This is a genomic window from Pseudomonadota bacterium (genome assembly GCA_026388315.1).
In the GTDB taxonomy this organism is placed as follows: domain Bacteria; phylum Desulfobacterota; class Syntrophorhabdia; order Syntrophorhabdales; family Syntrophorhabdaceae; genus MWEV01.
In genome coordinates this window covers 1-46245 of sequence record JAPLKA010000085.1, presented here as the reverse complement: position 1 = coordinate 46245, position 46245 = coordinate 1, and the positions used below count along the sequence as shown (strand labels likewise).

The following is a 46245-nucleotide window of genomic DNA, read 5'->3' as shown; positions in this document are numbered from 1 at the left end:
TATTGCCATTCAAACACGTACTGCCAAACGGTACTTATTTCATCGAAGATGAGCAGGGGATATTTTGACAGAAATTTACGGTTTGGAAGTCAAATTGTATGTCAAAACCGTAAATTTCTGCGCGTTCGCCCCCGCTGGTCCTTTTGGGTTATATGCATACGGTTTATAAGCGATGGCAATACCATGAATGTGCGGATTCGCATCAACTATGTCCTTGATTTTTTTTAAAACCTCTTCCCTGCTGAGCCTGTTGGCTGTCAAATCATCAGCGATATTTTGGGCTGCAGACATGCGTTTTTGAAGAATATCGTCTATCTCTCTTGCGCCCTCCATGGCATGGCGAACCACACGGTCTTTAGCCTTCTTTGCAATGGTGTTTTTATAGGAAATATGATTGTAGATAAGAATAATGGAAAGAAAAAAGCTGAACAGGGCAGTCAGAAGTAAACACCAGAAAATCAGTTTTTGTATTTTGCCCCTGGGGAAAAGCTTCTCCATATTGTCCGTTTGAAATAATATTATAGATTTACCAAAAAAACAAGGGGAAGGGAAAAAGTAATCAAGGGGCAAGGAACATTTTCTTACCCCTTGAATTTACTATGAAAATATCAGGCGCTTTTCCCTTTTTCCTGCAATGCCCTTAGAACCTTTTCCGGCGTAATGGGCAGGTCTTTGATGCGTACCCCGACGGCGTCATAAATGGCGTTTGCAATGGCCGGTGCAGTCGGTACAAGCCCCGGTTCCCCGATGCCTTTTGCACCGAAAGGTCCGGCCTGTTCGTCTGTTTCAACAATGACAGCCTGGACAGGCGGTACATCTTTTGCTGTAGGCATCTTATAATCAAGAAAATTACCGTTCTTAAGAACCCCTTTTTCGAAGATCATTCGTTCTCCAAGGGCATAACCGATACCCTGAAGCCCGCCTCCATAAATCTGCCCTTCCAATAGCATGGGGTTGATGGCCTTTCCTACGTCGTGGGCAGCGATATAATTCAGGATCTTTACCTGGCCGGTATCTTTGTCTACCTCAACCTCGACCCCGTGGGCACCGTATGCGTAAGAAACGGAAAGGTTGCCCTTAAAGTTCTGATCGAAGTTTTCGTTTGGCGGGTCATAGAAGTTCTCTGCCACGAGCATCCTGCCGCCCAGAGAATAATGGACCTTCCGCAGTACCTTTGACAGTGGTATATTCTTTTCTTTGTCTTTTATGGAGAAAACTACCCCGTCTCTGATATCCAGTAATTGCGGGTCTTCGCCAAGGTTTTTCGCAGCCACCTCCATTATCTGGGCCTTTATCTTTTTGGCCGCACCAAGGGCAGAGTTACCCGCCACGAAGGTAGTTCTACTCGCGTGTGCCCCCACATCCCAGGGGCATACATCGGTGTCGTTATTGATGACGTTAATATCATCGATGTTAATACCGAGCACCTCTGCAACAATCTGAGAAATAATCGTCTCTGATCCCTGGCCGATTTCTGAAGACCCGGTAATGACATCGACTTTACCGTTGTCATCCACCTTTATGATGGTGCCGCAGCCGTCAGACTTATATACCCTGGCAGCGCCTCCAACGTGGATGAGGCTTGCCATACCAACACCCCTGCTGTTGTGTTTCCCTCTTTTACCTTTCCAGTCCAGCCTGTTTGCTACCTCATCGATACATTCCTTCATCCCGCAGGAGGTAATCCTGAAATTCTGCGGCGTGATCTCGCCAGGTTCGTTCGCGTTTATGCGACGGATCTCAAGGGGGTCAATACCTGCCTTCTCGGCAAGCTGATCCAGACATGATTCTATTGCGAAGGTCGCCTGAGGGTTCCCGTAACCCCTCATTGCCTGGCTGTACGTGTTATTTGTATACACGCACTTCGCCACATATTTAATATTCTGTACCTTGTAGAGAGATGAGATGGGCACCATCATAACCGAAGGCGTTGTTGACCCCCAGGATGTATAGGCACCGTTATCGAGGACCATCTCCATTTCACGGAAGGTAAGCCGTCCGTCCTTGTCGCATCCCTGTGAGATTTTTGTGATCGTGCACTGCCGCGGGGAAGTGGCAAAAAATTCTTCTTCTCTTGAGAAAACGATCTTCACTGGTTTTCTCGTCTTCAAGGCAAGCAGGACGGCGATGTATTCATAGGCATAGGTGTCGAGCTTGCTGCCGAAACCTCCTCCTATGACGCACTGAATAATCCTTACCCGTTTGTTTTTCAGGCCAAAGGTCTTGAGCGCCTCTAAATAGTCATTCTGTGCAAGAGATGGTATCTGTGTGTTGCTGTACATGGTGAGATTGTTGTTCATGTCAAAAGCAGCGATACAGCCGCTCGTGCCGAGGCAGCAGTGCGTTACCCATTGAGTGCTGAAGCTGTCCTCAGCGATATATGCCGATGCCTTTTTCGCTTCTTCCACATCGCCGGCGACCAGCTTCCAGGGCAGCTTCAGGACGTTCGACTTGAATTCTTCATGAATCAGCGGCGCCCCTTCTTTCATGGCATCGAGAGGGTCGAAAATTCCCGGCAGTTCTTCATACTCTACCTCGATGAGATCAAGCGCCTCTTCTGCTATTTCAGTACTTATGGCAGCAACGGCTGCGACTTCATCCCTCGCGGATAACACCTTGCCTGTCTTCAGCGGCGGGTTATCTTTAAGGAAGCCGAATTTAAAATTGTTCGGTACATCTGCACCGGTCAGCACAGCCCTTACACCGGGAAGCTTTTCTGCCTTGCTGGTATCTATTTTCAGTATTTTTGCGTGGGCGTACTTACTGTACAGGATCTTGCCATAAAGCATGCCCGGTACTTTCATATCCTGTATATATACCGCAGCGCCGGTAACCTTTAACGGCGCATCCTTCTTTGGAATCCTCTGTCCTACTTTTGTGAGATCGCTCATATTCACCTCCCGCCTGCAACAGATTTTATAGCATCGATAATATTGACATACCCGGTGCACCTGCAGAGATTGCCTTCGATGCTCTCCTTGATATCGTCTTCCGTCGGTTTTTCCTTTTCATCCAGGAGCGCCTTTGCAGACATAACCATGCCCGGTGTGCAGAATCCACATTGAACAGCGCCGTTCTGTACTAAGGCATGCTGGACGGGGTCAAGCTCACCGCTTTTTGACATGACGCCTTCTATGGTGGTAACCTTCCTCCCTTCGGCCTCCATGACAGGATACAGGCATGAATTCACCGCCTGGCCGTCTATGATTACCGTACAGGCGCCGCATTCCCCGTAACCGCAACCTTCTTTCGTACCGGTCATCTCAAGGACTTCCCTCAGCAGATAAAGGAGTGTCCATCCGGGATCAACTTCTACCTCCATTACTTCGTTATTTAAAGTGAACGTTATTTCTTTTTTCATCGTTACCCCCTAATATCGTTCAAGGTTTTATGTTCAATGTTTTAACTCAACACTCACAACTCAACACTGTTTCCTTACCATAATCTCTCCGGATAAATTGTATCGTCCGGCCTGATGATTCTGTCGATTGACCGCATAAGAGCCCTTCTTACAAGAACTTTCACCATTTCCTTCCTGTACCATGCCTCGCCTCTGATGCTGTCCCTTGGCTGGGCTTCTGACATTGCAATCTCCCCGATTTCTCGGAAGAGTTTTTCCGATACGACTTTTCCCTTCAGGGCTGCTTCAGCCTGTTTCGCCCGTATAGGTCTCGGAGCAACAACCCCCATGGCTATCCGTGCATCCTCAATCTCCAGCTCTTCGTCCTGGAGACGTGCAAGCACGTTGGAAATGTTATCAATAGTGCAAAGGGCATCATGGCAGCGCGCCTCGCTTTTGCCGATCTTGATCGTTATCCGTGCACCTACCCCTATCATGGGGAGATCCATTGCCTGCCTTCTTGTATGTTTTATATAGGCAGAGCCCGTATTGTTTCCAAATTGCGGCATATGAAAACCTTTTACAATCTCACCCTTTTCAAGGGCTACTTTATTAGGTCCGAGGAAGAAATCATCGATATCCACCTCCCTCTCCCCTTTTTGCCCAACAATTATGACCTTTGCATCAAGAACAAGAAGAGGACATGCCGTATCAGCAGAAGGCGCTGCATTGCATATATTTCCGCCCATCGTTGCAACGTTCCGGATCTGAAGTGAACCGAGACGGGTTGCGGCATCATTGAGTGCCGAATAAGAGCGTTTGATGAATTCATCCTTCGCAATCGCGGAAAGTGTCGCGGCACTTCCGATCTTTAAGCCGTCCTGCTCATCAATGTAAACAAGGTCATTGATACTCCTCAGAGAAATAAGGTTTGCCGGCGCAATCTTCTTCTGCCTGAAAAGCACCATTACATCTGTCCCGCCGGCAATATACTTCGCATTATCAAGGGCGCCCATCAATTCAACTGCTTCCTGAACCGTCTCCGGTTTGTGGTATTCAAAGCTTCTCACAGTAACCTCCTTTTTAAGAGCAGCCGTTAGTGAATAGTCCATAGTGAATAGCAAAAGACTCGACTGCCCTTTCAACTATTCACTGTCTACTATTACTATTCACTGTCTTTATCAGTCTCTATTATCAAATACCCTTTTTGTTTTCCTGTCAGACCGCGGTAATGAGCCGTAGTCCTCAATTTCCACATCACAGCTCACTAACACCTGCTTTTTTATTTCGTGCTCGGTGGCCTTCCTGGTGTGCTTATCCGAGTCATGAGAGTGCTGTACACCATGGGCCCGCTCGACCCTGATCGTCATGTGGTCTTTTCCACCTGCCTCTTTCCGGTAAAGGACAATCTGATACTCGCTGCCCACGCCTTTGATGTTGGACAGTATCTGATCGATATGGCTCGGGTAAATATTGACAGCCCTGAAGATAAACATGTCATCGGATCTGCCGAGGATCCTGTCGTGCATGGGCATAATACTTCCGCAGGGGCACTGCTCTGGTATCATCCTTGTCAGGTCCCGTGTCCGGTAACGGATGAGCGGCGCTGCTTCCTTTTTCAGAGTCGTTACCACCATTTCCCCCACTTCTCCCGGTGGAACAGGCTCCAGTGTGTCAGGGTTCAAAATCTCCAGTATGTAGTAATCGGCCCAGTGGTGAATGCCTTTATGGTACCTGCAGTCCAGACCGGTTCCCGGTCCGTACAACTCAGTCATACCGGGAATATCAAAGAGTTGGTCGTAGCTGACCCCTGAAAGTTCAGAAATTCGCATCCTCATGGCATCACTGGCGCGTTCCGACCCGAAGATCATCTTTTTCAGAGCAATCTTACCTTTAAGCCCCCGTTCTGCGATAAGCTCCGCCATAAGAAGCCCCATGGACGCAGTACAGCACATGGCCGTTGTCCCGAAATCTTCGAGGAACTGGCACTGCATATCCGTGTTGCCCGGGCCTATGGGGATTGACATGGCACCGAAACGTTCGCAGCCGTTCTGGAAACCCCATCCCGCTGTCCATACACCATACCCCACTGCGATCTGTATCCTGTCTTCCACGGTACAATCTGCATAGGAATAACACCGCGCGAACATCTCCGCCCAGTCATCTACATCTTTTGCGGTATAACAAAGCACCTTCCTTTTACCGGTGGTACCGCTGGATGCATGGATGCGGACAACCTTCTCCATGGGTACGCTCAGGAGCGGAAAGGGATAGCCTTCCTGAAGGTCTTTGCTGGAAGTAAAGGGCAATTTCCGTAAGTCTTCCAGCGTTTTAATGTCCGCCGGCTTTACACCAGCTTCGTCAAATTTTTTCCGGTAATGGCCAGAACCGTTATAAACATGGTCCACCGTCCATTTCAGACCCTCAAGCTGAAGCGCTTTGAGCTCCTTCTCTGTTTTTACTTTTGCATCAAATGGTCTTTCCATATCGTTTCCTTCCTCCTTTATCAAAACAGCGGTTACAGTAATCAAGTAAATAAGTGATTAAGTGATTAAGTGATTTTAATTACTCATTTACTTATTCACTCAATTACTAAAATTCTGTGCATAGCTAATTTCTTTCTTAACTTCCTACTTTCTCAGCTTCTTTGTTTCTTTCCAGTCAATTTCTCCGGTTACCGGACTAATAACAACACCATAATCATTCATGGCACTTTCAATGCTCACATATCCTTCAATGACGTCGCTGACCACCATTTCCGGGTCGCGCTCAAAAGGTTTGCCGTATCCTCCGCCGCCGGGGGCGTCGATGATGACCACGTCACCGGGCTTCATCTGTGTCAATCCATAGGAGTTACCCGGAACGCCGTTGACCAGAAACTGGGCCTTTGTGCCAGTTTTACCGTCAAAGAGCCCTTCCGCCGGATAGATATACCTTCCTGACTGGATCCCCAGGTTAACCGGGGGCATGGGGGCATACTGATCGTCGGGTATCCTGAAGACTTCCCTTTTTCCGAGACCGCCCTTCATCTTGCCGCAGCCGCCTGAATCGGAGAGGAGTTCTCTCTTCTCTACGATAAGCGGGGTGTCACTTTCAAATATCTCAACAGGCGTATTGGCGCCGTTGGCCGGGAAGATATAGACATAGTTCCCGTCGTTGGACGCGCCTGCGCCCATGCCGCCTCCCCGGATAATCACGGAGTGCCACGGCTTCCCGTCTTTCCTTCTTCCGTAAAATACGTTCATAGCAGCCGGCGTACCGCCGGAAGCTGCGATCACCCTGTTGGGTAGAACATTGGACAATGCCCGGTAAATGACCTCAGTAAGAAAATGGCCCACCCCCATCCGTGCAGCCACGGCTGCAGGGAACTTGCAGTTCACAACGGTTCCTTCAGGGGCAAAAAGCTGTATAGGCCTGGCGCAGCCATCGTTGTTCGGGATGTCCGGGGCAAACATGCTTTTTATTGCCATAAATACATAGGCATAGGTAAAATTATAAACAACGTTTCCGCCCCAGTCTACCTGACCGGAAGAACCGTCGAGATTTACAATGATATCGCTTCCCTTTATCTCGACCTTCGCCTGGATGATGATATCGTCTTTTCCTTTCATCTGCTCGATTACGCCTTTAGCATGATAGAGGCCATCGGGGATCTTTTCGATCTCTTCCCTCATGCTTTTTTCGGTCAAACCGATAATCTGATCCGCCAGATCGTCCAGGTTTTCAAGGTTGCTCTCTTTCAGCATCTGCCGTATCTTTTCACCGCACACGTGGTTCGCTGCGATCTGGGACCGTATATCGCCGATCACCTCCTCGCGGGTTCGCACGTTCCACCTGATCATATCGAGCACCGACTCGTTGAGGACTCCCTTGTCGTATAGCTTTACGAAGGGAATAAAAAGACCTTCCTCAAAAACATCGTGGTTGTCGGAGGCAACACGCCCACCGATATCGGAATGGTGAAATACGCTTGCCGTAAAGGCAACCAGTTGCTCCTTGTAAAATATAGGGCTCATAACACATACGTCATTCAAATGACCCGCGAGCGCCCAGGGATCGTTCGTGATAAATACATCGCCTGGCTGGTAATGTTCCAACGGGTACTTGTTAACCAGATTCTTTATACCCAGGGCCATGGCGCCGGACTGTCCGGGGGTTGCATAGCTCCCCTGAGCCAGTTCCCGGCCCAATCTGTCCGTAAACATGCAGGTATAGTCATGGGCATCCCTGAGCAGGCTCGAAAAGGCGGTGCGGGCAACACTGCCGTCCGCCTCGTCAACAATGGAAATCAGCCTTCTCCATAATATCTCTAACGTGATCGGATCAAACGCACGTTTCATTTTCCTACCTCCTTAAGGTCAATCCACAGAAATCCAAACTCATCTACCGATACACGGGCATCTTCCCCCACAATGAGGGTTGATTCTTTTTCTTCGATAATGGCTGGCCCCTGAAACCTGGCCTTCGGAAAGAGTTTGTATCTGTCATAAACCGTATAGGGTATAAAATCTTTTGCGATAGGCGAGTATGCAGGACGTTGTCCTTTGATGGCCTCATCGAGGGACTGTCCCTTTTTCTTTTTCTGTTTTGGAAGCTGGAGGAGCCGTTCCGGAAGGCTTGCCCTGACCTTGAAGTTGATGAACTCTACTTCCGATTCGGGGTAGGTCCTGCCGTAGAGCTTCTCATAGGCATCGTCGAAGATGCGTCTGATATCGGCCTTCTTGAGTTTTGTGAAATCCCCTGACGGCGCCTGGACATTCGTTTCTGCGCCCTGTCCCACAAAACGCATATCCAGGGATCTTTCATATGTAATGGCGTCATCGGCCGCTTCCTTCTTCAGTATCTTTCCGGCATCGACCTCAAGTCCTTTGAATATCTCCTCAATATCGGAAAATGCAGCATCACTCAGGGGAACCTTATGGCTCCTCAAGAGATCGAATGCCCGCGGGGCGGTGAAGAAACCCATTGCCGATCCTACACCAGCATTTGGCGGTATCAGCATCCGGGGCGCACCCAGTTTTTTGGCCAATCCGTAAGCGTGGACCGGACCTGCCCCTCCAAAAGCGGCAACCGTTACGATCTTGGGGTTCCCGCCCTTTTCGGCGATATGCGTCTTTGCTGCCGCTGCCATTGTTTCGTTGATGAGATCATGGATACCCCAGAGGGCCTGAATAAAGGAAACACCGAGCGGTTTTGCAATCTTCTCTTCCACACCGCGGCGTGCACCCTCCTTGTCGAGGCTCATGGTCCCTCCAAGAAAATATTTCTCGTCGAGGTAACCCAGCAGGAGGTCCGCATCGGTCACGCACGGATCTTTACCTCCCCTTCCGTAACAGATAGGGCCTGGATCTGCACTGGAGCTTTCCGGGCCAACCCGAAGGGTGCCAAGCTTGCTTATTTTAGCAATACTGCCGCCGCCTGCGCCTATCTCCATCAGGTCAACGACGGGCACCTGAATCGTGAGCCCGCTTCCCTTCATGAACCTCTGAACGCGTCCCACTTCGAATGTCGGCACCACACTGGCAACGCCTTTCTGGATCAGACAAGACTTGGCCGTTGTGCCGCCCATATCGAAACAGAACATCTCGGGGATATTGAAGTGTTTGCCGTAGTACTGGCCTGCAATGACTGCCGCCGTAGGTCCGGACTCGATAATCCTTACCGGAAACTGCGCCGCTGTATCCACAGAGGTAACACCGCCGCTGCTCAGCATGATAAAGAGTTTGCCCTTGAAGCCGATAGAATCAAGCCTGTCGGCCAGTTTGGACAGATAACGTCCCGTAAGGGGTTTGACATAGGCGTTGGTAACCGTGGTGCTTGTTCTTTCATATTCCTTGATCTGCGGCAGAACATGGTACGAAATCGATGTGGAGATGCCCGGAGCCTCTTTTTCGATGATCTCCTGGAGCATCAGCTCATGGGACGGATTCTCAAAGGAATTGAGGAGACAAACGGCGATCGACTCCACACCCATGCCAAGCAGGGTGCGAACCGCCTTTTTTGCATCTTCCACATCCAGCGCCTTCAAGACGGTTCCATCGCTGCGGACCCTTTCATCCACCTCGATGCGGTATCTCCTGGGGATCAGGGGTTGGGGAAATTCTGCGAATATGTCGTAAGGTGCATAGCGTATCTCGCGGCCTATCTCCAGTACATCCCTGAAACCTTTCGTCGTGATGAGCCCTGTTCTGGCTCCCTTTCTCTCGATGATGGAATTGATGACAAGGGTTGTTCCGTGTATCAATTCGTCCAGCTTCCCGACAAAGTCCGGTGATGTCACCTCCAGCGCCCTTATCCCTTCTTCAACTGCATCGGAGGGGTCCTGTGGTGTAGTCAGGCACTTGCCGGTTTGTATCTCTCCTGTTTGATCGTTGAGCAGGACAAAGTCGGTGAATGTTCCGCCGATGTCGCAGCCCAGCCGGTAATATTTGTCTCTCATGTATCCTCCTAACTCAATTCGGGCTCAAGAGTTCCAAGATCCAAGGGCTTAAGCATTTTTAAATCACTCGACCCCTTGAACCCTGTTGCTAAAACAGCCCTGGTTCCTGGAATTCACCAAAAACCTGCCTGAAGATGCCCGTCATTTCACCAACTGTTGCATATGCCTTACAGCACTCAACGAGATGGGGCATCACATTCTTCCCCTCCAGTGTTGCAGTTTCAAGCTCTTTCAGGGTACGTGCCACATCACTCTCCGAACGTGCCCGCTTGACCTGATGCAGGCTTTCAATCTGTTTTTCGGCAGTCTCATAGTTATACTCGTGGAGTTCTACATCCATGGGGGCACCCTCTTTATAGATATTGACACCTACCTTCAGAAGCTCCCCTGATTCAAGTCCTTTTTCCACTTCAAAGGCCTGATGTGCAACAAGTCTCTGGATATACCCATCAGAAACAGCCTTTGTGATGCCACCGTACTTTACAATCTTTTCCATCTCTTCCTCGATTTTCTGCTCCATCTCTTTTGTGAGCGTTTCGATGAAGTAGCTTCCGGCAAGTGGATCAACGGTATCCCTCAGGCCCATCTCATCCATTAATAGCTGGAGCGTGCGGAGCGAGAGAAGCGCTGAATGAGGTGTTGGAATCGTAAAGGCTTCGTCAAAACTGCACAATGCCGTTGTTTGTGCACCTGACAGGGCAGCTACGAGCGCATAATATGCCCCTCTCATGATGTTGTTTTCCGGCTGTGCCTTGGTGAGTCCATATCCGCCACCCCCGAAAAGCCCACGCAGAAAAAGGTTTTGTGCCTTTTTTACATTGTATTTCTCTTTCAGATTCCGTGCCCAGAGCTTCCGGGCCGCCCTGAATTTGGCAATCTGTTCCCACATATTGCCGAACACATTGAAATTAAAGGAAAACCTCCCGACAAATTCATCTACATCGTATCCCCTTGCAAGGACATTATCGATGTATGCGTTGGCAATGAGGATAGCATAAGCGATTTCCTGGGCCGGTGTTGCACCGGATTCTCTGATGTGGTACCCGCATACACTTACAGGGTTTGTCTTTGGCATGGTGGTCATAGAATACTCGATCGTGTCACCGATGAGTTTCACCGCCGGCTCCACAGGGAAAATCCATGCCCCTCTACCTATCATCTCTTTCAATATGTCATTCTGAGGTGTTGCAGATATGACTTTTGCATCGTACCCGAATTTTTCCGCTACCGCCTGATACATGGCAAGCATAATGGATGCCACGGCATTGATAGTAAGTCCTGCACCGATCTTGTCTAATTGTATGTTCTTAAAGGCAATTTCAAAGTCACGGAGTGTATCTACTGCCATGCCCACCCGTCCCACTTCTCCTTCAGCCATGGGATCGTCCGAGTCATATCCCATCTGTGTCGGCAGATCAAAGGCAACATTCAACCCTGTCTGGCCATGGGCAATCATGAGCTGGAAGCGCTCATTCGTCTCCGCCGGGCTTCCGAAACCGGTATACTGACGTGTTGTCCATGCCCTCGACCTGTAGCCCATGGGGTGTATTCCCCTTGTAAATGGATATTTTCCCGGGTCTGCAACGTCTTTTTCGTAATTGAAGCCGATATGTTCCAGGTCTTCAGGTGTATAGGAAGGCTTTACATGGATTCCGGATTCCAGAATGACATCCAGAATCTGATCCTTTTTGTCTTTAATGTATCGTGGAACAGCCATATTTTCCTCCTAATGCAATATCCTTATTTTACAGTATTTTTTAAGAACTCTATCGTTTCGGCAAGAGGGGCGCCGCCGGGGAAAACGCCGGTAACTCCTATCCCCTTGAGCCTGGGGATATCCTTCCCGGGTATGACACCGCCGACAAAAACAAGCTTGTCCGTAACCCCCTCTTCACCAAGTCTTTTAAAGAGCTTTTGCGTAATCGGGATGTGGGCGCCTGACATGATAGAGAGCCCGATGACATCCACATCCTCCTGGATGGCAATATGAATGATCTGGTCTATCGTCTTGTGGAGACCGGAATAAATCACCTCCATTCCTGCCTCCTTAAGGGCCTGGGCGACTACTTTGGCCCCTCTGTCGTGACCATCAAGTCCCGGTTTCGCAATTAAAACCTTTATCCTTTTCTGCTCTCCCATAAAATTCCTCCAAGTTTACATTATGCACAAAGCACCATGCACAAAGCGGTTTATGTTTTAAGGCACTCTTTCGCAATAATCGTCTTCAATATTTCCGACGTCCCCCCTCCGTAGAGGAGAAAACGTGCATCCCTGTATAGCCTCTCAACATGGTATTCCTCTGCAATACCATATGCCCCGTGTATCCTTGTCACCTGGTCCACCACATACGTTGCTGTTTCGGTGGAATATAATTTTGCCATGGCAGCCTCTTTCTTTGCAGGCATGCCATGATCCTTAAGCCATGCTGCATGATAGGTAAGAAGCCATGTACTTTTAATGCGCATCTCCATCTCTGCAATCTTTTCCTGAATGAGCTGGAATTGAGAAACAGGTTTCCCGAAGGCTTCCCGTTCCTGAGCATATTTAATCCCGGCGGCATAAGCGCTCCGGGCAAGCCCGAGCCCCAACCCCGCAATCATGACCCTGATTTCGCTTAAAAGTCCTTCAAGGTACTGGGCGCCCTTTCCCTCTTCTCCGAGAAGGTTTGTCTCAGGAATACGGCACTCATCAAAGATCAATTCTCCGGTAACCGAACCCCTGGCTGACATCTTATCAATCCTCTGACCAACCGAAAAACCGGGTGTGCCCTTCTCAACAAGGAAAAAGGCGAGGCCCTTGAGGCGTTTTGAAGGGTCCACCGTAGCAACAACAGTCACAAAATCAGCTACTTCAGCACTTGTGATCCACATCTTTCTGCCTCTGATCACGTACTCATTTCCTTCTTTTACAGCTTTTGTCTTTATTGCCCCTAGATCAGAACCATAATCCGGCTCGGTAAAGGCAATGGTGGCTATCTTTTCTCCTTTAATGGCAGGAATAAGGAGGCGTTCTATGTGATCTTTCGTGCCAAAGCGGTGGATAAAATCCGTACCCATGAGGCACTGCATGGTGACAATGGCTGAAAAGGCTACGGAGACACGGGCAAGCTCTTCAGCAAGAATGGTAAACGTGGTGCAGTCTGCCCCCATGCCACCGATTTCCTGGGGGTACCGTACACCGTAGTAGCCTAAGCTACCCAGTTTTTTAAACAATGCATGGGGGAACCTGTCTTCTTTGTCTATCGTTGAAGCCTGTGGCTCAACAAGTTCTTTGAGGGCCTTCGCGACCTGTTCCCTGAAAAATATCTGTTCCTGTGTAAAGTTAAAATCCATCCCAAACCATCTGTTATGTACGAAACATCATTTCGGATGCCTGGTGCACTGCTGCATAAGGGTCCACCTTTCCATCCTCGAGTTGCCCTACAATACCTTGAAACTCACCGGTATTGCTCCACTTATCCATCAATGTATTCCACATTTCTTCTTTTAAAAGAGACAGCATCATTGCTTTTAAGCGCGCTTTTTTCTTTTGAATACCAGAGGCGTCTTCCTTGAGAAAAGAAAAATGTGCATCAAGGTGATTTTTAAGCCCTTCCACGCCTTCCCCGCTCATTGACTGGACTGTGACAACGGGAATCTTCCAGCCATTCTGTTTACGATCCCCGATATGCATCGAAATGTCCCTCACAGTGTCTTCCGCCCCTGACTTGTCCGCCTTATTTACAGCAACAATATCTCCTATTTCAATAAGCCCTGCCTTCATAAGCTGAATATCATCCCCGTAATCAGACGTTACAACAGTAATAACGGTATCACACAATGCAGATATCTGGATCTCGGTCTGGCCGGCACCGACACTTTCCACCATAATAATATCCTTGCCGAGACCCTCGAGGACGTACGTTGCCCCGATTGTTGCCTTTGCAATGCCGCCTGGATATCCCCTGTGGGCCATTGATCTTATAAAGATCCCTCCTGTTTTATCGGCTTCCCGCATTCGCACGCGGTCGCCGAGAAGTGCCCCGCCACCTTTTGAGCTTGTCGGGTCAACAGCAATGATTCCGATCTTTTTGCCCTCGCTGACAAAACTCATAGCAAGCTTACCAATCAGGGTGCTTTTTCCTGCACCGGGTGCACCGGTAACACCAATGACATGTGCTTTACCGGTATGGGGATATATAAGCGAAATGGCTTTGAAGCCTTCGGGCCGTCCTTCCTCTACCATAGAGATGAGGCGTGCCGCACTCTTCTCATCTCCCTGAAGAAGTTTTTTGACCAAGTCCATGTTTTATGACATCTCTTTTGATTTTTTTCTTTATCAGGTTCTTTCCCCTTATGATGTGTTTCCGGACAAGCTTCTCCACCTGCATGGCATTTTTCTCCTTCATGAGGTTGATCATGTCCTTGTGATCATTAATAGATATTTCTGCCATACCGCTGTAACGGAAAATTATGATCCTGTACCGGTAAATGCAATCTCTCAGATCGTTAATTATAGTGTACAGTTTAGCGCTTTTTGCTGCTTTGTATAATATGTCATGAAATTCGGTATTTAATTGTATAATCTCTTCCGTGTTATTCTTTTTGAGGCATTCTTCTTCTTTCTGAACAATCTCTTCCAATGCCTTTATGTCGTCTTCTGTTGCCCTCGATGTGGCAAGATACCCTGCATACCCTTCAAGGACACTCCGTATTCCGAATACCTCTTCAATATCCTCATCGGTGACAATGCTTACCGCATAACCGCCTCTGGGGAGTTTGTGTATGAGGCCTTCCTTTTCGAGTTTCTGTATGGCCTCCCTCACGGGAGTTCTGCTTGTCCCCATCTCATCGGCAAGTTTTTCTTCAATGAGCCTCTTCTTCGGCTGTAAACCACCGATTAAAATAGTATTTTTTAATGTTTTATAAACCTGTTCCCTCAAAAATTTCCCTTTCCTCACAGTGGGCTGCTCATCGGGGGTATTCATTTGACCTCCTCAAATTATTCCCTTTGTTTTCCATTCGTCCAGTCTTTCTCTTGTGTAGCCAAGGGTATTCATATAAATCTCTTCGTTTTGTTCGCCAAATCTTGGCGGGAAGGGCAGTTTCCTGTTCACAGATTTTACATAACTTGTTGTATGGGGTAACGGTGCAAGATAAATCGTTGTCCCTGTCTTTGCATCGGTAGAAGAGAGTATTTCATCCTTTATATAGGGGTCTTCGAGAACTTCTTCTATAGTGTTGACCTTGGAGATAGGAATGGTGGCGTTAGTGAACAGGGCAGTAAGTTCATCGATGGTATACTTCACCGTAGCCTCTTCAACGGCCTTGTTCAGATTATCAACATTCTTTATCCTTCCCTCGTTCCGTGCATATTCCGGCTTCGCCAGGCCCTCAAAGCCGCTGATTTTCAGCATCCTTTCCCACTGGATGTCGTTCCCGACGGCAACATATGCATACCCGTCTTTGGTCTTGTAGACGCTTACGGGCGCGAAAAACTCATGGGTATTCCCTCTCCTCGTGATCTTTTTATTGAAGGATTTTGTCTGGGTAATGGGGACGGTAAGCCAAGAGACGGTACTCTGGAACATGGAAACATCGATCCTCGAACCTTCCTTAGTCATTGCCCGCTTATAGAGGGCTTTCATGATCAACCCGTACGCATGTTCGCTGGCGCCCATATCGGGGAGCGGTACACCGAGGACATACGGAGGACCGTTTTTGTCGCCAGTGACTTCCATGAGTCCGCTTCTTGCCTGGAGAATGGGGTCATAGGCAGCCTCATTACTTTCGGGGCCGAAACCAGTAAGGCCCACCCATATAATATCGGGCTTGATGGATTTTACTGCTTCGTAATCAATGCCGAGCTTTGGATAATTCCTCGGGAGCTGGTTTGTGGCAAATATGTCAACATCCAGTTTTATAAGCAAATCCCTGAAGATTTCCTTGCCTTCCGGCGTACCCAGATCCAGGGTAATGGCCTTTTTGTTGCAGTTAATGGTAAGGAAATACGTGTACATCCTGTCTTCGTTAAGCCTGTTTTCGCCTACCCTTCTGTTCGGGTCTCCATAGACAGGGTGCTCCATTCGTATAATGTTTGCCCCATCCATGGCAAGTCTGTAGGAAAGGTACGGCAAGACCGTTGCCTGTTCAAGCGAAAGGACGGTAATGTTTTTAAAAATCTCGTGATCTTCCATGGTTCCCCCTTTGGATACTGTATACAATTTTAATGAATCAACTATAGTATCACTTAAAATAATTGTCAAGTATTTTTGTATACAAAATAGAGCAAAAAAATATCTTCCCTGCACTCAATTTAGAGGCTCGCGGGCGGCGAAACTTTCTGGAAAGGGGTGAGCAGTAAGGTATGGCCGGAACACTGTTGTTGCTCACCGTGTTCGCAATTAAACCTTACCCTCCCTGCTCCCTGCGCTTCCTTACCCTTGCCAGTAATGCGGGGTATCCCGCGTCGACAGCGGGGTCGCAACGCATCCACTCAATTTTCGAACTTGTCCACCCGCAAGCGGCCACCCATCGAAGCGCTGAGATGGGTGGCCCCAAGACATACTCGAAGTCGCGACTCGCATAACAGTTTAACGGCGAAGCCGCAAAGTTCTTCCGGCCACAACGCCGTTGGGTTAATATATTTTCTCATGCCCTCCAGGTCGAAGAAATGATTGATAACATGAGGGCTTTTGTTAAAAGTACACTGCCTCTCTTGAACAAGAGTTCACTTTTAACTTTAAGATGACATATGAAAAGGGCTGCTTGACACATATAACTTCATGTGCTATTACTGAAATATGGGACACTCATAGCCAGATATGGCATGAAGCCCGCAGCAACCTTGCGAGGCGGAATAAAGATGAAACCCGTGATTTTTTTGCGAGCTAATCAACTCTGGGTGTCCCTTATTTTACACATTGTTTACCTTTCTCAGCCCTTTTAAAAGGAAACCCCGCCAATTTTGGTATTCGTTCCTTGGTTTTACGAACCTCCTTGCGGATAACCGGAATTCATCGCTAACACCTGCTTATCAATAGATTTGTTTGTCTTGCCAGATCAACCATTATTTATTGTAATTCTTAACCCGACCAGTGCTCGGTATGTAGCAGCTTTCATGTGGTTATCAATAAACGGGAATGGATTTCGATCCAACCAATTTTAATATTAAGTGCTCTTAGCCTGCTCAAAGTTTTACACGAACTTTATTAATGAACACGGCCAGTATCAGACCGGCAACTGAGACGGCAATGCAGACGATCCATACCATCCGGTAGCTGCCCGTTACATCGAAAATCCTCCCCGCTGCTACAGGGCCGATGCTTCCGCCGAACGTGCTGGCAAAGGTAATAATACCCAGGATTGCGCCGTGATTTCGTAGTCCGAAGAGCCAGGCGGGAAGAAGCGGCATCATACACAATATCTCGCCATATGCAAATCCGAATAGGATAGCAAAGCATGAGAGCATCCATAACCTGCTTGATACCAGAAGCCATATGAATCCGGCTGTCATGGAAACCATGGAAACTACCATCATAACTCTACCCTCGATCCTATCAGATGTGCTCCCACCCGCAACCCTTCCGATCAGGCCGCCGATACCGACGATAGACAAGAGGAAGGCGCTGTCAGCCATTGAGAATCCCAGAGAGATGGCATAGGCAGCAATATGCACGACAACAATCTGTATAAAAAATCCGGCGAAAACATAGATAGCAAATAGTATCCATAACTGGGCATTGCAGATTGTCTTTCTCAGGGCAATGCCCGCCATGTCGCATTGCATGGTTTGTATTGATGCCCCTTCGGCTCCGTATGGTAATATCCCTTTTTTACCCGGGTCCTGTATAAAAAGCTGGGCCAAACCTGTAACGAGCACAAAGGTAACGGACCCTGCCAATGCCATTGAAGTGCGCCAGCCGTAGCCTGCAACAAGGAGATTCACAATAGGGGGTACGATCAGGGTTCCCGTACCAACTCCGGCAAGCACGATCCCTGTCATAAGTCCCCTTCTCCTGATAAACCATTTTGTTATGGTAGAGCACACCGGGGCGATGCCGCCGCTCATGCCCGCCCCTGCCAGCAGTCCATAATAGAGGTACATTCCTCGAACAGTACTCGTGTTCGACATCAGAAGGTAGCCCGCACCCAACAGCACACCTGAGCATGAAATGACCTTTCTCGGACCGAATCTGTCGCTTAATCTTCCGGAAATCATTGAAAGAAGGCCGCTTAAGAGAAAACAGAGCGAGTATGCCCCTGAGACGGTCGTCCTTGTCCATCCCAATTCGTCAAGTACTGGCTTAAGAAAAATTCCAAAGGAATAGAGCGTGCCGTACATGGCGACCATAATAAAAAACCCGGCGATAACCAGTACGTAACCATAAAAAAACCGGGACTCTTTTCGCCCGCTCATATGCTGGTCCATTTCTTATCTGCAAGCACAACAGAAGTTTCTACCTGTCGCCTTGAGATAGTCCAGTATCGCATCAGCAGCCGGTTCTTCTCTTCCGTCTCAAGGAGCCGGTATCCATGCTTTTTGTAGAATGCTATTGCCCAGAGCGCATCTGCCCATGTTCCGATAAGCATTGGCTTGGTTGTCTGAAGTTCGTGGAAACGGAGCAACTTCTCGCCAATCCCCTGATTTCTCCTTGCTGTCCGCACGTAGGCATGACGGATAAGTATCGCATCATTTTTATCCTGTATACCCATGACGGCGTTCAGACCGTATTTCTCCTCATACCCCCAGAAAAGAACACCATCCTGTATTTCAAACCTTAATTCTTCATGCGTCATATACGGCTCGTGCCAGCAATCAGCCGGTATCACGCCTTCATAAGCCCTTGCTCCATCGTTTATTATGTCGAGTATTACTTCAAAATCCGTATCGCCGCATCTTCTGATCATAAAAAAGCCTCCTTTTTTTGATGCTTCACATAGCCGGCATAATACTGCATGCGAATGACTTTTATGGATTATAAGGAAAGTTTCAGTTTCTTTCTTGTACGATATTGCTGTTGTGGCAGTATTGCCCGGGGGTAATGCCCATGATTTTCTTAAAGCGCCGTGTAAAATGGCTCTGGTCTGCAAACCCTGTTTCAAGGGCAGTCTGTGCAATGGTAAGGCGCTGGGATAGCATGTTTTTGGCATAGTTTATGCGTTTCTGGATAAGATATGCATGGGGCGGCAAACCGACCTCGTCACGAAAAAGACGCAAGAGGTGAAACTCACTTATATTGGTAATATCGGTAAGCTCAGAGAGCGTGACGTTCTCTGTAAAATGTGCGTCCAGATACTCCAGCACTGTCTTTACGGCACGCCTCTCCTTTTTCAAATATGTGTTCGTACTTTCTCCCATATCGGCATGTCTCCGAATCATGTGCGTCAGAACGGACAAGAGGAACGATTCTCGCTCGAGGGAGATATCTGATTCTTCAAGTAATTTCAAGAAAGCGAGGATATTTTGGGAGAGGAGCTGATCTTTGATGACCGGTGACGGGAAATGTGGAAGCCGCCCCCGTGCACAAGTAGCATCTGCTGCCCTTTTAAGAAAAGAGACATCAGGGTAAAAAACCCTGTATGTCCATCCGGATTCATGAGGCGAAAATCCTGTGTGGACTTCCCCCGGGTTTACAAGACAAATATCGCTGGGAGTGGCAATATGGGTTGAGCCGCCATAATATGTGGCCTGCACACCTCTTTCTATGACCCCTATGGCAAATGTTTCATGGGTATGCCTGGGGAATGAATGCGAAATAAACGTGGCATGGAGAAACTCAAGATTACCAAGGTCGGCGGCACGTGAAAATTTAACAATATCTGTATTATCCGAGCATTTCATAATCTCAATATGTTATCCTCAATAATGGCTTCATGCTTAAAAACATACCCTGCTATTTCACGTAATATTAAAACATTTCATCTGGTTTGTCTTGTATGTTCTTGCTATGACAACGGGCGTGTTTCACCTGCAAGGAGATTAAAGCGTTTTATGCAACATATTACGACAGGTCCGTCTTTCTTTTTCGCTTTTTATGCGACGATACCGCAAGTCTGTGGGCTAAATCGCCCATTTTGACTGTTTCTTTGGTTGTATGTGGACGTTACTGCAAACATTGCGTTGCCGTGATCATGAACGAGACGTTATTGACTTATTGTATAACTTCTAAATCCAATCAGGAACAAGATGTGTAGATATTTGAAATGTTGTTTTTTTGGAACTAATGGCAAATACTTGACAACTTCTTTAGAAGAGGAAAAAATGAGCGGGAGTCGGATCAGATATTTCTACCATAAAAAACAAGCACTTTCTGAGACTACGGGAAGTGCACCTTAAATAAGAAAGAACCAAAATAAACACACAATATCCCCGAAGGGGATGATGTGTCTGACCTGAATCGCTGAAGTATCACGATTCGGGTCAGTAGCGCTCAAGGTTCTCATCCGTATGTATCCGATGTTATCCCTGTTAAAAAACTGTTGAAGACTATCGGGTTTTTATGCTTTCCGTCCGGGCAGATAGAAGAATTTGAGAAATAACCCAACCAGGATCATGGCCCCGCTTAATATCTGGCCCATGGTAAACATGTTCAGAATATATCCAACCTGCTGGTCAGGTTCCCTGAAATACTCACAAAATATCCTGAATATTCCATAGAGAATGAGAAAAAGAGCAAAGACATCGCCTTCCCGTTTTTTCTTGTCCTTATAGATCCACAGTACCACAAAAAGCACAAGGCCTTCCAGGGATGCCTCATAGAGTTGTGAAGGATGCCTTGCCACATTTCCTCCCTGGGGGAATACCATTGCCCATGGCACATCCGAGGGTTTGCCGAAAAGCTCTGCGTTTATAAAATTACCAAGCCTCCCAAAACCAATGCCAATGGGACATGTGGGGACAAGAAGGTCTGCCACGGTAAAGAAATTGAGACGCCATTTTTTTATGACAAAATAGCCTGCGATGAAAGTTCCTATAAGTCCGCCATGAAAGGACATCCCTCCATGCCATACTACAAATATTTCAAGGGGATTATCAATATAGAACCCGGGATTGTAAAAGAATACATAACCGAGCCGTGCGCCGACAATAAGCCCGAGGATCAGATAAAAATAAAGGTCATCAATGGCAGCCTTGTCCATCTTTAAGGATTTTTTTTTCTTCAACTGATAAAGGGTAAGGAGATAAGAGGAGACAAAGCCAAAAATATACATGAGGCCGTACCATCTCATGGAGAGAGGGCCAATTTTAATAATTACCGGGTCAATGTTCGGATATTTTATCATTCTAACACCTGTTCAACTTTTTCCTTCCACCTTCAGCCTGCCCCTTTCCCTTCCACAATTTTATTAATTGCTTTCCACAACCGCCCTGCATCTTTAAATACCATCCCCTGTATGCCAAACCCTTTTGCTGCCTCCACATACCGCTCAACGTCATCTATGTAAAATACATCGTCTTTATCCACATCCATCTTCTCAAAGATCATTTCATAGATTCTCTTCTCCGGCTTTTTCACGCCTGCCTCAAAGGAAAGTATCCATTCGTCCAGCACGTGTACGATGGGATACTGCTCAATAATATACGAGAAATGGAGTTCATTGGTATTGCTCAGGAGGAATATGGGGTAACCCTTTGATTTCAAGTACAATATGGCATCATTGACCTCCCTGTTCTCCTGGAAAATTGGATTCCATATATCTCTGAATTTTTCAAAGGTCATGTCAAGTTTGTACCGCTCTTTTAGCTGCCTGAAAAATTCTTCTGAAGACGTCTGGCCGGTTTCATAGTCGTTAATAAGTCCTTTATCTCTTTCAAACATAAACGTAAATATTTCGTCAGATGCAAACCGTGCCTTGTCTCTGGATTTTTCATAGAGTTTTGTTGCAATCTGTCTGTGCTCAAAAGGCAGAATCACGTTCCCGAGGTCAAATACGAACAGTTTTATCATAGATAAACACCTTTTCCGGATTCAGTGGGGTATACAGGTTATGGGGGTCCTCCAGATGCTGCCACCCACAGATGTGGAGAAATCTTTTATCCTTACGTGACCTCGTGAGTATTGATATTTTATCCCTCATATGCCTGTCCCTTATGCGCATTTCTTCGGTATAGCGAGCAACCTTGATTCCACCCTCAAAAAACAGCTTTGCCATGGCCTTTTCATTCCCGGCGTGATGGCCTTTACCATTGCAGAGAAGTTTCTCAATATTGGCCGGATGGAACAATTCTTCGCTGTTTTTGAGCTTAAGACATGAAAAGACATCAAGATCGATTAAATATAATAATCCGCTCTGTTTTTTTGTATATTGAGATACAACTTTATATTCATAGGGCACATCCACATAGGAGAGGAGATCCGCCAATGTTTCTGCGTTATATTTCCGGTTATTCCCCTTAATTTTTGTCAGGACTTCCTTGATCCTTTTTCTATATTCTTTGCCTTTTTTCTTTCTAAACGTTAACCCGTAATGAGAAAACTCCAGGGTGACAATGTGGGGCATGATTCGTTCAAGCCATTGGAGGAGCAATTTCGGCCCCTCTGCGTCCCTGTGTACTACCCCCAGCATGAATATTTTGTTTTTACCGTCTGCCATAGATTTTGTCTTTCCTATACAGGCACGGGCAGAATATTCCAGATTGTTTCCGCATATTCACGGATAGCCCTGTCGCTTGAGAATTTTCCGGATCGTGCCACATTGAGGACAGCCATCTTTGTCCAACGGTCTTTGTCGCGATAAGTTTTGTCTACCCTTTCCTGACATTCCATATAAGATGCGTAATCCGCTAAAACGAAATACTGGTCGTGGTCGAGGAGAGAGCTTATAATGGGCTGGAATAACTGTGGAATATCCGGTGAAAAATACCCTCCGGAAATCTGGTCTATGGCCTGCTTAAGTTCTTTATTCTCCTCATAGTATTGACGAGGATTATAGGAGGCGCGCATCGCTGCAAGCTCTTCTGTTTTAAGGCCGAAGAGAAAGAAATTTTCGTCTCCCACCTCTTCCCTTATTTCTACGTTTGCACCGTCAAGGGTCCCGATAGTCAAGGCCCCATTAATGGTGTACTTCATATTACCCGTTCCCGACGCTTCGTATCCGGCAGTGGAAATCTGCTCCGAAAGTTCTGCCGCAGGCATAATACGCTGTGCAAGGCTTACGTCGTAATTGGGAACAAAAACTACCATTAGCATATCCCGTGCTGCCGGATCGGCATCAACAACAGCACTTATATTATGAATGAGCTTGATGATGAGTTTACAGATAAAATACCCGGGGGCTGATTTTCCGGAGAACAGGACAGTCCTTGGTGTAAGGTTTTTGTCAACCCTGCCTTCCCTGATCCTGTTGTACATGGTAACAACATGGAGAACGTTCAACAACTGGCGTTTATATTCATGAAATCGTTTTGTCTGGCAGTCAAGCATGTAGTCCGAAGGGAAAGAAAGCCAGTAGGCTTTAAAAAGATAATCGGATAATTCATCCTTATTCGCCTCTTTTATCAGGCGAAATTCTTTGCAGAACCCTTTATCGTCTGCAAAGGCTTCCAGGTTTTTTAACTCTTCGAGATTCGTCATCCATTTGTCGCCGATTGTATCTGTAATGAGGCTGGACAGGTGTGGGTTAGACTGGAGAAGCCAGCGCCTCGGTGTAATACCGTTCGTCACGTTCTTGAACTTTTCCGGCATCATTTCGTTGAAATCTCTAAACACACTTTGTTTCAAGATATCGGTATGAAGTTCTGAAACACCGTTAACGCTGTGGCTCCCTATTATTGCGAGCCGGGCCATATTGACAGACCGTTCTCCGTCACCGGTGATGATTGCCATTCTGTTTTTTCGCTCCGGCTCATCGGGAAACCGTGCTGATACCTGTATTAGAAACCGCCTATCCATCTCCTGGATAATCCGCAGGTGACGGGGCAAAAGATAACCAAAGAGACCCTCCGACCATGTCTCAAGGGCCTCGGGAAGCACTGTGTGGTTGGTGTAACCAAATGTTTTTGAAGTTATCTCCCATGCGTCGTCCCAATCAAGACCATCATCGTCAACGAAAATCCTCATGAGTTCCGGGATAGCAATAGAGGGATGGGTGTCGTTAAGCTGGACAGCTACATTTTCGGGAAACTCGTTGTAACTCTGATGATATTTTTTATATCTTCTGATAATATCTTTGAGGGTGGCGCTTACAAAGAAATACTGCTGTTTTAGTCTCAGTTCTTTACCGGCAGCGTACTGGTCACTGGGGTAAAGCACTTTTGATATGACTTCACTGCTGTTTTTATCCTGAACAGCCCTGATATAATCTCCGCTGTTGAAATATTCAAGGTTAAAATCTCTTGTTGATTTTGCTGCCCATAGGCGAAGCGTATTTACCGTTTTATTACGAAACCCCGGGATAGGATAGTCATAGGCCATGGCCATGACCTCATCGCCGCCTACCCATTTCATCTGAAATCTGCCGCTACCACCTGTAATGGTCTCAATTTTTCCATAAAAACGGACCGGATATAAAAGCTCAGGCCGGGGGAACTCCCAGGGATTGCCATATCTCAACCAGTTATCGGGAACCTCTATTTGAAAACCATCCTTTATCTTCTGATAAAAGATGCCATATTCATAACGAATGCCGTAGCCATAGCCCGGATATTGGAGTGTGGCGAGCGAATCGAGGAAACAGGCGGCAAGCCTGCCCAGGCCACCGTTGCCCAATCCTGCATCCCACTCGTGCTCAAGCGCATCTTCGTAACTGAGTCCGAGGATATCCACTGCTTTGCCGTATTCATCCGAAAGCCCAAGATTGATGACGTAGTTCCTCAGGAGCCTCCCCAGGAGAAACTCGAGGGACAGGTAATATACCCTTTTTGCATTAACATCGTAATAGCGTTGCTGGGTGTTGATCCACTGTTCAATGAGGAGTTCTCTGACAGACAGCACAACAGAACTGAATTTATCCCTTGTCGTGGCTGAATACATATCCTTCGCAAGGTTATAAGTCAGGTTGTTTAAAAGAGATTTGTGCAACCCTTCAACATCTCTTTCCATGCAAACCTCCTTTTGTTATATTTTTTTTCAGCTTAATACTATCATGCAAACGGGACAGATACAAACAAAGGTGTATTAAAATTTCTTTTAATCCCTTGCCATATTCATAATGTATGATATATAAAGAACAATATTAAACTTTCCTGCCTGTGCTTTGGACGAGGCAGACAGGTGTAATTTGGAAGATTGACGATTGGTTATTTATAGTAAAGGAGGTAGGGTATGAGTAACGAGTTTACTGAATTGTTAATAAAAACATGCGAGAGGGGGAACCTTGAGGGTGTGCGGGTTCTGGTGGAAAAGGGCACAGATGTAAATGTTACTGATACGAATGGCTCAACACCCCTTATCGCAACGTGTATGTTCGGTTTTACCGATATTGCACGGCTTCTCATCGATAGCGGGGCGCAGGTTAATGTAAAGAACAGGCCTGGCAATACTCCTCTCCTCTATGCATGCGTACGTGGTCATCTGGGGGCCGCCAGATTATTAATGGCAAGGGGTGCCGATGTAAATGTTCAGGATAATAATGGTGATACACCTCTTGTTCTTGCAAGCAGAAACGGATACATAGATATTGTGAAATTACTTGCAGAATATAAGGCTGACGCGAATATTCAGGATAAATTCGGCAACACCCCGCTTATGAATGCCTGCACGAGAATGCATACTGGCATTGCTTCGTTTCTCATTGAAAGAGGCGCTGACTTGACCATCACAAATAAAGAAAACAAGACTGCCCTGGACATTGCAACAAAGATGAGGCTTGAGAATGTAATAAACAACATGAAAAGAAGGGATCAGAGGCGATAAATTGTAAAGCTGAAGGGGAAGCTCATACCAATTCGGATTCAAAGATAGAACGAGGCGACAAGGAGGAGGCGACGGAGGCGTACATTTTAGTACGTCGAGGAGATGACGACGAAGGCAACGAAGTTATATGAATGAAGGCGAATTGGTATCAGATAATTTTGACTATTTCGTAATTCCTCTGGCCACCTGGCGCTGAGAAATTGATCTCATCACCAACAGATTTACCCAGGAGCGCCCTCCCGAGGGGGGAACTCATCGATATCCTTCCTTTTTGTATGTCTGATTCGTAAGGACCGACTAACTGGTACACCACCTCTTCATCGGTGCCAAGGTTTTTCAAAGTAATGTTGCATCCAAACTCAACACTTTCATGCTCTGTATTCTTGATAGCAACAACTTCGGAATTCCGTATCATATCCTCAAGTTCTGCAACTTTTTTCTGGAGGAACTGAAACTCTTCCTTTGCCGCATCGTATTCGGCATTTTCTGATAAATCGCCGTGTTCCCGTGCTACCTCTATAGCCTGAATGATTTTCGGTCTTTTTGTGTTGAGCAGGTATTCATGCTCCTTTTTCAGGTTTCCATACCCTTCTTTTGTGATGGGGAACTTCATAACGAGCGTTGCCATGGCTGATTCATAAAATTACATTGTTTATTGCAAATTATCAACTTGAAAATCTCCAATTTTAAATTTTATAATAGGCAGTATAATATGAAGTTCGAAGACGGCTTGAAAAAACTGGAAGGGATTGTAAAGACGCTTGATGAAGGGAACATCTCCCTCGATGAAGCGCTAAGCCTTTTTAAAGAGGGGCTTTCTCTTACCAGGGAGCTTTCAAAAAGACTTGACGAGATAGAAAAGAAGGTGGAGGTCCTCATCAAAAAGGAAGACGGTACAATTGAAAAAAGACCTTTTCCACAGGATAACGTATGATGGAGCTTGGAGCATATCTTCATGATAAACGAATCATTGTCGAGAATACATTAAAGGATATCTTCGCTTCCTTTAAGACCACGCCCGGTACGTTGCGTGATGCCATGGAATACATGCTGTTTTCCAATGGCAAGAGGATAAGGCCCATACTTGCCGTTGCAGCATGCGAAGCAAATGGAAAATCGAGTGACGATTTACTCCCTATTGCCTGTACGATAGAGATGATACACACCTACTCGCTCATTCATGATGATCTCCCGAGCATAGACAATGACGATATAAGGCGTGGAAGGCCCACATGTCATAAGGTATTCGGTGATGCCATTGCCGTCCTCACCGGCGATGCACTGCTAACCGAGGCCTTCCGTATTATGGCCGACAACCGTTACACTGAGAACATAAGCCCTAAAGTCCTTAAACAGGTTATCTTTGAGATTGCCACGGCCTCCGGCGCCGATGGCATGGTGGGTGGTCAGGTGATGGATGTTCTCTATGACGGAAAGGAAGGGACAAAAAATATTCTCAACTATATACATATGCACAAAACAATGGCACTGATAAAGGCATCGGTGCGGATAGGCGCCATTATGGGAGGTTCAAAGATCCGAGAACTAAAAAGATTTACAAAATATGCTGAATGTATCGGGCTTGCCTTTCAGATCATGGATGACATACTGGACGCTGAAGGCGATGAAGAACTGGTGGGAAAGCGGCTTAAAAAAGATACGGGGAAACAAACGTATATAAAGCATTATGGCATTATGGCATCGAAAATCAAGTTGGAGCAGCTTATAGAAGAATCTATAAAATCAGTAGAATTCTTGGGGGACAACGCAATAATACTCTCAGACCTCGCGAGGCTCCTGGGTAACAGGGTTGCCTGATGTTCCTCGAAAACACCAATTCTCCCGATGATGTAAAAAAATTAACTATCCCTGAACTCATAATCCTCTCGGATGAAATACGAACATTAATTATCGATGTAGTCTCAAAAACAGGCGGGCATTTGTCTTCAAGCCTCGGCGTTGTGGAGTTAACTATTGCGCTCCACCATGTCTTTGACACCCCCGTTGATAAAATCATATGGGATGTGGGCCACCAGTGCTACGCACACAAAATACTGACAGGAAGAAGGGATCAATTCGGAACACTCAGGCAGGACGACGGACTGAGTGGTTTTCCGAGCAGGAAGGAAAGCATATACGACGTATTCAACACGGGTCACGCCAGCAATTCCATTTCCATAGCCGTGGGGCTTGCAGAGGCGAGAAAAAAGATGAACCAGTCCTACAAGATCATTACAGTAATCGGCGATGGTTCGCTCACGGGCGGCATGTCTTTCGAGGCTTTAAACCATGCAGGTCATTTGAAAAGCGATATTATTGTAATCCTTAATGATAATGAAATGTCCATTTCGAAAAATATTGGCGCTCTTTCCTCGTATCTCAACAGGATCATGACAGGTGAATTCGTAAGCAACGCTAGGGAAGAGTTGAAGAAGATGCTGAAAAATATCCCTGCGATGGGAGATACAGTATATAAAGTTGCAAAACACATTGAAGAATCGGTCAAGGGATTTATTACGCCCGGGATTATCTTTGAACAGCTTGGATTTCAATATTTTGGTCCTGTGGACGGACACAATTTCAATTATCTCATCGAAACGTTAAGAAATATCAGGAGGTTAAAGGGTCCCATCCTGGTCCATGTGGTAACGAAAAAAGGGAGGGGATATACCCATGCCGAGGACGATCCTGCCCGGTTTCATGGTGTTTCAACCTTTGAGATAGAAACGGGCAGTCCCACAAAAAATGGGGCGCCTTCCTATACGGACATCTTCGGGGATACGATTATTGAACTTGCCGAAAGAGACGATAAGGTAATGGCTATTACTGCTGCTATGGGTTTGGGAACCGGGCTTGAAAAATTTTCACAACGCTTTCCTGACAGGTTTTACGATATCGGTATTGCAGAGCAACACGGGGTTACCTTTGCTGCCGCCCTTGCGCTGGGTGGTTTAAAGCCTTTTGTGGCGATATATTCAACCTTCCTCCAGAGGGCATATGATCAGATTATATTGGATGTGTGCCTCCAGGGACTTCCCGTTGTCTTCGCCGTTGACCGGAGCGGCATTGTAGGCCAGGATGGTCCTACCCACCACGGCGCTTTTGACCTCACGTATTTCAGGCATATTCCCAATATGATACTCATGGCCCCGAAAGACGGAAATGAGCTGAGGCAGATGCTCTATTCTGCGTATCTCTACGGGAAACCTGCTGCAATAAGGTATCCAAGAGGTGAGGCCCGGGGCGCCCGGCCGGATAAAGATTTTACGGAGATCCCCGTGGGAAAATGGGAGAAACTGAAAGAAGGCAATGACCTTGCAATCATCGCCTGCGGTAACACTGTTTATCCATCGCTATCGGCTGCTATGGAGCTCGGAGAAGAAGGAATACGGTGCACGGTCATAAACGGGCGATTTATAAAACCAATGGACAGGGACATGCTTATTGATACAGCGACATCCATAAAAAAGATTTTAACAGTGGAGGAAAATACTGTCATTGGCGGGTTTGGGAGCGGAGTGATGGAAATGTTGTCAGAAGAAAGAATAGACGCAGTTGTCCGGAGGGCTGGCATACCCGATATGTTTCTATTGCATGGCGCTCAGGGCACGCTGAGAGAAAAGATCGGCCTCAACACGGAAGGTATAAAAAGTACAATACGGCAGTGGTTAAAGAACGTATAGATGTAGTGCTCGCAAAGCAAGGACTCGCTCCGTCGCGGGAAAGGGCGAAGATCCTTATCATGGCAGGCGAGATATACATCGGAACCGAACGGGTTATCAAGCCTGATATGAAAGTGCCTCATGATGTTGCCATTAAAATCAGGAAAAACCCCATCCCTTATGTAGGCTATGGTGGAGTAAAACTTGAGAAGGCAATAAAGGCATTTGGTATCAGCATAAGGAATAAAAAGGCAGTCGATATTGGTTCATCAACGGGCGGATTCGTCGATTACCTTTTAAAATCAGGCGCTTTTCGTGTATACGCAATTGATGCAGGGACACACCAGTTGCACGAAAGCCTCAGAAATGACGGAAGGGTAATAGTAAAGGAGAATTTTAATGCCCGGTACCTTACCCTTGATGATATTGGTGAAAAGGTGGATATCGTCACGATGGACGTATCCTTTATCTCACTCAAAAAGATACTTCCCGTTGTAAAGCCCCTTCTCAATGCCGGCGGTCATATTGTTTCGCTCGTAAAACCACAGTTCGAGGTCGGGAGGTTTGAAGTAGGAAAAGGCGGTATTGTGAAGGACGAGAAGAAGATCGAGAGGGTGATTGAGGGCATGAAGACATTTGGACATACGCTTGGTTTGAAATGTGTCGATATTGTGGAAGCCCCGAGGGAAAAAGAGAGAAAGAACAGGGAATATTTCATGCTATGGGTACAGTAAAAACACCAAAACCTGTTCAGTTTTTTACGAGCATCATTTTCAGTGACGAAAGGCCCCTCTTTGATGCAAAGGAAAGGCTTCGGGCCGCAATCGGTAATTTTCAGGAAGAAACGGCTTTCATACTATTTTCCCAGACGGATTATTATGAAAGAGAAATGGGTGGTAATCTCTCGCGGATATTTATACTCTTCGAGCCGCTCTTTTGGAGGGATACGCTTCCTGATATTAAATTAAAAACCAATGACATAGAACTTGTGCTTGCGCTAAAAGGTAAAAGGATGGTAAATATTGACCCCGGATATATATCCCTTGAAAATATCGTCCTTGCCACAACGAAAGGGTACGCCCACAGGATCTACGTCGGCAGCGGGATATATGGAGACCTTACGCTTACCTTCAGCGCCGGAACTTACAGACCCCTTGGGTGGACATATCCTGATTATGGGAGCAAAGAGGTTATTTCATTATTAAACAGGTGGAGAGAGTCGCTAAAGGAGAAGGTAAGAAAGTACGAAGAATTAGGAAGTTAAGAAGGTAGGAAGATATTAAATACCGACATTCAAGGGAGTTAACCATGATAAAGAGCATGACAGGATTTGCAAAAGCAGAAATGGAATGTGAAACAGGGAAGATTACAGGTGAGACGCGGGCATTAAACAGCCGTTATCTTGAAATCAATCTGAAGCTCCCGAAGATAGATTACCTCTATGAGCAAAAACTGAGGGAATTGGCAAAGAAACACATAAAAAGAGGCAAGATAGACATAACAATGAAATGGGAAAGAATAAGCGGAGAGTGGAGTACTCCAAAGATAAATGAGATTGCGGTGAAACAATACCTTGATCTTGTAAATGTGTTGAAGAACGTGTATGGCCTAAAGGGTGATCTGACCATAGAAAATATTTTGACCTTCAGGGACATCTTGAGCTACGAGGAAAATAACAACATATCTGTAGATAATCTGGTGCTGTCATTTGAGGATTTGCTTAAAAAGCTGAACGAAGAAAGGACTAAAGAAGGAAAGCTTATCCAGAAAGACCTGAAGGAACGTTTAAAAAAGATTATGAACAACCTCAGCGAAATAGAGGGCAGGTGGCCTCTAACGATTAAAGTCCACGAAGAGAAGCTGAAAGAAAAGATGATAGAGGTTACGAAATCAACTTCCATCGACGAAGTAAGGGTGTTGCAGGAGCTTGCTATATACATGGAACGTCTTGATATTGCAGAGGAAATTATGAGGTTGAAAGGGCATATAGAAAATTTTAAAGGTACGTTGAGCTCGCCTGACGCGGCTGGAAGAAAGCTCGATTTTATTATCCAGGAAATGGTACGGGAGACAAATACTATCGGAAGCAAATCCAATGACCTCTATATCAACGAGAGGGTTGTCCAGATAAAGGTAGAGATTGAAAAGATGCGGGAGCAGGCACAAAATGTGGAGTAGTAATAAGGTGAAAGGTGAAGCGCATAGCGTGGAGTGTGAAGCGCATAGCGTGGAGGAAAACCCAATATGCTTTTACTATCCGCTGAACGCTATCCGCTAAGTGGGTAGTCGCAGGTTTTAGCCTGCGGTAAAATAAAAAATGAAATTGGATAAGAAAAAGGGACATTTATTTGTGGTTTCGGGGCCTTCAGGCGCAGGCAAAAGCACACTCATAAGGCGGTTTTTGGCTGAAGACCATAACAGCACCTTTTCTGTCTCCTATACCACAAGGGAAAAACGACAAAACGAAACAAATGGGAAAGACTATTATTTTGTCGATATCGATACCTTTAAAGAGATGATACATAAAAATGGTTTTCTTGAATGGGAAAATGTTTACAACTATCTTTATGGTACTCCAAAAAAAGAAGTTTTTGAAACCCTCGAGAGGGGTTTGGATATTGTTCTCGATATCGATGTAAAAGGGGCCTTGAATGTAAAGAATCAATACCCTTATGCGTATCTCATATTTATTGAACCCCCGTCCAGGGAAGAATTGATAAAAAGGCTCTCTTTAAGGGGTGAAAAAGAAATAGGTATGAGAATGCAACGCGTAGAAGAAGAGATTGATAAAAAAGGATTTTTCGATTATACTATAATTAATGAAAACATCAAAACAGCTTATAACGATTTTATACGCACAATTGGAAAGATAAGGGGGAAGACAGTATGGCAAGAATAACCGTTGAAGACTGTATGGATAAAGTAGAAAACCGTTTTGAACTCGTTCACCTCTCTGCCAAGAGGGCAAAACAGCTCCTGAAAGGGTCAAAACCCCTTGTTAGGTCAACAAACCGTGAAGTTGTTACGGCCCTCAGGGAGATTGCAGATAATTTTGTCTACTTCGAGAAAAAAGAAATCATAGAGAAGTTAGAAAAGATAGAAAAGAAAGACGCCCCGTATCAGCTTTCCAATTTTGCACCGTAAAAACCTTAGTTGATGCCCGACAGTTCATCGTTCTTCTCTGTCCGGGCCTTTCGTAATTGAGAATTTAAACTCTAAATTGCATTCTGCTGATTAGTCTATAATGCTTACTTGGTAATTTCGACTATGCGCAACGTTCTCTGTTGCTTCTATAGTTGACATTATCCCGTGCATTCACTATTATTTATTTGTACGGAAGTACCAAGGCGCCTGGTGGGCCTCCTGGTCTTCAAAACCAGTGCAGCGGCGAATAACTGCTGGGTGGGTTCGATTCCCATGTACTTCCGCCATTACCTCCATATACCCACCAGACATTCTTGTAGATCCGCGAACGGGCGCTTTCAAAACGTGAACTTTTTGCCACTGACCCCTGATATCATATAGTTACAAGTTAATTCAGGGGAAAATACCGTGCAAAGGTCTTATTATAATTTAATTTATGATGCTTTCGTTGTTTATAGTTGGCAAATTAATCTCAAAAGTTGTTCCGTAATTTATTTTACTTTTAACGGAGATGCTGCCGCGGCATTGCTTCACAATCCCGTATACCGTTGACAAACCAAGTCCTGTCCCCGTTGTCTTTGTTGAATAAAAAGGTTCGAATATGCGCCCCACTGTGTCTTGATCCATACCTGTACCGGTGTCTGAAATTTGAATAACAATATAATCACCAGTCGCAAGGCCCGTTTTGACTAAATAATGTGATCCATCGATAAGCTTGTTATACGTTTTTATTTTAATCATTCCCCCTTCGGGCATAGCATCGTTAGCGTTTGTAATAATATTTAATAAAATCTGTTCAAAATGGGATTTATTGATATTCACGCTTCGAAGATCAGGATGTAAATCGAATTGACATGATACATTTTTACCGAGTATTAATGACAACATATCGTTTGTGACAGCAATAATCTCATTTACGTTAACATCTTCCGTGTGGAAGGAGTTTCCCCTACTGAATGTCAAAAGCTGCCTTACAAGCTGCGCGCCACGCTCAGATGCATTTTTTATACGGATAATATTATTATATAAGGGGCTGTTGGTGTCGTTTTTCATGAGAAGCAAATCAGAACCTGCCGCAATAACTGATAACAGATTATTAAAATCGTGTGCTATACCCGCCACAAGCCTGCCCATTGCTTCCATCTTCTGCGACTGAATAAGTTGTAACTGGAGTTTTTCCTGTTCGCTAATATCTTCGCATACCATGATATCGTCACCGTTTTGCAACTTCACAGGAACAAATCTTATGGTTTTCTGTGTACCGTCCTTACACGTTACTATGAAAGTCCGCGTTCGAAGCTTCGCTGTATTTCCATATTTCAAATCACTTGTCCATGCCGCTATTGCCTTATGTCTACTCTTATGTTCGGGGTAGGCTTTTTTGAACCATTCTTTTCCGTTTGGCACATCCTCTAATGTATATCCAAATATTTCGATAAACCTTGGGTTCACATATAAAATTTTTCCGCCCTCTTGAATCATAACGAACGCAATCGGTGCATTTTCTATAAGAATCCGGAACCTTTCTCTTTCTGCTTGGAATTCCATCTCCACAAGCCTTTCTTGAGTAACATCCTCAACAATCCCCTCATAATACAGTATCGTACCATTTTCAATAAAAGGTCTAACGCTCAACGAAACCCAGCCCATATCTCCGCCTTTCTTGTATACCCTTGTTTCAAGGCTTGTGACGGCATCCGCCTTCATTATGGCTTTTTTTAATTTCCCCATGTAAATGTGATCGACAAGCAATCTCTCAAGCATTCCGTCTGTTGCTTTCAAGAACTCATCAACAGAATCGAATCCATGGATACGTGCAAGGGCGAGATTAACATTTATAAATCGTCCATCCGGTGTGGTCTGGAAGATTCCTGCAGGGGAATTCTCAAAAATACTCCGGTATTTTTCTTCGCTTATCATATATTTTTCCAGCAGTGCATGTAATTCAAGGGTCTTTGATCTCACTTTCTTTTGAAGCAGGTAATTCCAGACCACAAGGTGGAGGGCGATGAGAGTGACAAGCGTCAAACCATAAAGGATGTACCGTACATTCGACAGATACGGATAGATATTAGACGAACCAATCCATTTCCTTGAAATGATCTCTTTTTCGTGATCACTAATTTGGGAAAAACCGTTTTCAACTATTCCAAGTAGATCCCGTCTGCCTTTTTTTACAGCTCTATGCAATTCACCTACATAAAGTATAAAGGCTTGCTGGAATTTGTCTTCAATGCCTAATTTATTTAGATAATAGAGGGCAGCAGGTTTATCAATGGTAAAAACGCTGAGTTTCTTATTTGTCGCCGCTTTTACAACTTCCTCATATCTGTTGAACTCAAGCAGATTCGAGATATTTTTCTTTTTCAACTCATTAATTACATTGTCTCCCCGTTTTACGCCTATGACAAACCCATGCAGCGAGTCAATATCCTGTATGTCGTTCACGCTTTTGTGATAAAACAACGGGACCTCGATTTTGACATAGGGTTTTGAAAAATCGTATAGTTTCTCGCGCTCTTCATTATACATAATAGTATCGATTACATCGGCCTTGCCCTGTTTTATAATTTCCTGGCATTTAGCCCAATCCATTCCCATAAGATTTGCCCTTATCCCTGTCTTTTTCTCCCATAACATCCATTCATCTATGAGGATCCCTTGCAGTTTCCCTTGTGGATTAAGAAAGGAAAATGGCGGATAATCGTTATCAATGACCACCGTAATTGATTTTATTTCACTTTTTTGAGCCATTACATCGGGACAAAACAACAGGAAGCAAGGTAGCACGATATAGGATAAAAGAAGATATATGAAGGGGCGGCACAGAAGAGAACGGGCTGCTCTCGATGCACAGGGGGGGGCGTGCTGCTGTGCCGCTTTAGTGAAGAATTTTTTACGCAATTTGTATTGGTCCTTTAACGATGACTCACGATTTTGTATACAAATTTACAACAAATGTAAGCATCAAAACCATATCAAATAATCTGCTGTAAACTACGTATATATTATTAGTATTATTTAACCCAATATTTGTAATTTACCGTGCGCAGCCGTGAAAGAGAATCGCCGCTTGTGAATTAAATTAGGGTTTTCGAGCAAATCTGGCGGGGGTAAAAAACTGACCAGTGTGTTATTTTTTAAAGTATTGAGGATATATCTTTTTAGCACACTCCGGGCAGATGCCATGACTGAAATCTGCTTCAGAGCGGTCTCGTATATAAATCTCCATTTGTTCCCATGTCCCCTTGTCATTACATATTTTCTTGCAGTAAGAACAGATATTGAGTAATCCACTTAAGGTTTTGATTTGCGTAAGGGCATCTTTGAGTTCGAGAATAAGCTTCTCTCGTTCCTTCTCGGCCCGTTTGCGTTCCGTGATGTTACGGATATTGCATTGAGCCACCCTCTCTTTGTCAACCAGATATGTATTGCATACAAATTCCGCTGAAATTGGTACTCCATCTTTTGTTGTGAGGTGTAGATCGTCGCAAGAAACATGTCCAATTTTCTTTAATTCGGCAAATCTTTTGTTTTTTTTATCAAAGTCCTTGAAAGCATCTATCTCACAGAGTTTTTTTCTTATGATGTTTTCTTTTGTATAATTCAACATACTCAGGAGGGATGGATTAATGTCGTTTATTGTTCCCGTGTCTGCATCAAGAATTAATACCCCGTCCGTAGCTGTCTCAAATAGCCTCCGATATTTAATTTCAGAAAATTTCAATGCCTCTTCTGCCTGTTTTTGTTCTGTGATATCGCGCGCAATACCTTGCGTATAGAGGAAACTCTTGTCAGGACATTCCATTTCTGCATCGGGGACATTCCATTGTCCCCGCGAAGAAAGTTTAACAATCTTTTGAGTAAATGCCCAGTCCTGGGCCTTATTCCCTTTTGTGAGGAGGCGTATCTCCATGTTTTGAATTCTCTTGTCATCCACACGCCGTTCAACAAACTTATTAAAAGTTTTCCCCCTGTCACTCGGGTGAACTATTTTTTCGAAAAGTGTTCCAATAAGTTCCTCGGGTTCATAACCGAGGCGTCTAACCGCGGGAGATATGTATTCGATTTTACCATCTTCGTTAAGTCGGTAAATGATATCGGGGGTTAGATTAACGAGCAAGCGATAATACTCCTCGCTCTTTCTCAATGCTGCCTGGGCACACCCGATTTCTGATTTCTCTAATTCATCAGCTCTCTGGCTAATTTCTTCCAATTCATTGATGGGTTGATCTTTTGTCTTGTCGTTGTGTCTCATTATGAGTAACTCATTGTAAATTCAATTACATCCAAAATAATTTTGCACGCAATAATAACTACAGTAGAAAACCACTTTAGTATCATTTGTGTTCATTTATAGAAAAGTCCCAATTTATTCTACCTTTGAGGATCTTTTATATAATACAGAAACAGAAGAAAATGTATATAATTTAATTATCTATATACTACATTATGATATATTAGTAGTCTTTTGAAAGCAAAAACGAGCGCAGGTTGATTTTATTTTTATTTATATTCAATTTTTTTCTGATGTTGTATCTATGGACTTCAACTGCACGCGGAGATACGTGCAATAATTCCGCGATCTCTTTTGTTGCTCTGCCATCTCTGATCAATCGTGCGATGCTCATCTCTGACGGGGTTAAACCAAAACGACCTATATTCTTTAAAAATGGCGAGATTATGTTGTGTAAATTAGTTTGTATTATATCAATAAATGTCTTTTGCATTAGATTTAAGCCGAGGCGCTGCATCTTTTCAATATATGGTTGAACAAGCGTATTAACGTTGATGAGAATATTCTCTTCGATCTCTCGCTTAGTTTCTTCTATGTGTCTGACCAGGGCTTTCAGCGCTGCGTTTGCTTCTTCGAGACTGGTCGTTTTTGTACGTAATTCTTCTTCAAGATTTTTGTATTCAGTGATATCGCGGCCTACCCATATGACCGATGATTGTGTCATCGGTGAAATTGCCGTCATAAACCAATGATCCGTCCCATCTATTTTTTCTTGATACTCAATATTGATTGTTTTTTTTGTTTTGATAGAACGGCGTATGCTTTTTAAGAAAAAATCGGCTGTTTTAATAGGGTATATATCGTGAAAAGTTTTCCCAATCAAATCCTCCGCCGGCTTACATAGAAGATCAGAGTTTATGGATGCAATACTGATATATCTTCCTTCTTTATCGATCAGGAACACGAGATCCTGCATGGCTTCAAGGAGAGCGCGAAAACCTGCCTCAGATTCGCGAAGTTTTTTTTCAGCCTCTTTTCGTTTGGTAATGTCTCTCCCCTCGGGTATAAGGAAAACAATATCCCCATTCTCGTCGCTTGCGGGTTTTAAAGAAAAATCGATATAATGGAAAGTGCCGTCCACCGCCATATGAGTGGCCTCAAATTGAACAAGCTTTCCGTTTGCCGCCTCTTTCACTGCACTTCGGAGTTCTTCCCGAAGACCGGGTGAGTGGGTCCACCACGGTGTATCCCAAAAAGGTTTGAATAGCACATCTGATTCGGCAACACCAATTAAATTCAATGCGGCCTTGTTCGCATTAAGTAATGTTCCATCAAGCGCCATAAGACCAATAAACTGAAACGTCTGGTCAAAAATGGCGCGGAATTTCCGTTCGCTTTCGATAAGTTTGTCTTCGGAATTTTTTCTTTGGGTGATATCTTCGACGGTGCCCTCATAGTAGCGTGCCGAGTCATCCATGTTTCTTACCGTCCAAGCATTCAACGATACCCAGATTTGACTTGCATCCTTCTTCTTTAGTTGTGTTTCAAACCCTAATATGAAGCCGTTTTCATTCAACGATTCCTTGAATTTCGTACAATCTTGAGGATCTGCGCAGATTCGTTCCTCGATATTGGCAACAAACATCATCATCTCTTCGGGAGATTCGTAGCCGTACATTTTTGCAAGAGCAGGATTTACACTTAGATATCGTCCATCCGGTGTAGTCTGGAAGATGCCTTCTACTGCGTTTTCGAAAATGCTGCGGTATTTCTCCTCATTCATCCGAAGTGTTTCTTCATGCTCTTTTCGTTTAGTAATATCCATTGCGGCGAGTAATAAGCCCTGAAGCTTATTTTCCCTCAAAACAGGATAATGGTGCAGGACCAAATGGCACATAGTGCCGTCCCTTTTTCGGGCTGTATACTCGTAAGGGATTTTTGTTTCGCCTTTAGCTGCTTTGGCAATGTTTTCAAGGGCCATGGCGTGATGTTCTGGAATCAATAGTTGGAAAACATTAACGCCATATTTTACGTCTTCTTCGGTATATCCAAAAAAATCAAAGGCATATTCGTTTGCAAATTTTACTTTACCTTCAAAATCAATTTCTACCACAATAAAAGGGAGAAAATTTATGAATTCTATATACTGCTTTTCGGCATTTTCCAGTTGTTCTCTGAAGGCGTGAAGATTGCTCACATCTTTAATAAACCCTCCAATGCCTTTCTGTTTTAGAGGTAATCATAACAGGGGGCGAAGAGATTTCATAAACAACTCCGTTTATTATTATGTGATCTACGATTTTTTCATCAAAGGTATTTAGTTTCCTGTCAATTTCACTGAATTTATCTGCAACATCTCGTGGCCATAGACCATAATCTGTTTTACCAACGATATCATTCGGTTCTCGATTGATAAGCATTGAATAGGGTTTGTTTACCAGCGCATAGCGCAGACTTGTATCCTTGAGAAAAATGATGTCAGTCGAAGAGTTTATTAAATCAAAAAATGCGGTGTTTTGTAAATTGGTTATCGTTTTTGAATTGCTTTTGGAGGGTTTGGATATCTTTTTTTTATTATCCATATTGTGTAAATTTCCTTACAGTACATTATATACAATCTAAAACCAATATTCATGAACAAAAAACATACAGAAAAAGATAACAACTGTAACAAAACCAAATTACTGAGATGATTTTGTAAAAACATGTCATATGTTCCTCTCTTGTATAAAGATTATTTTTACAAAAAAGTATATTGCGATCATGATAATTCTATGTTATCGCTTTTCAAAGACTTAAAGCGTATTTCTAAAGCGGGTGCGTGAGGAGCTTGGCTACACTGAATATTTAGAAGGGTTTTGACAAAACCTTTGTGCTTGTCTTTTATTCCTTGGGAGGATCAAGGTCATATTTCAGCCGATTGCTCGTTTGTGTCAGCAGTCCGGCAATGAACATCTCTTCGATTATCAGATCAATTTCGTTTGCGCTTGCCCTGTCTCTTAATAATGACTCAACATGTTTCTTTAACGTCCCCCCGGTTCTTGGACGTTTCTGATTATCGATTTTCTTTAGATTTGAAACCACGAGGCCGGTAAACCTTGAGGTGGGGAGCTGTTTTTTGCTGTCGGCCAGTTCGGCAAGGTTTGAAATTCTTTTTATGGGTATGCCCGAATCGTTTATGTACCTCATTAGCGAGTCGTATCCGCTGTCCATGGAAAGTATGATCAATTCGATGTCTTTTTTAAGCCTTTCACATAAGCAACCCAATTCAAAAGCGATGTGAAAATCAAGATTGTTTTTACCGTCACCGGCTATTTTAAGCCATTTAACCCGTTCACCGAGGGTTTGAGTCTTTTCAACAACGGGGAAGGGGATCCTGTTCTGGGATTTACCGACAAAGATTACAATCTCAGTATCTGTGAGATCGATAAGTTCAAAATCAAGTTTCTGTACATTTTCAAAATCAATTAAAAGTATTCGTTTCATTCAAAGCGCCTTTTATGTTTTAAGGATAACTATTTTGTAAAGTTTTAACAAGCTTAATTTTCGTCCGCTCAGCCTCTTCAAAGATTTTAACTTTACCATACTCACCGTCAAAGCCCGGCGTAATATGGACATTACCGGAACGCACGCGCGATATAGCCTCTCTGATAAGAGGCGTACCTGCACTTTCAATGTTGTCAAGGGGAACGTCCATGAGGATTTTGAATTCATTGCCGAGGCTGTGGAGGAGTTTCCGGTATTCTTTGTCTACTGCTTTACTGCTTGCACCCACATCAAGGGTCTCCCCGAGGATTTCAGGTAAGGGGACCGTGGAGTAAAAATGCGGTGCGTCTTCCAGTTTAAAGCCGTCTTCCCTGTCCGCAAGCTTGTCAACCCTGTGCATAACGCCTACGGTAACCTTTCTTCCGCACACAGGGCAGAGGTAGTTGTGCTTTACTGTGTCCCTTGGGGAGAAATTGACGCCGCATGTTCTGTGCCCGTCATAGTGGTATTTCCCTTCTTCGGGAAAAAACTCTATGGTGCCGAGAAAACCCTCTCTTGTCTTAACAGCGTCTGTTATGGCCGCATAGGATAACTCTGTATCGAAGATATTTGCCTCTCTCCCTATTTTGGACGGCGAATGGGCATCAGAGTTCGAAATTAATGTTATACGATCAAGTGCCGAAAGCCTCCAGTTCATGGGCGGGTCTGAGGAAAGCCCCGTTTCAATGGCTGAAACATGCGGGGTGAGTTCCTCATAGCATTCCTCAAGAGAATCGAATCCTGATACGGCACCGAATACGGAAAAGTGGGGGGTCCATGCATGGGCAGGTATGACCATGGCATGAGGGCACATATCCATAACAATCTTCAGAAGCATTTTAGCGTCGAGGCCGAGTATGGGTCTCCCGTCGGACCTTATGTTTCCTATTTTTGAAAGCGCTGTTTGGATTTTTACAACATCGGCAAAGTCGGGGACAAGAACTATGGAATGTATCTTCCGTGTTCTTCCGTTTTTGCTGTAGATGGAGCTGATCTCGGAGGAAAGCATAAAAAAGACATCTGACTTACACGAATCGGGGACATCGTTTGTCTCATATTCCTTTTTCAGTCTGAACAACCCGTTGTCTGTCGGCTCAACCTTTTCCCTCAACTCCTGAAACCATGCAGGATGGGTAAAATCGCCTGTGCCCACAACTGTTATGCCTTTTAGCTGGGCCCATTTCCATAGCGCCTCAGGGGTCATATCCTTGCTGGTGGCCCTTGAATATTTTGAATGGATATGGAGGTCTGCAATAAATCGCATAGTTAGTATAATAGACGACTTTGATAATACAAATGAACCGTGGTAATTATAGCACAGACGGGCACAATTATGGTAAAGTTTCAGGGAGATATAAAGAAAATACATGAATATGAGAAGTTTTATAACGCCCTATAAAGACAGGAAACCGCAGATTCACCGGGATGCCTATGTAGACTTTTCTGCACGCATAATCGGGGATGTGGTTATTGAAGAAGGCGCAAGCATCTGGCCCATGGCAGTATTAAGGGCAGACAGCGCCCAGATCCGGGTAGGCAGAAGGGCGGCTGTTTTAGACCTGGCGCTCCTTGAAGCGCCCGAAAAATACCCTGTGTTGATCGAAGACGAAGCCCTCATAAGCCATAGGGTTGTTGTTCACGGCGCCCATATTTATTCACATGTTCTGGTAGGGATAGGCGCTATAGTGCTCGATGGGGCCGTTGTTTCAAGGGGCTCTATTATCGGGGCGGGCAGTGTGGTAACCGCCGGGGCTTACATTCCGCCAAACTCCTTAGTTATGGGAACACCGGGAAAGATTATCCGTGAAACGAGCGAAAAAGAACGGCAGGACATCATCCTGCAGATAGAGGAGCTCTGCATAAAATCGCGTGATTACAAGAAGTAGGGAGTCAAGGGAGGACACGGCTTGAAAAAGGATACATATGGAAAGTTTCATCTTTACTTGCAGGATGGGGCAGTTGAGCCCTCTGTCCTGATAGATGCCTTTTTGAAGGCAGATGTGCTGGAAGGTAAAGGGAGAGACTCCATAAAAGTACTAACAGTAGGCGGCAAAAGAATAGCGTGCAGAAAATATATACACGGCGGTTTATTAAGGGGGTTCACAAAGGATTATTTTTTTTCCGGGAAAAGGGCCATAAAGGAGCTGGAGATTATTTATTATTTAAAAAAAGTGGGATTCCCTGTTGTTGAGCCCTACTGTGCAATAATTGAAACATGTGGCGCAATGAAAATCCCGTATCTCCTTACGGTATTTGAAGAAGATGCGATAAGCCTGTTGGATTTTTTTTCAAAAGCTGAGCCCGGGACAAGGTCAAAGATCATCAAGACACTTGCCGGCCATATGTATGACCTCGAAAGGGTTGGGGCCTATCATCCCGACCTGCACCTTAACAACGTATTGATTACACACAATAATGACATGAAATTCCTCGATTTCGATAAGGCCCGCATTGGGCCAATAACAAAAAAAGATATGGTGCGCATGTTCTGGAGACTCAACAGGTATGTAGAAAAGATGGCAAAGAGCGGATATGGTAATGTGAGCGTTAAAGAAAAGATACTTTTTTTGAAAAGCTATAAGAGACTTTCCGGATATGACGTGCTGCCGCTTATGAAGAAACGTCTGAAAACTATGAGGTTTTTTGACAAAACAGGCTGGTTTTTAGACTCGTTCCTGTATAGAAGCAAAGACAAATAGTTTGACGCCGGACGCACTTAGAGTTTGCAGTTTGCAGTTGATATTTTCTGTTTTTTCGATTTTTGATTCTTGGTTTTCGACTATTCACTATTCACTATCGACTTCTTTTGACTGCCTTTACGTGTTTCTCCCCCAACGCCTATGTACCCAGAACCATTCTTCAGGATGCTTGAGTATGATAGTTTCGAGGAATGCATTTATTTTCCTTGTATTTTTGTGGATCAATTCTTCGATATTCCCCTTTCTTTCCATATCTATTGGCTTACCACAAACCAGTGTGTACCTTAGGAATCCTTTGCGTACCAAATAAAAAGGGGTAACAGGCGCGCCCGTTTTCATGCCTATCATGGCAATCCCTCTTGAGGTGGGGACCTTTTCGCCAAAAAGCTCAACAAAAACTCCCCTTGATCTTTTTTCCCTCTGGTCAGCAAGTATTGCTATTATATTGTCTTCTTTAAGGCAGCGCATGATGTCCCTGCTGGTATTGATATTGGGGAGAATTTTAAGACCCGTTGATATTCTCAGGCTGTTGAGAAAGTTGTTCAACTTTACGTGTTTTTTTAGCGGGCGTGCAAGTGCGATAACATCGTTTTCGAAAAAGCGTGATGTAATACCCATAATTTCCCAGTTGGCATAATGGAATACAAGGGCTATGAGCCCCCTGTGCGTCCTTAACGCTTCATCTGCGAACTGCCTGTCGTCTATGCTGAAACGCAGACTGTATTCTGCCCTTGAAAGATATGGGACAAGGAGAAGTTCAATAAAGTTGGTCCCCATATTTTCGAAACATTTTTTTGCGGTGTGCTTCTGCCAGGAAACATCTGAATTGCTGAAAACCCTTTTTATGTTGGTGATAGCGATGGTTCGCCTTTTTTTCAGGACGTAAAAGGCAATCCTTCCAAAAAAAACGCCAACCCCCTGCTGGCCCCTTTCCGGCAAGATACGAACGAATTGTTGGAAAAGCTTTAGTGCGAGAATAAGGAGGAGGTCTGTAAGCACCTGTATCTATTTGGAAGCAATGCTGATGGCTTCATCGATAAGCATTATCGGTATGTCGTCCTTGATGGGGTACACCAATTTACAGGCATCACATATAAGACCGTCCTGCGATTCGTTGAGACTAATATCACCCTTACATTTAGGGCAGCAGAGTATATCGAGTAGTTCTTTCTTGATAGGCACTTTACTCTCCAGGCTTTTCGGTGGTTTCTGCGTTGTCCTTTTTTGTTGCCTGTTCAAAAAAATCCCCGAGCGTTGAGAGGGAACCTTCTTCCCTGGTATATGTTTCTATTGTTCTGTCATCTTCAATTTTCTTTATTGCCTTGATGCTCAAGCCAATCCTCTTATTTCTCTCGTCTATGTTGAGAACCATGGCCCTTACCTTATCATCAATTTTAAAAAACTCGGAAGGGTGTCTCCCCTTTGCTTCGTCTACCTCTGATATGTGGATAAGACCTTCTATGCCGTTTTCTATCTCAACAAAAATGCCGAAATCGGTTAAACTTGTTATGTAACCGTCAGCAATATCCCCTACGTGATAGCGGCTTGTGAGACCAATCCACGGGTCTTCGATTAATTGTTTGATGCTCAGGGAAAACTTTTTCTGTCCTTTGTCTATATTAATAACAAGGGCTTCTAACGTTGCTCCTTTTTTATAGGTATCGGAAACAGCCTTTTTTCTCCTTGACCATGAGACTTCCGACATGTGAACCAGACCATCTATTCCGTTTCCGATTCCGATGAACATACCGAAATCAGTAATGTTTTTTACTCTTCCCTCAATTATCGATCCAACAGGATACTCTTGGGCAAGCTCATCCCATGGGTCGGGCAATAGTTGCTTCAGGCCCAGAGAAATTCGTTTTTTCTCCTTATCTATTCCGAGAACAACGAGCTCGATCCATTCACCCTTTTTTACAATTTTGCCCGGATTTTTAATCCTTCTGTCCCAACTCATCTCACTGATGTGAAGGAGCCCTTCCACGCCCTGCTCGAGTTCCACGAAAACCCCATAGTCAACAATCCCTACAATCTTGCCTTTTACCTTTTCCTCTATCGGATACTTTTCCTCTACCTTAAGCCATGGGTCTGGTTTGAGTTGTTTTATGCTAACAGACACTTTCTCTTTTTCTGCGTCTGCCTCCAATACTTTGACCTTTACCTCATCGCCGACCCTTAAATATTCTTTTGGATGTGTGATCCTGCCCCATGTGATTTCGTTGAGATAGAGAAAACCATCAACCCCGCCAAGATCTATGAAGACACCATAGTCGGTTATATTTCGTACAAAACCGTAAAGGACCTGATCCTTTTTGGTATTTTTCCAGAACTCGCTTTTCTTTTTATCTCTTTCTTCCTCCATAAACATTCTTCTTGAAACGATGACGTTCCCTTTTCGCTGGTTCACCTTGATAACCTTGAACCTTAGATGTCTGCCGACGAAGGAAGAGGCATTTTTTACGGGTTTAATATCTACCTGAGATATGGGGAGGAAGGCGTTAACGCCTATATCTACCGAAAAGCCACCCTTTACTTCCGAAACAATATCTCCGTCAACGTGAGTTCCTTCTTCAAAGGATTTGTTTATCTTTTGCCATGTTCTGATAAAATCGACCCTTTGCTTTGAGAGGAGAAGCAGCCCAAACTCTCTTTCCCTTCCAACAATCATTACCTCAACTTCATCGCCTACCTGGACCTTTGACTCACCTAATTTGCTGATAAATTCATTTATGGAGATCTTACCTTCAGACTTTAACCCAACATCCACAATAACGGTGTCACCATTGATGTTGAGGATTTTTCCCTTTAAGATATTACCGTCTTGCAGGCTCTTCATGGAAGTCTCATAGAGCGCCCTCATCTCCTCTTGAGTTTTTTCTTTTTGTACTCCCGTTTCGCCGGTATCTAACATGTGAGCCCCCTAAAGATTTTTTACCCGCCTCTCCACTATATCTAAAATATGATCCGGGGTAGAGGCTCCCCCTGTTATGCCAACCTTGTTCGCGCCCAAAAACCATTCAGGCATCATATCTTTTTCAGTCTCAATGTGGTATGTAATCGGTTGCACTTTTTTTACCACATTGTAAAGCTTCGTCGTATTCGAGCTGTTTTTTCCACCAACGATCAGCATTATATCTACCCCTGAGGCCAGCATGGCCGCCTCATCCTGCCGTACTTCGGTGCTTTGACATATTGTATTGTAAACTCTTAGCTCTTCGACCCCTTCTATTCGACCCCGAACGACGTTGATAAAGGTTTCTTTATCCTGTGTGGTCTGGCTTACCACCCCAATCTTTTTTTCCTTAATAGAAGTGGGTATTTGCAGTACAATACCATCATTATCCAAATAACTCAACACACTTTT

General features: G+C 44.9%; 42 protein-coding genes and 1 tRNA gene. 12 read left to right on the top strand and 31 right to left on the bottom strand.

The window, feature by feature from the left end:
* Nucleotides 1-75 precede the first annotated feature (75 nt).
* The 20 genes from NTX75_12150 to NTX75_12055 all read right to left on the bottom strand — a co-directional run bounded on the left by NTX75_12150 (nt 76) and on the right by NTX75_12055 (nt 24801).
* Nucleotides 76-498 carry a hypothetical protein gene (locus tag NTX75_12150; GenBank protein ID MCX5816972.1) on the bottom strand — a complete coding sequence of 141 codons (423 nt, stop codon included), beginning with the start codon at nt 496-498 and terminating at the stop codon, nt 76-78.
* Between the two features lie 110 nt (nt 499-608).
* On the bottom strand, nt 609-2891 hold the full coding sequence (locus tag NTX75_12145; protein MCX5816971.1) for a xanthine dehydrogenase family protein molybdopterin-binding subunit: 2283 nt from the start codon (nt 2889-2891) through the stop codon (nt 609-611).
* A gap of 2 nt (nt 2892-2893) precedes the next feature.
* Nucleotides 2894-3361: a (2Fe-2S)-binding protein gene (locus NTX75_12140; protein MCX5816970.1), complete on the bottom strand. Its 468-nt coding sequence runs from the start codon at nt 3359-3361 to the stop codon at nt 2894-2896.
* Nucleotides 3362-3435: 74 nt separating this feature from the next.
* Nucleotides 3436-4410 carry an FAD binding domain-containing protein gene (locus tag NTX75_12135; protein MCX5816969.1) on the bottom strand — a complete coding sequence of 325 codons (975 nt, stop codon included), beginning with the start codon at nt 4408-4410 and terminating at the stop codon, nt 3436-3438.
* Nucleotides 4411-4521: 111 nt separating this feature from the next.
* The gene (locus NTX75_12130; protein ID MCX5816968.1) at nt 4522-5826 is read right to left on the bottom strand and encodes a phenylacetate--CoA ligase; all 1305 of its coding nucleotides are present in this window, start codon (nt 5824-5826) and stop codon (nt 4522-4524) included.
* Between the two features lie 144 nt (nt 5827-5970).
* Nucleotides 5971-7680: a hydantoinase B/oxoprolinase family protein gene (locus NTX75_12125; GenBank protein MCX5816967.1), complete on the bottom strand. Its 1710-nt coding sequence runs from the start codon at nt 7678-7680 to the stop codon at nt 5971-5973.
* A complete protein-coding gene (locus tag NTX75_12120) occupies nt 7677-9779 on the bottom strand; it encodes a hydantoinase/oxoprolinase family protein (protein MCX5816966.1) in 2103 nt (700 codons plus the stop codon). The genes NTX75_12125 and NTX75_12120 overlap by 4 nt, the downstream gene beginning before the upstream one ends.
* Nucleotides 9780-9867: 88 nt before the next feature.
* Nucleotides 9868-11496 (bottom strand): methylmalonyl-CoA mutase family protein, encoded by a 1629-nt coding sequence (locus NTX75_12115; GenBank protein MCX5816965.1) that lies wholly within the window; start codon nt 11494-11496, stop codon nt 9868-9870.
* 23 nt (nt 11497-11519) lie between these two features.
* Entirely contained in the window at nt 11520-11918 is a 399-nt protein-coding gene (locus tag NTX75_12110; GenBank protein ID MCX5816964.1) for a cobalamin B12-binding domain-containing protein, read from the bottom strand.
* Between the two features lie 50 nt (nt 11919-11968).
* Complete coding sequence (locus NTX75_12105; GenBank protein ID MCX5816963.1) at nt 11969-13111, bottom strand: acyl-CoA dehydrogenase family protein; 1143 nt, start codon at nt 13109-13111, stop codon at nt 11969-11971.
* Nucleotides 13112-13124: 13 nt separating this feature from the next.
* The gene (meaB, locus tag NTX75_12100; protein ID MCX5816962.1) at nt 13125-14063 is read right to left on the bottom strand and encodes a methylmalonyl Co-A mutase-associated GTPase MeaB; all 939 of its coding nucleotides are present in this window, start codon (nt 14061-14063) and stop codon (nt 13125-13127) included.
* The gene (locus NTX75_12095) at nt 14029-14745 is read right to left on the bottom strand and encodes a GntR family transcriptional regulator (protein MCX5816961.1); all 717 of its coding nucleotides are present in this window, start codon (nt 14743-14745) and stop codon (nt 14029-14031) included. The genes meaB and NTX75_12095 overlap by 35 nt, the downstream gene beginning before the upstream one ends.
* A 9-nt stretch (nt 14746-14754) precedes the next feature.
* Entirely contained in the window at nt 14755-15954 is a 1200-nt protein-coding gene (locus tag NTX75_12090) for a CoA transferase (protein MCX5816960.1), read from the bottom strand.
* A 992-nt stretch (nt 15955-16946) separates the two neighbouring features.
* Entirely contained in the window at nt 16947-18188 is a 1242-nt protein-coding gene (locus NTX75_12085; GenBank protein ID MCX5816959.1) for an MFS transporter, read from the bottom strand.
* A complete protein-coding gene (locus tag NTX75_12080; GenBank protein ID MCX5816958.1) occupies nt 18173-18667 on the bottom strand; it encodes a GNAT family N-acetyltransferase in 495 nt (164 codons plus the stop codon). The genes NTX75_12085 and NTX75_12080 overlap by 16 nt, the downstream gene beginning before the upstream one ends.
* A gap of 82 nt (nt 18668-18749) precedes the next feature.
* On the bottom strand, nt 18750-19601 hold the full coding sequence (locus NTX75_12075) for an AraC family transcriptional regulator (protein MCX5816957.1): 852 nt from the start codon (nt 19599-19601) through the stop codon (nt 18750-18752).
* Nucleotides 19602-20257: 656 nt separating this feature from the next.
* Nucleotides 20258-21043: a prolipoprotein diacylglyceryl transferase gene (lgt, locus tag NTX75_12070; GenBank protein ID MCX5816956.1), complete on the bottom strand. Its 786-nt coding sequence runs from the start codon at nt 21041-21043 to the stop codon at nt 20258-20260.
* Nucleotides 21044-21075: 32 nt separating this feature from the next.
* A complete protein-coding gene (locus NTX75_12065) occupies nt 21076-21708 on the bottom strand; it encodes an HAD family phosphatase (protein ID MCX5816955.1) in 633 nt (210 codons plus the stop codon).
* The gene (locus NTX75_12060) at nt 21686-22354 is read right to left on the bottom strand and encodes a hypothetical protein (protein MCX5816954.1); all 669 of its coding nucleotides are present in this window, start codon (nt 22352-22354) and stop codon (nt 21686-21688) included. Before NTX75_12060 ends, NTX75_12065 begins: the two co-directional genes overlap by 23 nt.
* 14 nt (nt 22355-22368) lie before the next feature.
* Nucleotides 22369-24801, bottom strand: a complete 2433-nt coding sequence (locus tag NTX75_12055) for a glycogen/starch/alpha-glucan phosphorylase (protein MCX5816953.1) — start codon at nt 24799-24801, stop codon at nt 22369-22371.
* Between the two features lie 222 nt (nt 24802-25023).
* On the opposite strand from NTX75_12055, the gene NTX75_12050 reads away from it, so the two are divergent.
* On the top strand, nt 25024-25614 hold the full coding sequence (locus NTX75_12050; protein ID MCX5816952.1) for an ankyrin repeat domain-containing protein: 591 nt from the start codon (nt 25024-25026) through the stop codon (nt 25612-25614).
* Nucleotides 25615-25762: 148 nt separating this feature from the next.
* Here NTX75_12050 and greA read toward each other — a convergent pair whose 3' ends face one another.
* The gene (greA, locus tag NTX75_12045) at nt 25763-26242 is read right to left on the bottom strand and encodes a transcription elongation factor GreA (protein ID MCX5816951.1); all 480 of its coding nucleotides are present in this window, start codon (nt 26240-26242) and stop codon (nt 25763-25765) included.
* Nucleotides 26243-26326: 84 nt separating this feature from the next.
* Here greA and xseB point away from each other — a divergent pair, with 84 nt between their 5' ends.
* The 9 genes from xseB (at nt 26327) to NTX75_12000 (ending at nt 32707) form a co-directional block, all read left to right on the top strand.
* Nucleotides 26327-26548 (top strand): exodeoxyribonuclease VII small subunit, encoded by a 222-nt coding sequence (gene xseB, locus NTX75_12040; GenBank protein MCX5816950.1) that lies wholly within the window; start codon nt 26327-26329, stop codon nt 26546-26548.
* Nucleotides 26545-27432: a polyprenyl synthetase family protein gene (locus tag NTX75_12035; GenBank protein MCX5816949.1), complete on the top strand. Its 888-nt coding sequence runs from the start codon at nt 26545-26547 to the stop codon at nt 27430-27432. Before xseB ends, NTX75_12035 begins: the two co-directional genes overlap by 4 nt.
* Entirely contained in the window at nt 27432-29297 is a 1866-nt protein-coding gene (gene dxs, locus NTX75_12030; protein ID MCX5816948.1) for a 1-deoxy-D-xylulose-5-phosphate synthase, read from the top strand. Before NTX75_12035 ends, dxs begins: the two co-directional genes overlap by 1 nt.
* A complete protein-coding gene (locus NTX75_12025; GenBank protein MCX5816947.1) occupies nt 29279-30010 on the top strand; it encodes a TlyA family RNA methyltransferase in 732 nt (243 codons plus the stop codon). Before dxs ends, NTX75_12025 begins: the two co-directional genes overlap by 19 nt.
* The gene (locus tag NTX75_12020) at nt 29998-30540 is read left to right on the top strand and encodes a DUF4416 family protein (GenBank protein MCX5816946.1); all 543 of its coding nucleotides are present in this window, start codon (nt 29998-30000) and stop codon (nt 30538-30540) included. Before NTX75_12025 ends, NTX75_12020 begins: the two co-directional genes overlap by 13 nt.
* A gap of 44 nt (nt 30541-30584) precedes the next feature.
* Complete coding sequence (locus NTX75_12015; GenBank protein ID MCX5816945.1) at nt 30585-31454, top strand: YicC family protein; 870 nt, start codon at nt 30585-30587, stop codon at nt 31452-31454.
* 139 nt (nt 31455-31593) lie between these two features.
* Entirely contained in the window at nt 31594-32175 is a 582-nt protein-coding gene (gmk, locus tag NTX75_12010) for a guanylate kinase (GenBank protein ID MCX5816944.1), read from the top strand.
* On the top strand, nt 32163-32420 hold the full coding sequence (rpoZ, locus tag NTX75_12005) for a DNA-directed RNA polymerase subunit omega (GenBank protein MCX5816943.1): 258 nt from the start codon (nt 32163-32165) through the stop codon (nt 32418-32420). Before gmk ends, rpoZ begins: the two co-directional genes overlap by 13 nt.
* Nucleotides 32421-32611: 191 nt before the next feature.
* A tRNA-Sec gene (locus tag NTX75_12000) sits at nt 32612-32707 on the top strand.
* Between the two features lie 142 nt (nt 32708-32849).
* On the opposite strand, the gene NTX75_11995 is transcribed toward NTX75_12000, so the two are convergent.
* The 6 genes from NTX75_11995 to NTX75_11970 all read right to left on the bottom strand — a co-directional run bounded on the left by NTX75_11995 (nt 32850) and on the right by NTX75_11970 (nt 41446).
* Entirely contained in the window at nt 32850-35174 is a 2325-nt protein-coding gene (locus tag NTX75_11995; protein MCX5816942.1) for a transporter substrate-binding domain-containing protein, read from the bottom strand.
* Nucleotides 35175-35553: 379 nt separating this feature from the next.
* On the bottom strand, nt 35554-36678 hold the full coding sequence (locus NTX75_11990) for a PAS domain-containing protein (protein ID MCX5816941.1): 1125 nt from the start codon (nt 36676-36678) through the stop codon (nt 35554-35556).
* Between the two features lie 202 nt (nt 36679-36880).
* The gene (locus NTX75_11985; protein MCX5816940.1) at nt 36881-38854 is read right to left on the bottom strand and encodes a PAS domain S-box protein; all 1974 of its coding nucleotides are present in this window, start codon (nt 38852-38854) and stop codon (nt 36881-36883) included.
* Between the two features lie 4 nt (nt 38855-38858).
* Nucleotides 38859-39239 (bottom strand): PAS domain-containing protein, encoded by a 381-nt coding sequence (locus NTX75_11980; protein ID MCX5816939.1) that lies wholly within the window; start codon nt 39237-39239, stop codon nt 38859-38861.
* A 301-nt stretch (nt 39240-39540) separates the two neighbouring features.
* A complete protein-coding gene (locus NTX75_11975) occupies nt 39541-40143 on the bottom strand; it encodes a PIN domain-containing protein (protein ID MCX5816938.1) in 603 nt (200 codons plus the stop codon).
* A 19-nt stretch (nt 40144-40162) separates the two neighbouring features.
* On the bottom strand, nt 40163-41446 hold the full coding sequence (locus NTX75_11970; protein MCX5816937.1) for an endonuclease Q family protein: 1284 nt from the start codon (nt 41444-41446) through the stop codon (nt 40163-40165).
* 103 nt (nt 41447-41549) lie between these two features.
* Between NTX75_11970 and NTX75_11965 the strand changes: the two genes are divergently transcribed.
* Complete coding sequence (locus tag NTX75_11965) at nt 41550-42068, top strand: gamma carbonic anhydrase family protein (protein MCX5816936.1); 519 nt, start codon at nt 41550-41552, stop codon at nt 42066-42068.
* A gap of 21 nt (nt 42069-42089) precedes the next feature.
* A complete protein-coding gene (locus NTX75_11960; GenBank protein ID MCX5816935.1) occupies nt 42090-42881 on the top strand; it encodes a hypothetical protein in 792 nt (263 codons plus the stop codon).
* Between the two features lie 117 nt (nt 42882-42998).
* On the opposite strand, the gene NTX75_11955 is transcribed toward NTX75_11960, so the two are convergent.
* The 4 genes from NTX75_11955 to NTX75_11940 all read right to left on the bottom strand — a co-directional run.
* Nucleotides 42999-43880, bottom strand: a complete 882-nt coding sequence (locus NTX75_11955; protein ID MCX5816934.1) for a lysophospholipid acyltransferase family protein — start codon at nt 43878-43880, stop codon at nt 42999-43001.
* A 6-nt stretch (nt 43881-43886) separates the two neighbouring features.
* Entirely contained in the window at nt 43887-44063 is a 177-nt protein-coding gene (locus tag NTX75_11950; protein ID MCX5816933.1) for a Trm112 family protein, read from the bottom strand.
* 1 nt (nt 44064) lies between these two features.
* Nucleotides 44065-45792, bottom strand: coding sequence for a 30S ribosomal protein S1 (locus NTX75_11945; protein ID MCX5816932.1), 1728 nt, complete (start codon nt 45790-45792; stop codon nt 44065-44067).
* Between the two features lie 9 nt (nt 45793-45801).
* Nucleotides 45802-46245, bottom strand: a 444-nt coding sequence (locus NTX75_11940; protein MCX5816931.1) for a 4-hydroxy-3-methylbut-2-enyl diphosphate reductase, incomplete at its 5' end; no start/stop codon positions are given.

Bases quoted from the DNA above. Each gene is read 5' to 3' on its own strand.
- NTX75_12125 (MCX5816967.1), bottom strand. From the start codon at position 7,680: ATGAAACGTGCGTTTGATCCGATCACGTTAGAGATATTATGGAGAAGG.
- NTX75_12055 (MCX5816953.1), bottom strand. From the start codon at position 24,801: ATGGAAAGAGATGTTGAAGGGTTGCACAAATCTCTTTTAAACAACCTG.
- NTX75_12095 (MCX5816961.1), bottom strand. From the start codon at position 14,745: ATGAATACCCCCGATGAGCAGCCCACTGTGAGGAAAGGGAAATTTTTG.
- NTX75_12080 (MCX5816958.1), bottom strand. From the start codon at position 18,667: ATGATCAGAAGATGCGGCGATACGGATTTTGAAGTAATACTCGACATA.
- gmk (MCX5816944.1), top strand. From the start codon at position 31,594: ATGAAATTGGATAAGAAAAAGGGACATTTATTTGTGGTTTCGGGGCCT.
- NTX75_12140 (MCX5816970.1), bottom strand. From the start codon at position 3,361: ATGAAAAAAGAAATAACGTTCACTTTAAATAACGAAGTAATGGAGGTA.
- NTX75_12105 (MCX5816963.1), bottom strand. From the start codon at position 13,111: ATGGATTTTAACTTTACACAGGAACAGATATTTTTCAGGGAACAGGTC.
- lgt (MCX5816956.1), bottom strand. From the start codon at position 21,043: ATGATAAAATATCCGAACATTGACCCGGTAATTATTAAAATTGGCCCT.
- NTX75_12050 (MCX5816952.1), top strand. From the start codon at position 25,024: ATGAGTAACGAGTTTACTGAATTGTTAATAAAAACATGCGAGAGGGGG.
- NTX75_12075 (MCX5816957.1), bottom strand. From the start codon at position 19,601: ATGAAATGCTCGGATAATACAGATATTGTTAAATTTTCACGTGCCGCC.
- rpoZ (MCX5816943.1), top strand. From the start codon at position 32,163: ATGGCAAGAATAACCGTTGAAGACTGTATGGATAAAGTAGAAAACCGT.
- NTX75_11970 (MCX5816937.1), bottom strand. From the start codon at position 41,446: ATGCGATTTATTGCAGACCTCCATATCCATTCAAAATATTCAAGGGCC.
- NTX75_12130 (MCX5816968.1), bottom strand. From the start codon at position 5,826: ATGGAAAGACCATTTGATGCAAAAGTAAAAACAGAGAAGGAGCTCAAA.
- NTX75_12085 (MCX5816959.1), bottom strand. From the start codon at position 18,188: ATGGACCAGCATATGAGCGGGCGAAAAGAGTCCCGGTTTTTTTATGGT.
- NTX75_12145 (MCX5816971.1), bottom strand. From the start codon at position 2,891: ATGAGCGATCTCACAAAAGTAGGACAGAGGATTCCAAAGAAGGATGCG.
- NTX75_12035 (MCX5816949.1), top strand. From the start codon at position 26,545: ATGATGGAGCTTGGAGCATATCTTCATGATAAACGAATCATTGTCGAG.
- NTX75_12110 (MCX5816964.1), bottom strand. From the start codon at position 11,918: ATGGGAGAGCAGAAAAGGATAAAGGTTTTAATTGCGAAACCGGGACTT.
- NTX75_12090 (MCX5816960.1), bottom strand. From the start codon at position 15,954: ATGGAAGATCACGAGATTTTTAAAAACATTACCGTCCTTTCGCTTGAA.
- NTX75_12065 (MCX5816955.1), bottom strand. From the start codon at position 21,708: ATGATAAAACTGTTCGTATTTGACCTCGGGAACGTGATTCTGCCTTTT.
- NTX75_12020 (MCX5816946.1), top strand. From the start codon at position 29,998: ATGGGTACAGTAAAAACACCAAAACCTGTTCAGTTTTTTACGAGCATC.
- NTX75_12150 (MCX5816972.1), bottom strand. From the start codon at position 498: ATGGAGAAGCTTTTCCCCAGGGGCAAAATACAAAAACTGATTTTCTGG.
- NTX75_11980 (MCX5816939.1), bottom strand. From the start codon at position 39,239: ATGGATAATAAAAAAAAGATATCCAAACCCTCCAAAAGCAATTCAAAA.
- NTX75_11975 (MCX5816938.1), bottom strand. From the start codon at position 40,143: ATGAAACGAATACTTTTAATTGATTTTGAAAATGTACAGAAACTTGAT.
- NTX75_11995 (MCX5816942.1), bottom strand. From the start codon at position 35,174: ATGGCTCAAAAAAGTGAAATAAAATCAATTACGGTGGTCATTGATAAC.
- NTX75_11965 (MCX5816936.1), top strand. From the start codon at position 41,550: ATGAATATGAGAAGTTTTATAACGCCCTATAAAGACAGGAAACCGCAG.
- NTX75_12115 (MCX5816965.1), bottom strand. From the start codon at position 11,496: ATGGCTGTTCCACGATACATTAAAGACAAAAAGGATCAGATTCTGGAT.
- NTX75_11945 (MCX5816932.1), bottom strand. From the start codon at position 45,792: ATGTTAGATACCGGCGAAACGGGAGTACAAAAAGAAAAAACTCAAGAG.
- xseB (MCX5816950.1), top strand. From the start codon at position 26,327: ATGAAGTTCGAAGACGGCTTGAAAAAACTGGAAGGGATTGTAAAGACG.
- meaB (MCX5816962.1), bottom strand. From the start codon at position 14,063: ATGGACTTGGTCAAAAAACTTCTTCAGGGAGATGAGAAGAGTGCGGCA.
- dxs (MCX5816948.1), top strand. From the start codon at position 27,432: ATGTTCCTCGAAAACACCAATTCTCCCGATGATGTAAAAAAATTAACT.
- NTX75_12060 (MCX5816954.1), bottom strand. From the start codon at position 22,354: ATGGCAGACGGTAAAAACAAAATATTCATGCTGGGGGTAGTACACAGG.
- greA (MCX5816951.1), bottom strand. From the start codon at position 26,242: ATGGCAACGCTCGTTATGAAGTTCCCCATCACAAAAGAAGGGTATGGA.
- NTX75_12015 (MCX5816945.1), top strand. From the start codon at position 30,585: ATGATAAAGAGCATGACAGGATTTGCAAAAGCAGAAATGGAATGTGAA.
- NTX75_12120 (MCX5816966.1), bottom strand. From the start codon at position 9,779: ATGAGAGACAAATATTACCGGCTGGGCTGCGACATCGGCGGAACATTC.
- NTX75_11990 (MCX5816941.1), bottom strand. From the start codon at position 36,678: ATGAGACACAACGACAAGACAAAAGATCAACCCATCAATGAATTGGAA.